Below are 57671 nucleotides of genomic sequence, written 5' to 3' on the forward strand. Positions count from 1 at the left end.
CCGTCGAGGAGGAAGGGGGTCGCGGAGATGGTGGCGAGCGAGGCCAGGGCCGCGCTGCTCCATATCGCCACGCCGCGGGACCTGCTGCTGGGTGATGTCACTGTGCCGCCTCCTCCGGCCACGCCCGAGGGCGAGGCCGCCCTGTTCGTCGCTGGAAGTCGCCCTGCGGCACGAACGGTGTCCGCGCCGCGGAGCGGTCATTGCACTGCTAGTTGTCTGGGATGTCCGACTTGGCCCGGATCAACGTTTCTCGGGTGACGACGACGATGCGTTCGTAGTGGGCTCGCGCGGCGTCGGGCGGCAGTTCCGGATCCAGTGCCTCGGTCAGATCCGTGCCGATGATGGCGAAGTTGCCGTCTGAGAGCTCGAAGATGTCGGGGCAGTTCTGCCCGGAGAGGCTGCCCCGTTGACGGGGGGACGCACCAACACGGCGCTCGATCATCAAAGGGATCCCGGTCCTGTGAATGCAGCGGATGGGTCGGCCGAAGGTTACTGGGGACGTGAGTGGATATTCCGCTGATGCAGTGACAAAAGTCGGATTCACAGGAGAACTACATCCAGTTGTGATGTGTCGGGTCCGCCTCTGGTGTCCCGGGTCCGCCCGCCGAGCCGGGCAGTCGGCCGGGGAGCCGTCTCGCCGAGCCGGGCAGCCGTCCCGCCGAGCCGGTCGGCCGTCCCGCCGTACGGGCGATGACCTCGCACTTCATTGCGGCGGTGTGCCGACGACCCACCATTCCTCGGTGTCGGCCTCGTCGAGGTCATGGACCAACTCGTCGACCATTCGGCCTATTTGGGCTTCCACGGAGTCCTCTACGAGGCTAGCCCTGGCGGCCCGGGTGGCCTCCCAGTACTCGCGGAAGATGGGGTTCTGGAGCGTGCCCCGTAGATGGCCGAAGAGTTCCACCCGGCTGACGTTGCCGATGCGGTAGGCCAACAGGGCGTTGGTGTACACGGCGTTGGCGAAGAGGAACTGCCGGTGCTTCGCGGGCGGTACCGAGCCGTCGTAGGTGTCGAGCACGGCGGCCAGCGTCGGATCCTCCATCGCCTTGCTCAGCAGCTCCCACTGGAGTCGCTGCTGGTTGGCGAGGTCGATGTGTCGCTGCTGTTCGCCCCGGTCGGTCTGCTCGCATCGTTCGAGCCGCACGGTCTGCTCGCATCGTTCGAGCCGCAGCCGCAGTTTCTTGAGCTGGTTCTGCTGGTTGATGAGGGCACCGAAGGTGCCGACGGTCAAGGCGAGGCCCGCCGCGGCGGCAGGCCTCACCCCCCGTGTCCAAGAATTCTGTGTGGCCATGTCAACCCCCGAATCGGCGACCGTCCGCCGGTCGTCGGGTGCGGGTCGACAGGGAGCGGACCGGCGAGCGGTGGGCGGTGCGCTTGCCGTCTCCCAGGGTGCCGAGCGGCTCTGATCGGCGGGGAGGCGGAGAGGAGGCGCATGGAGGGAAGCAGCGGTCGCAGATCCCGGCGCCGTGCCCAATGTGTGCCCCGCGAGCGCCGCTAACAATCGTTCACTTCGCGGCCCGACCACGCGCACATATCCTGGGGCCGTCTTCAATCGTCGTACGGAATCCGCCGGGATCCGCTGAGATCCGTCGAGATCCACCGGAATCCGCCGGGATCCGTACGAACGTCGGCACGAGAGGTCCACGTGAACAAGCAGCAGATCCCGGTCGTCGTCCTCGCCGGCTTTCTGGGTTCTGGCAAGACGACCCTGCTCAACCATCTGCTGCACCGCAGCGGCGGCAGCCGGATCGGAGCGATCGTCAACGACTTCGGGTCGATCGAGATCGACGCCATGTCGGTGGCGGGTCAGCTCGGCGACTCGACCGTCTCTCTCGGCAACGGCTGTCTGTGCTGCGCCGTGGACGCGAGCGAGCTCGACGAGTACCTGGACCGGCTCGCCCGGCCCGCCGCGGGGATCGACGTCATCGTCATCGAGGCGAGCGGGCTCGCCGAGCCGCAGGAACTCGTGAAGATGCTGCTCGCCAGCGAGAACCCGCACATCGTGTACGGGGGGCTCGTCGAGGTCGTCGACGCCGCCGAGTTCGACGCCACCAGGGAGCGGCACCCCGAGGTGGACCGGCATCTGGGCATCGCCGACCTCGTGGTGGTCAACAAGGCCGACCGGGTGTCCAAGGAGGAGCACGCGCGCGTGCTCGGTGTCGTACGGGGACTCGCGGGACGCGCGGCCGTGGTCGCCGCCTCCTACGGCCGGGTCGACGTGGAGCTGTTCTTCGACCGTGCGCCCGTGGGGGAGCGCGTCGGACAGCTCTCGTTCGACGATCTGCGGGACGACGCCGCCGATGCCGATGCCGATGCCGACGCCGATGTCTCGGAAGGTGCCGACACCGTAGACGACGGAGAGCACTGCGCGGACGGCCGCTGCGGGCACCACGAGCACCTGCACTCCGCCTACGAAAGCCTGTCCTTCACCTCCGAAGCGCCCCTGGGCCCGCGCCCCTTGATGGCCCTCCTGGACAGCAGGCCCGAGGGTCTCTACCGCATCAAGGGGTACGTCGATTTCGGCGCCGCCGACCCCAAGAACCGGTACGAGGTGCACGCCGTGGGGCGGTTCCTGCGCTTCTATCCGGAGCCGTGGGGGCCCGGCGAGCCTCGGCTCACCCAGCTCGTCCTCATCGGGTCGGGCATCGACGTACCCGCCTTGGAGAAGGAGCTCCAGGCCTGTCGCGACAACGCCCCACAGGCCGATGAGCACGGCATGTGGGGCGTCCTTCGGTACGTCCAGGAGCCGGAGCCGGAGCAGGCGCAGGCGCAGGAACCGGACGAGAGCGTGGAGGGCACGAGCGCCGACGGCGACCTCTGACGCGCCGCCGTCGGCCCGCTCCTGCTACACCGGGCCGGCCACCGCCGCCACCGGCTTCTTGAGCGAGACCCCCGAGCCGTCACGGCGCGGGTCGATCTCCGGGAGCTCGGCCGGCGTGCCGTTGCGCTGTGCCGCGTGCGGCGGCGTCGGGCCCGCCCAGGCGAAGCTCAGGCAGTCTTCGCCCTTCAGGAACCGCTGGACACGCACACCACCGGTGGCGCGCCCCTTGCGCGGGTACTGGTCGAACGGCGTGAGCTTGGCGGTCGTCTGGACCGAGTCGTCGAGCGTGCCGCGCGAGCCCGCCACCGTGAAGACGACCCCGTCCGCCGCCGGGTCCACCGCGGTGAAGGAGATGACCTTCGCGCCGTCGGTGAGCTTGATGCCCGCCATGCCGCCCGCCGGGCGGCCCTGGGGGCGGACCTGCGAGGCCTGGTAGCGCAGCAGCTGGGCGTCGTCCGTGATGAAGACCAGGTCCTCCTCGCCGGTGCGCAGCTCGGCTGCGCCGACGATCCGGTCGCCGTCCTTGAGGGTGATGACCTCCAACTCGTCCTTGTTGGACGGATAGTCGGGGACCACACGCTTGACGACGCCCTGCGCGGTGCCGAGCGCCAGGCCCGGGGACGACTCGTCGAGTGTCATCAGACAGATCAGCGTCTCGTCGCCCTCCAGGGAGAGCAGCTCCGAAACGGGTGCCCCTCCGGAGAGGTTCGGCGCGCCCGCCGTCTCCGGCAGCTGCGGAAGGTCCACCACGGCGAGGCGCAGCAGCCGTCCCCCGGAGGTGACCGCGCCGACCTCGCCGCGTGCCGTCGCCGGCACCGCGGAGACGATCACGTCGTGCTTGACGCGCTTGGTGTCGCCGTCGGCGAAGGGCTCGCCGTTCGCCGTGCGCGCCAGCAGGCCCGTCGAGGACAGGAGCACCCGGCACGGGTCGTCCGCGACCTGCAGGGAGACCGCGGTGGCCTGGGTGCCGGAGGACTCCAGGAGCACCGTGCGCCGGTCGGTGCCGAACTTCTTCGCCACGGCCGCCAGTTCGGTGGAGACCAGCTTGCGCAGCTCGGTGTCCGAGTCCAGGATGCCGGTCAGCTCGTCGATCTCGCCGTTGAGCTTGTCGCGCTCGGACTCCAGCTCGATGCGGTCGTACTTGGTCAGGCGGCGCAGCGGGGTGTCCAGGATGTACTGCGTCTGGACGTCGCTCAGCGAGAAGCGCTCCATCAGGCGCTCCTTGGCCTGCGCGGAGTTCTCACTGGAGCGGATGAGGCGGATGACCTCGTCGATGTCCAGGAGGGCGACCAGGAGGCCCTCGACCAGGTGCAGCCGGTCGCGCTTCTTGCCGCGGCGGAACTCGCTGCGGCGGCGCACCACGGTGAACCGGTGGTCCAGGTAGACCTCGAGCAGCTCCTTGAGGCCGAGCGTGAGGGGCTGCCCGTCGACCAGCGCCACATTGTTGATGCCGAAGGACTCTTCCATCGGCGTCAGTTTGTAGAGCTGCTCCAGGACGGCCTCGGGCACGAAGCCGTTCTTGATCTCGATGACCAGGCGCAGGCCGTGCGCCCGGTCGGTGAGGTCCTTGACGTCGGCGATGCCCTGCAGCTTCTTCGAGCCGACCAGGTCCTTGATCTTGGAGATGACCTTCTCGGGACCGACCGTGAAGGGCAGTTCGGTGACGACGAGGCCCTTGCGGCGCGCCGTCACGTTCTCCACGGAGACCGTGGCGCGGGTCTTGAAGGTGCCGCGGCCCGATTCGTACGCGTCCCTGATGCCGCTCAGGCCGACGATCCGGCCGCCCGTGGGCAGGTCGGGGCCCGGCACGAACTTCATCAGCGTCTCGAGGTCGGCCCCCGGGTGCTTGATGAGGTGGCGGGCGGCGGCGATGACCTCGCCGAGGTTGTGCGGCGCCATGTTCGTCGCCATGCCGACGGCGATGCCCGACGAGCCGTTCACCAGGAGGTTCGGGTACGCCGCCGGGAGGGCGGACGGCTCCATCTCCTGGCCGTCGTAGTTCGGCGTGAAGTCGACCGTGTCCTCGTCGATCGACTCCGTCATCAGGGAGGTGGCGTCGGCCATCCGGCACTCGGTGTACCGCATGGCGGCCGGCGGGTCGTCGTTGCCCAGGGAGCCGAAGTTGCCGTGGCCGTCGACCATCGGCAGGCGCATGGAGAAGGGCTGGGCCATGCGGACCAGCGCGTCGTAGATCGACGCGTCGCCGTGGGGGTGCAACTTACCCATGACCTCGCCGACGACGCGGGCACACTTCACGTAGCCGCGGTCGGGGCGCAGGCCCATCTCGTTCATCTGGTACACGATCCGGCGCTGCACGGGCTTCATGCCGTCGCGCGCGTCCGGCAGGGCACGGGAGTAGATGACCGAATACGCGTACTCGAGGAAGGAGCCCTGCATCTCGTCGACGACGTCGATGTCGAGGATCTTCTCCTCGTACGAGTCGTCGGGCGGCGGGGTCTTCGTGCTGCGGCGGGCCATCGCTGCTGCGGCTCCTTCACCAGGCAAGTACGGGATCTGACGCCGACCATTGTGGACCGTCCCACTGACAACGCCGACCACGACCCGTGCCACGGCGCTGTCACGCGCGACTACGCCGAGGGCGGACCGGGAACTTCGTCAGGTGTCAGCACGCTTGCATACAGTGGCAGGACTGGCAGGAAAGTTCTGAAAAGCAGCGATCGAAGGGACGTACATGCCCATGGGTCACACGGCCACGGCCGAGGCCGGCTCCGGCGGCCTGACAGCGACCGAGCACCGGCTGGCCAACGGCCTGCGGGTGGTGCTCTCGGAGGACCATCTGACCCCGGTCGCCGCGGTCTGCCTCTGGTACGACGTCGGCTCGCGCCACGAGGTCAAGGGGCGAACCGGCCTCGCTCACCTCTTCGAGCACCTCATGTTCCAGGGCTCGAAGCAGGTGCACGGCAACGGCCACTTCGAGCTGGTCCAGGGAGCGGGAGGCTCGCTCAACGGCACGACGAGCTTCGAGCGCACCAACTACTTCGAGACCATGCCGGCCCACCAGTTGGAGCTGGCCCTGTGGCTCGAGGCCGACCGCATGGGCTCGCTGCTCTCCGCGCTCGACGAGGAGTCGATGGAGAACCAGCGAGACGTGGTCAAGAACGAGCGCCGCCAGCGCTACGACAACGTGCCCTACGGCACGGCGTTCGAGAAGCTGGTCGCCCTCGCGTACCCGGAGGGCCACCCCTACCACCACACGCCGATCGGCTCGATGGCCGACCTGGACGCGGCCACCCTGGAGGACGCGCGCCAGTTCTTCCGCACGTACTACGCGCCCAACAACGCCGTCCTGTCGGTCGTCGGCGACATCGACCCCGAGCAGACGCTCGCCTGGGTCGAGAAGTACTTCGGGTCGATCCCCTCGCACGACGGCAAGCAGCCGCCGCGCGACGGCTCGCTGCCCGAGCGCATCGGCGAGCAGCTGCGCGAGGTCGTCGAGGAGGACGTCCCGGCCCGCGCCCTGATGGCCGCCTACCGCCTCCCGGAGGACGGCACGCGCGCGTGCGACGCCGCCGACCTGGCCCTCACGGTCCTCGGCAGCGGCGAGTCCTCCCGGCTGTACAACCGGCTCGTGCGCCGCGACCGCACCGCCGTCGCCGCCGGGTTCGGTCTCCTGCGCCTGGCCGGTGCGCCGTCGCTCGGCTGGCTGGACGTGAAGACCTCCGGAGACGTCGAGGTGCCCGTCATCGAGGCGGCCGTCGACGAGGAGCTCGCCCGCTTCGCCGCGGAGGGCCCCACCGCGGAGGAGATGGAGCGCGCGCAGGCGCAGCTGGAGCGCGAGTGGCTCGACCGGCTCGGCACGGTCGCGGGCCGCGCCGACGAACTGTGCCGGTTCGCCGTCCTGTTCGGTGACCCGCAGCTCGCCCTCACCGCCGTGCGGCGCGTCCTCGACGTCACCGCGGAAGAGGTCCAGGCGGCCGCGGCGGCCCGCCTGCGCCCCGACAACCGCGCGGTGCTCGTGTACGAGCCCGTGACCGCCGACGCGGCCGAGGCCGCCACCGACGAGAGCGAATCCGCAGCCGACGCGGGCGCAGAGGAAGAGGAGGCGGCGAAGTGACCGAGGCCGCGACGATGCAGTTCCAGCCCCAGCCCCAGGCCGGTCCCGCCAAGCCCTGGGCCTTCCCCGCCCCCGAGCGCGGCGCGCTCCCCAACGGCCTCACCGTGCTGCGCTGCCACCGCCCCGGCCAGCAGGTCGTCGCCGTGGAGATCCACCTGGAGGCGCCCCTGGACGCCGAGCCGCAGGGGCTGGACGGCGTCGCCACCATCATGGCGAGGGCCTTCTCCGAAGGCACCGACAAGCACTCCGCCGAGGAGTTCGCCGCCGAGCTCGACCGCTGCGGCGCGACCTTCGACGCGCACGCCGACCACCCCGGCGTCCGCGTCTCCCTCGAAGTGCCCGTCTCCCGCCTCCCGAAGGCACTCGGCCTGGTGGCCGACGCCCTGCGCGCCCCCGCCTTCGAGGACAGCGAGGTCGAGCGTCTCGTACGCAACCGTCTGGACGAGATCCCGCACGAGGCCGCCAACCCGGCGCGCCGCGCGGCCAAGGAGCTCTTCCGGCAGCTCTTCCCGGCCTCCTCGCGCATGTCGCGCCCGCGCCAGGGCACCGAGGAGACGGTCACGGCCATCGACTCGGCGGCCGTGCGCGCCTTCTACGAGAAGCACGTCAGGCCCGCCACGGCCACGCTCGTCGTGGTCGGCGACCTGGCGGGCACCGACCTGGACGCCGTCCTCGCGGACACCGTCGGCGCCTGGACGGGCTCCGCGGCCGAGCCGCGCCCGGTGCCGCCGGTGACCGCCGACGACCACGGCCGCGTCGTCATCGTGGACCGCCCCGGAGCCGTCCAGACGCAGCTGCTGATCGGCCGCGTCGGCGCGGACCGGCACGACCGCGTCTGGCCCGCCCAGGTCCTCGGCACGTACTGCCTGGGCGGCACCCTCACCTCCCGCCTGGACCGCGTCCTGCGCGAGGAGAAGGGATACACCTACGGCGTACGGTCGTTCGGCCAGGTCCTGCGTTCGGCGCCGGACGGGTCGGGCGCCGCGCTCCTCGGCATCAGCGGCTCCGTGGACACGCCGAACACCGGACCGGCGCTCGACGACCTCTGGAAGGTCCTGCGCACCCTCGCCGCCGAGGGCCTCACGGATGCCGAGCGCGACGTGGCCGTGCAGAACCTCGTCGGGGTGGCCCCGCTGAAGTTCGAGATGGCCGCCTCCGTGGCGGCCACGCTCGCCGACCAGGTCGAGCAGCACCTGCCGGACGACTTCCAGGCGCGGCTGTACCAGCAGTTGGCCGCCACGGGCACCGTGGAGGCCACCGCCGCCGTCGTGAACGCCTTCCCGGGGGACCGCCTGGTGACGGTCCTGGTCGGCGACGCCGCGCAGATCGAGGAGCCCGTCAAGGCCCTCGGCATCGGCGAGGTGACGGTCGTCACCGGCTGAGTGACCGTCAGGCCGCCCCCGGGTGGCCCGGCGACCCTCCTGCCGGTCCTCCCGGCAGTCGGGACATTTCGTGACCCCGGCGACCGATTCGGTCGCCGGGGTCCTCATATGTCCGGATTCATATGGAGGTTGCCTGTCTGGTGTGTGGCGTGCGCTACAAAAGGTGGATTCTGTTTGTCGATCGAAAGATGCCCCGTTTAGCGTTCGGTCCGGCTGTCCGTCACGCAGTACGTCGCATCCGCGACACCGGACAGTCATCGCCGAGTCCCCGTACGGCGCGAGCCAGGGGAGCCGGGGACCCACACGTCCCTTGGGGTGAATCGGACACCTTGCCGTCAGGCGAGGGATCCGTAGGAGACCTTCCTGCTCCGAACCCGTCAGCTAACCCGGTAGGCGAGAGGGAAGGAAAGGATCACCCGCTTCATGGCGTTCACCCGTGCCACCGGGAAGCACCGTCGTCCGAGCCGCCTGACGCGTACCACGGCGAACGCCGCGGGTGTCGCAGCGCTCACCACCACCGGCGTCATCGGAGGCCTCGCGGGCCAGGCGTTCGCCGCCCCCGACGACATGGCCGTCGAGCACACCGGCCTCACCCAGGCCGTCTCCGTCGGTGACTCGCTCGCCGCCGGCGTCGACGCGCAGGCCGTCGCGCAGAAGCAGGCCGCCGCCGACGCCGCTGCCGCCCAGCAGGCCGAAGAGGCCGCCAAGAAGAAGGCCGCCGAGGAGAAGCGCAAGGCCGAGGCCGAGGCCAAGGCGAAGGCCAAGAAGGAGCGCGAGGCCAAGGAGCGCGCCGCCCGCGAGGCCGAGCGCAAGCGCCTGAACACCTACGTCTCGCCGATCTCCGGCAGTTACGTCTCCACGGGCTACCAGACCGGCGGCGCCATGTGGTCCTCCGGCAGCCACACCGGCGTCGACTTCCACGCCGCGTCCGGCACCACGGTCCACGCGGTCGGCTCCGGCACCGTCGTCGAGGCCGGCTGGGGCGGCGCCTACGGCAACAACGTGGTCATCAAGATGAACGACGGCACGTACACCCAATACGGCCACATGTCGTCCCTCAGCGTCACCGTCGGCCAGACGGTCACCCCGGGCCAGCAGATAGGCCTCTCGGGCTCCACCGGCAACTCCAGTGGTCCCCACCTCCACTTCGAGGCCCGTACCGGCGCCGACTACGGCTCGGACATCGACCCCGTCTCGTACCTGCGCTCGCACGGCGTCAACGTCTGACCCACGGGACCTACGGGATCCACGGGATCCACGGGACCCGCGGAACCCGCGGCACCGTCGCGCCGCCACAGCGGCGCACCCCACGCCACAGCGAAAGCCCCGGCTCGCCCCGAGCCGGGGCTTTCGGCGATCTCCGCCCGGGGGTCTTCCAGGCCTTCCCGGTCCCTCGCGCGCGTCCCGCGACTTCCTTGGCCAAAAGATATCCATGGATTCCGGTCCGCCATCGGAAATTGCGGCGTTCTGCAATAGAGTCGCGGAACGAGCGTCGGTCGACCGCGTTTCGCGGTGATTAAAGCGGAGGTCGGGTCATGCGCATTCCCGCGCACTCGGTATGCACGGCCATCCGGGACGACATTGTCTCCGGTGTGTACGAAAGGGGCGGCCGGCTCACCGAGGACCTCCTCGCGCGCCGCTACGGCGTCTCCCGCGTCCCCGTGCGCGAGGCACTGCGCACCCTGGAGGCCGAGGGCTTCGTCGTCACGCGCAGGCACGCGGGCGCGTGCGTGGCCGAGCCGACGGAGGAGGAGGCCGCCGACCTCCTGGAGATCCGGCTGCTGCTGGAGCCGCTCGCCGCGGCCCGTGCCGCGCAGCGCCGCACCGAGGCGCACCTGAGGGTCCTGCGCGGCCTCGTCAGGCTGGGCCAGGAGCGGTGCAGGAGCGGCCGGGGAGAGGATCTGGGGTCACTGGGCGGCTGGTTCCACGAGACGCTCGCCCAGGCGTCCGGCAGCGCCGGGCTCGGCTCGCTGCTCACCCAGCTGCGGCACAAGGTCGCCTGGATGTACGTCGTGCGGCCGTCGGCGGCGCCGGCCGCGTGCTGGTCCGAGCACGCCGCGATCGTCGACGCGGTGGCCCGCGGGGACGCGGAGCGCGCCAGGACGCTCACCGCGGCGCACGCCGAGCGCGTGACGGCCGCGCACCAGTGGCGCCCCGTGCGGCCGGCCGGCGCGGTGAGGGATTCGCAACATGCCGTAAACACGGTGAGCCTCCCGAATTAACGGGAGCGCCGTATACAAAGAGATGCACGGGGAATTCGCGTGCCGAGGCGCGCGAAAATGCGATGCGTAACGCGAAAGTGCGATGTGTAAAGCGTGGTGCGCAAAGAAAGGCGACGTCGCGCGCGTCGTCCTGCCGCGCGCTATTTCCGCCGCGGCCCAGAAAGCGGCTCACGTCGCCTCGAAAAGGGCTCACGCCGCCCCGGCATCGGCTCGCGCCGCCCCGGCATCCGATCACGCCGCCCCGGCATCGGCTCACGTCTCCTCGGCATCCGATCACGCACAAGCGTCGATGGGGTCGCCCGGATTTCCGGGCGACCCCATCGACGTACTGCGGGAGAACGTGTCCTAGACCGTCTCCGGGAGCTCCTCGAGCCCCTCCGCGACCAGCTTGGCCAGACGGTCGAGCGCGGCGTCCGCACCCTCGGCGTCGGAGGCCAGCACGATCTCCTCGCCGCCCTGGGCACCCAGGCCGAGCACCGCGAGCATCGAGGCCGCGTTGACCGGGTTGCCGTCGGCCTTGGCGATCGTCACGGGGACGCCGGCGGCCGTGGCCGCGCGGACGAAGATGGAGGCGGGTCGGGCGTGAAGGCCCTCGGCCCAGCCGACGTTGACGCGGCGCTCAGCCATGTGTTGCTGCCCTTCCAGGTGTCTCACACTTGTCTAGACCAGTGTCTCATGCCGTCGCGGGTGCTCCGTCTGACATACGTCCGGGCCTGCCCGGACGTATGTCCCTGGCCGCCCGGCCGTACGTCCCGCGCCCGGCCGCCGTTCGACGCGTCCTAGCCTGCCCCGGCCCCGGCGGGTGCGCGACCCGTACCCTGGCCCCATGCAGACCCCGTCGGATCAGCAGGATCGGCACGACCATCCCTCCCACTGGGAAGCCGATGTGGTGCTGCGCGACGGAGGCACCGCCCGCATCAGGCCCATCACGGCCGAGGACGCGGACCGCCTGGTCAGCTTCTACGAACAGGTCTCGGACGAGTCGAAGTACTACCGCTTCTTCGCGCCCTACCCGCGTCTGTCCGCCAAGGACGTGCACCGCTTCACCCATCACGACCAGGTCGACCGGGTGGGGCTCGCCGCGACCGTGGGCGGCGAGTTCATCGCCACCGTGCGCTACGACCGCATCGACGAACGCGGCATGGCCGCCAGCGCCCCCGCCGACGAGGCCGAGGTCGCCTTCCTCGTGCAGGACGCCCACCAGGGCCGCGGCGTCGCCTCCACCCTCCTGGAGCACATCGCGGCCGTCGCCAGGGAGCGCGGCATCCGTCGCTTCGCCGCCGAGGTGCTGCCCGCCAACACCAAGATGATCAAGGTGTTCACCGACGCGGGCTACCAGCAGAAGCGCAGCTTCGAGGACGGCGTCGTACGCCTGGAGTTCGGCCTGGAGCCGACCGACCGCTCGCTGGCCGTGCAGCGCGCCCGCGAGCACCGCGCCGAGGCCCGGTCGGTGCAGCGGCTGCTCACCCCGGGATCGGTGGCCGTGATCGGCGTGGGCCGGACGCCCGGCGGAGTGGGCCGCAGCGTGCTGCGCAACCTTCGGGACGCCGGATTCACCGGGCGCCTGTACGCGGTGAACGCCGCCTTCGCCGAGGGGAGCGAGATCGACGGCCTCCCGGCGCACCGCTCCGTCGCGGCCATCGGGGAGCCCGTGGACCTCGCCGTGATCGCGGTGCCCGCCGACCGGGTGCCCCAGGTCGTCACCGAGTGCGGCGAGCGCGGGGTGCGGGGCCTCGTGGTGCTCTCCGCCGGGTACGGGGAGAGCGGCGTCGAGGGCCGCGCGCGCCAGCGCGAACTGGTGCGCCAGGCCCGGTCGTACGGGATGCGCCTCATCGGCCCCAACGCCTTCGGTGTCATCAACACCTCGCCCGGGACGCGGCTCAACGCCTCGCTCGCCCCGCAGCCGCCCGCGCGTGGGCGCATCGGCCTGTTCACCCAGTCCGGCGCGATCGGCATCGCCCTGCTCTCCGGACTGCACCGGCGGGGCGCGGGCCTGTCCACCTTCGTCGGCTCCGGCAACCGCGCGGACGTGTCCGGCAACGACGTCCTCCAGTACTGGTACGAGGACCCCGACACCGACGTCACGCTGATGTACCTGGAGACCATCGGCAACCCGCGCAAGTTCACCCGCCTCGCGCGGCGCTCGGCCACCGCGAAGCCGCTCGTCGTCGTGCAGGGAGCCCGGCACAGCGGCATCGCCCCCACCGGCCACGCGGTGCAGGCCACCCGGCTGCCGCACGCCACGGTCTCGGCGCTGCTGCGCCAGGCGGGGGTCATCCGCGTCGACACGGTCACCGAGATGGTCGACGCCGGCCTGCTGCTCGCGGGGCAGCCGCTGCCGGCCGGACCGCGCGTGGGCATCCTCGGCAACTCGGAGTCCCTCGGGCTCCTCACGTACGACGCGTGCGTCGCCGACGGACTGCGGCCGCTGCCGCCGCGCGACCTGACCACCGGCGCCACTCCGGCCGACTTCCGTGCCGCGCTCGCCGAGGCGCTCTCGGACGACGCCTGTGACGCGGTGATCGTGAACGCGATCCCCTGGGTGGGGGAGGACGGGGACACGGCGGACCCGGAGACGCTGGCCACCGAGCTGCGGGCCGCCGCCGCGGGATGTCCCGCCAAGCCGGTCGCCGTGGTCCACGTCGAGCTCGGCGGCCTCGCCGACGCGCTCGCCGCGGCCGCCAGCACCCGGCCCGACGCCCCCGTCCCCGGAGGCGCCACGGAGCCCCGCCCTCGCGCCGCCGAGTCGGAGCCCGTGGCCCCGCCGGTGGCCGAACGCCCGCCCGCGCCGGAGGCGGACTCCGCCGAACCGCTCGCCGAGCAGTACCGCATCCCCGCCTACCCCGCCGCCGAGCGGGCCGTCCGGGCCCTTGCCGAAGCCGTCAAGTACGCGCAGTGGCGGCGCGAGGCCGCCGAGCCCGGCCGGGTGCACGAGTACGACGACATCGACGAGAACGGCGCCGCCGAGCGCATCACCGAACTGCTCGCCGAGGAGGGCGACCCGCGCGGCGTCACCCTCGCCCCGGCCGACGCCCACGAGCTGCTCGGGCGGTACGGCATCCCCGTACGGCAGGCCCTGCCCGCGCCCGACCCCGACGCGGCGGCGGCGGCCGCCCGCGCGCTCGGCTACCCGGTGGCCCTGAAGACCACGGCCCCGCACCTGCGCCACCGCGCCGACCTCGGCGGGGTGCGCCTCGACCTCGCCGACGAGGAACAACTGCGCCGGGCGTACCAGGAGTTGACGGACCTCTTCGGAGGGCCCGCCGAGCTGCGGCCGGTCGTGCAGGGCATGGTGCCGCGCGGCGTCGACACCGTCGTGCGCGCGGTCATCGACCCGGCGGCCGGAGCGGTGCTCTCGTTCGGGCTCGCGGGCGCCGCGTCCGAACTCCTGGGCGACACCGCGCACCGCCTCATCCCGGTCACAGACCGCGAGGCCACGTCGCTGGTCAGGTCGATCCGGACCGCACCGCTCCTGTTCGGCTGGCGCGGCTCGGCCCCCGTGGACACCCCGGCGCTCGAAGAGCTGCTCCAGCGGGTCTCCCGGCTCGTCGACGACCACCCCGAGGTGGTCGCCGTCTCCCTGGAGCCCGTGGTCGTCGCCCAGCGCGGCCTCTCCGTGCTCGGCGCCACGGTCCGTCTCGCGCCGCCGCCCGCGCGCGACGACCTGGGCCCGCGCACGCTCCCGGGGTACTGAGGCACGCATTCCGGGTGGCCGACCGCGCTTCCCGGGCGCCTGAGCGCACCGCCCGGGACCGAGGCGGCCCACAGGGCACCGTGCGCCCCGCACCGGGCCGTAGGATGGACGGCATGGCAAAGACCGGTACGACGACCCAGGGGCTGCGCGCGGCGATCGAGCGCAGCGGCTACTACCCGGCCCTCGTGGCCGAGGCGGTGGAGGCCGCGATCGGCGGCGAGGCCATCGGGTCGTATCTGGTCCACCAGGAGACGACGTTCGACGCCAATGAGGTCCGCAGGCACGTCACGGTCCTCGTCCTGACCGGCACGCGCTTCATCGTCAGCCACACCGACGAGCAGGCGGCGGACAGCACGTCCCCGACGCCGTACGCGACGACCTCCACCGAGTCGGTCGAGATCGGCCGCATCTCCTCGGTCGTGGTCAGCCGCGTCGTCGCCAACCCCGAGAAGTACGTGCCCGGCACGCTGCCCCGCGAGGTCGTCCTGACCATCGGCTGGGGCGCGGTGTCCCGCATCGACCTGGAGCCCGCGGCCTGCGGCGACCCCAACTGCGAGGCGGACCACGGCTACACCGGCAGCTCCACCGCCGACGACCTGAGCCTGCGCGTCAGCGAGGCGGGCGACGGCCCCGACGCCGTGCGGCAGACCCTCGCCTTCGCCCAGGCGCTGTCCGAGGCGACCGCGGACACCGCGCGCTGATGGCGCTGCCTTCCTGGGACGACGTACAGCCCCTCGCCCTCGACAGCGCCCCCGTGCCCCAGTACGGCGCGGGATCGCTCGCCGACCTGCTGCCCACGCTGGTGGCCCACCAGGGCGTGCCCGGCTACGACACCCCCGTCATCGCCGAACTCGCCCCGGCCGACCGGAACTGCGTCTTCCTGATCGACGGCCTGGGCTGGGAGCAGCTCAAGGCGCACCCGGCCGAGGCGCCCTTCCTGACCTCGCTGCTGGCGAGCTCGCGCGGCGGCACGGGCTGGCCCATCACCGCGGGCTTCCCGGCCACCACCGCGACCTCGCTGGCCTCGGTGGGCACCGGCCTGCCGCCCGGCGCGCACGGCCTGCCCGGCTACACCGTCCGCAACCCGGCCACCGACGAGCTGATGAACCAGCTCCGCTGGAACCCGTGGACCGAGCCGCACGCCTGGCAGCCGCACCCCACCGTCTTCCAGCAGGCCCACGAGGCCGGCGTGCACACCGCCCAGGTGTCCTCGCCGACCTTCGAGCACACCCCGCTCACCAAGGTCGCGCTCAGCGGCGGCACCTTCCGGGGCAGGCTCTCCGGAGAGGACCGCATGGACCTCGCCGCCGAGCAACTGGCCGCGGGGGACCGTTCGTTGGTCTACACGTACTACGCCGAGGTGGACGGCAAGGGCCACCGCTTCGGCGTCGACTCCGACGCCTGGCGCGGCCAGCTCATGTACGTCGACCGGCTCGTCCAGCGCCTCGCCGAGCAGCTGCCCCCGCGCAGCGCCCTCTACGTCACCGCCGACCACGGCATGCTCGACATCCCCTTCGACGACGGCGCCCGCGTCGACTTCGACGAGGACTGGGAGCTGCGCGCGGGCGTCGCCCTCCTCGGCGGCGAGGGCCGCGCCCGGCACGTCTACGCGGTGCCCGGCGCGGCGAACGACGTCCTGACGGTCTGGCGCGAGGTCCTCGGCGAGCAGTTCTGGGTGGCCGGCCGCGACGAGGCCATCGCCGCCGGCTGGTTCGGTCCACACATTGATCAACGTGTGTACGAGCGCATCGGCGACGTCGTCGCGGCGGCCCACGACGACGTGGCGATCATCGCCACCGAGCGCGAGCCCAAGGAGTCCGCCCTGGTCGGCATGCACGGCTCCATGACCCCCGTCGAGCAGCTCGTCCCCCTCCTCGAAGTCCGCACCTGACCACCTCGCGCCCGTGCGCGTGCCCGCCCCCACCCCGCCTGACCCGCCCGACCCGAAAGGTCCTCGACTCCCCATGCCCGAGCTGGTGTTCTTCTCCGGAACGATGGACTGCGGAAAGAGCACACTGGCTCTGCAGATCGAGCACAACCGCTCGGCGCGGGGGCTCCAGGGGGTGATCTTCACCAGGGACGACCGCGCGGGCGAGGGCAAGCTCTCCTCGCGGCTCGGTCTCGTCACCGACGCGATCGAGGCGGCGGACGACTTCGACTTCTACGCCCACCTCGTCGACCACCTCTCCAAGGGCGGCCGCGCGGACTACGTCATCGCCGACGAGGCGCAGTTCCTCGCGCCGGAGCAGATCGACCAGCTCGCCCGGGTCGTCGACGACCTCCGCCTCGATGTCTTCGCCTTCGGCATCACCACGGACTTCCGCTCCAAGCTCTTCCCCGGCTCGCAGCGCCTGGTCGAACTGGCCGACCGCGTCGAGGTCCTCCAGGTCGAGGCGCTGTGCTGGTGCGGCGCCCGCGCCACGCACAACGCCCGCACCATAGGGGGCGAGATGGTCGTCGAGGGCGCCCAGGTCGTCATCGGCGACGTCAACCAGTCGCCGGACGAGGTGGGTTACGAAGTGCTGTGCCGCCGCCATCATCTGCGCAGGACGACGGCGGCGACCGCGCGTGCCGGAGCCCTGTCACCCGACGTCCTGCCGGTCGACACGGCCCCCGCCCGCCCCTGAACCGGGCGCGTCGGCGCCGGGATCACGCCGACGCCCGAGGTCAACCGGTGGCGTGCGAGCACACCATCGTGAACACCGCGCCCTCCGGATCCGCGACCGTCGCCATGCGGCCGTGGGTGTCGTCCCTGGCCGGTCTGACCACATGGCCGCCCAGTTCGATGACGCGGTTGACCGCCTCGTCCACGTCGGTGACCTCGAAGTACGTCATCCAGTGCGCGCCGCGGTCGCGGGGCAGCGACTGGCCCACGCCGTGCACGGCCGCCACCGGGCGGCCCTCGACGTGCAGGGTCAGATAGTCGAAGTCGGCCGAGACGACGGCCTCTTCGGCGTAGCCGAACACCGTCTGGTAGAACTTCGCGACGCCGGCGGTCTCCTGGGTCACCAGCTCGTTCCAGGTCGACGTGCCGGGCCTGCCGACCACCGCGCTGCCCAGATGGCCCGCGGCCTGCCAGATGCCGAACACCGCGCCCGCCGGGTCCGACGCGATCGCCATGCGGCCCGCCTCGCCCGCGTCGATCGGGCCGACGCCGACCGTGCCGCCGCAGTGCCGCACCGCCTCCGCCGTCGCGTCCACGTCGTCCGACGCCAGGTAGGGTGTCCAGGCGATGGGCAGGTGACGGTCGGGCGGCAGCTGGCCGATGCCGGCCACCTCGCGGCCGTCGAGCAGCGCCCGTACGTAGGGGCCGAGCTGCTCGGGGCCCGGCCGGAACTCCCAGCCGAAGAGCGCTCCGTAGAACTCCTGAGTCGCACCCAGGTCATGTGCCATCAGGCTCACCCAGCACGGAGTGCCGGGCGTGCGCCGACCGGTCTCCGTGCCGTCACGCGGCTCCGGCCGCAAGGACTTCGACGAGCTCTGTCCGGAGGAGAGCCCATCCGCCCGCGCCTCGGTCATCGTCACCCTCTCCTCGGCCCTTGGTGGCCGCTCAGCTTCCGCTCTCGCACGTGCGTACCCGCGCCGTGCGCATGCGCGCCCGTGCAGATGCTCGCACCACCTGCCTCGCCTCGCGCCCCGGCCGCGCCGCACTGTCCGGCTTCCCGCGGAAGATGCCCGATTTCCGGTTGCTCATCCGTGAACGCGTCATTGCTGCGCGGTGTCCGTCCGCCGTACGGCGCGTGCATGGTTCCATACGCCCTGTGTTCGGGCGTGGCCCGGCGGAGCAGGCTAGCCGGACCTTGGCGACGCGGCCACCCCGTACGCAAGGATGGGCCCATGAATGCCATCATCTCCGCATCCGAACTCGCGAGCGACCTGGCGGGCGCGAACCCGCCGGTGGTGCTCGACGTCCGCTGGCAGCACCAGGGCTCGATGCGCTCGGCGTACGAGGAGGGGCACATCCCCTCCGCCGTCTTCGTCGACCTGGACGCCGACCTGGCGGGTCCCGCCGGGGCCGGCGGCCGTCACCCGCTCCCCGACCCCGACCGTTTCGGGGCCGTGATGCGGGCGGCGGGAGTGTCGCAGGACCGTGCCGTCGTCGTATACGACGGTGGCCAGAACTGGGCGGCGGCCCGCCTGTGGTGGATGCTGCGCTGGACGGGTCACACGGCTGTCCGGGTGCTGGACGGCGGTATCGCCCTGTGGACCGGCCCGCTGGAGCAGGGCACGGGCTCCGCCCCGGCCGAGGGCTCCTTCGTGCCCGCCCCGAACGACACCGACCTCCTGGACGCCGATTCCGCCGCGGCCCTGGCCCGCTCGGGTCTGCTGCTCGACGCCCGCGCGGCCGAGCGCTACCGCGGTGAGGTCGAGCCGCTCGACCGCGTGGCCGGCCACATCCCGGGCGCCGTGTCCGCGCCCACCACGGAGAACGTCGCGGCGGACGGCCGCTTCAGGCCCGCCGCCGAGCTGGCGGACCGCTTCAAGGCGCTGGGCGCGTCGGGCACTTCGGAGATCGGCGTCTACTGCGGCTCGGGTGTCTCGGGCGCCCATGAGGTGCTCGCCCTCGCGGTGGCGGGGATCCCGGCCGCGCTGTACGTCGGCTCGTGGTCGGAGTGGTCATCCGATGCGACGCGGCCGGTGGCCACGGGCCCCGACCCGCAGTAGGCCCACGCGGCGCTACGCGGACGGGCCCCGCACCCAGGGGGTGCGGGGCCCGTTCACGTACGACCGACTACTCCTGCTTCTTGCGGCGCGTGCCGAAGACGATCTCGTCCCAGCTGGGCACCGCGGCGCGGCGGCCGGGGCGCACGCCGTCGGCCTCGGCCTGGCGGTCCGTGGAGCCGACGAGGCGGTCGCGGTGGCTGGCCACCGAGCGCGGCATGAGCACGTCCGCGTACGCCGCGCCGGCGCCGGCCGATGCCGCGGGCGGCTCCTCGGCCTCCGGCTCCTGCTCGGGCTCGTCCGGGACGGCCTGCGGCAGCTCCGTGGTGGGCGCGGCCGTGGGGCGCTCGGGCACGACCATGTCGCCGCGGAAGCTCGGCACCGCCTCCAGGAGGCTGGTCAGCGAGTCGCGCTCCTGTTCGGCCACCGCGGACGCCGCACCGGTCGCCTCCTCCGGCGCGTCGGCCGGAGGCGCGGGAATGCTCGGGCGGTCCAGCTGACGGTCCAGGGCGCGGTCGAGCGGCCGGTCCAGCGGGCGGTCCCGGGGCAGCCGGGCGATCCGCGGCACGAACGGGAAGCTGGGCTCGGGCGCGGCGATGTCGTCCGTCTCGCCGATCAGCGAACGGGCCTCGTCGTCCACGGCCTGGACGAGCCGCCGGGGCGGGTCGTACGTCCAGCTCGCGGCGTGCGGCTCGGTCGCGACGCGGTAGACGAGCAGAACTTCCCAGGTGCCGTCGTCACGGCGCCAGGAGTCCCACTGCACGCTGTCCTTGTCGGCGCCGCGCAGCAGCAGCCGCTCCTGGACGGCCTCGCCGAGCTGGGGTCCGGTGTTCTCGCCGGGACGGCGCACGGGGGTCTTCCTGGCCCGCTCCGCCATGAAGGCGCGCTCGGCGAGCACGGGGCCCTCGAAGCGGCGGACGCGATCGACGGGGATGCCGGCGAGCTGGGCCACTTCTTCCGCACTGGCACCGGCACGTATCCGTGCCTGGATGTCGCGCGGCCGGAGGTGGCTCTCCACCTCGATCTCGATCTGGCCGAGTCGGGGCCGGTCGCCGCGGACGGCCGCACGCAGCCGCTCGTCGATCGGAAGCGTGTACTCCGTGCTGTCCGCAGCCTTCAGCACCAGCCGTGTGCCGTCGTTGCTGACGGCCACGACACGCAGTTCGGGCATGGGGACCTCCCGGGTGGTGCCTGCCGACGTCACGTGCGTCGCTGCTTCCGCTAGTCGAGTGTGGCCTGCCCGGGTGCAGCCTGCCACAACCTTGCCGAGTTGCCCGGCGTGTCGGGCAGGGGCCCTGGAGCGCCGTTATGGCACGGTTACCTGTTCGCAACTCTAAGTGACGACCTTCGTCACCCTGTGCAACGAGCCCCCCACCCGGCGGTCCTGGCGGGCCCCGGGCACCCTGGCGGGAGACCGGACCCAGGGCTCGCAACAGTACTCCATTCGGGCCACGCGGGTGGACCGCCGCGCCGCCGAAGTTCGTGCCGGGAATGGGAGTTGGCACCCGCCCCTGCCCGGCTCGCCCCGCGCGCGGGTGGCGCACTTCACGGAAACACCAGAAACGGAACTAATCACTTCGCCCGTACGTCCCCTCTCGTGTAGTCGGTCGCGAAAGGCAGGCAAGGGTAGGAGATGCGTGAAAAGCCGGATTCCGGCCAGGAGTCGAAGGACCAGGAGTCGAAGGACTCGGGGGAGCCGGGGGAGAAGCGGCGCCTCGATCTGAGCGTGCCGCAGGTGGCGGGGAGCGCCATCGCCGCCGTCGTGGCGGCGAAGCTCGCCTCGAACCTCGGTGTCTACGGGACGATCCTCGGCGCCGGCGTCGTCAGCGCGATCGCGACCTGCGGCGGCACGATCTTCCAGCACTTCTTCAAGCGCACGGGCGAGCAGATACGTGACGTCACGGTGCAGGCGAAGCCGAAGGCGCGCCAGGTTCCGGTGACGGCCGCGACGCCGGTGCCCGAGACGTTCAGGACCGCTGCCTACACGGGAGCGGTGCCCACCACCGGGCCCGTGACCACGACGTGGGGCAGGCCACAGGACGCCGACGCCGACGGGACCACGGCGCTCCCCGTCACGGGCGCGGCGGACCCGACGGCCGTGCTGCCCGTCGCGGGCGCCGCGGACGCCACCGCGATGCTGCCCGCCGCGGACCCCGACGCCGAGAGGACCCAGCTCCTCGGATCGGTGGACGCCACACGGCCGGTGCCGCGCGACGACGCCACGCGCGTGCTGCGCGCCACGGGTCCGGCCGCGGCACCCCCGGTCGAACCGCCGCTCCCGTCGGACGAGTTCACCGAGGGCACCACGCACCGCGCGCAGATCCGCAGCTGGAAGCGGCCGTTGATCGCCGCGGCCGTCGTCTTCGGGGTCTCCATGGCGGGCATCACCACGTACGAGCTGGTCTCCGACGAGAGCTTCAGCGGCGGCAAGGGCACGACGATCGGGAACGGGCTGTCGGGGAAGAACACTTCTCCGGAGAAGCAGTCCACGCCCTCCGAAGAGCCGTCGGACCAGCCCTCGGACCACGGCACTTCGGGCACCGGTGACGGATCCCACAAGGGCGACGGAGCAACCCAGGACCCGAACGGCACCGGCGGTCAGACCCCCGACAAGGGCACCGGCACCGACTCCGGCTCCAAGGGCGACCCCGACAAGGGCACCGGCACGGACCCCGACAAGGACAAGGGCACCGGCTCCGGAGACGACGGTTCCAAGACGGACCCGACGCCCACGCCGACCCCGCCGACGCCCACTCCTTCGAACGGCACCGGGACCGGCACGGGCGGCGACGACCAGCAGGGCGAGACGCCCGCTCCGTAGAGCGGGGTCAGTCGCCCAGGACGCGCCGCAGGTAGTCGTTGGCGAACACGCGGTCCGGGTCGAGGCGGTCGCGCAGGGCGGTGAACTCGCCGAAGCGGGGGTACGCCTTGGAGAAGTACTCCGCGTCGCGGGTGTGCATCTTGCCCCAGTGCGGCCGCCCCTCGTGCGCGGTGAAGATCCGCTCGGCGGCCGTGAAGTACGCCTGGTAGGGCGTGCCCTTGTACATGTGGACGGCGATGTACGCGCTCTCGCGGCCCGAGGCCGTGGAGAGCGCGATGTCGTCCGCGGGCGCCGTGCGGACCTCCACGGGGAAGCTGATCCGCAGTCGCGAGCGGTCCACCATCGCCTTCAGCTCGCGCAGGGTCGCCACGAGCGCCTCGCGCGGAACGGCGTACTCCATCTCCATGAACCGCACCCGGCGCGGGCTGGTGAAGACCTTGTACGGGATGTCCGTGTACGTACGCGCGGAGAGCGCCTTGCTGGAGATCTTGGCGATGCCGGGGATGGTCGCGGGCACGGCGCGGCCGAGGGAATTGACCACCTGGAAGAGCCCGTTGGAGAGCAGCTCGTCCTCCACGAAGGCGGAGATCCGGCCGGGCGGGGCCGCCGGTCCCGCGCTGCGGTTGTTGCGCTTGGTGTTGCAGCTGCCGGTGTGCGGGAACCAGTAGAACTCGAAGTGCTCGTTCTCGGTGAAGAGCGCGTCGAACTCGTCGGTGACCTTGTCGAAGGTCATCGGCTCCTCGCGGGCCGTGAGGTAGAAGATCGGCTCGACGGCGAAGGTGATCGCGGTGATGACGCCGAGCGCGCCGAGCCCGATGCGGGCGGCGGCGAAGACCTCGGGGTTCTCCGCGGCGGAGCAGGTCAGGACCGTGCCGTCGGCGGTGATCAGTTCGAGGCCCTTGATCTGGGCGGCGATCGAGGCCGAGTCGCGGCCCGTGCCGTGCGTGCCGGTGCTCACCGCCCCGGAGACGGTCTGCTCCATGATGTCGCCCATGTTCGTGAGGGACAGGCCCTCGCGGGCGAGCGCCGCGTTCAGGCGCTTGAGCGGGGTGCCGGCCTCCACGGTGACGGTGCCCGCCGCGCGGTCGATCCGGCGGATGCCGGTGAGCAGGTCGGGGCGTATCAGGAGCCCGTCGGTCGCGGCGGTCGCCGTGAAGGAGTGGCCCGTGCCGACGGGCTTGGCCCTGAGACCGTCCTCCTTGGCCCGGCGCAGCGCGGCGGCCAGCTCGTCGACCGATGCGGGGGTGACCTCCCTGACCGGGCGCGCGGTGACGTTGCCCGCCCAGTTACGCCACGCCGCTGTGCTCTTCCCGCTGCCCGTGCCCGTTCCCGTGCTCATGGGTCCCTCCCCCTTGCGGAACCGGCCGCTTCAGCCGGCGATACCCCAGGAATCCGACCGCGACCGCGACGGCCCCGGAGATCCCCGGAACCCCGTACCCGGCGTCCGGGCCCGCGGCGTCGATGACCCAGCCGGCCGCGGAGGAGCCGAGCGCGACGCCGACCGCGAGGCCGGTGCTCACCCAGGTCATGCCCTCGGTCAGTTTCGCGCGTGGTACGTGCTGCTCGACGAGGGCCATCGTCGTGATCATTGTCGGTGCGATGGAGAGGCCCGCGACGAACAACGCCACGGCCAGAAACGGAAGGTTCCCGACCAGTTGAAGCGGGATCATACTCACGGCCATCGCGCAGACGCCCAGCAGCCACCTGGGGGCCGGTGCTCCCTTGAAGTGCAGCAGGCCGAAGACCGCGCCGGCCAGGCAGGAGCCGAGCGCGTAGACCGCGAGCACCAGGCTGGCCGCGGACTTGTGCCCCTGGTCCTCCGCGTACGCCACGGTCACCACGTCGATCGACCCGAAGATCGCGCCGGTCGCGACGAAGGTGGCGACCAGCACCTGGAGGCCGCCCGAGCGCAACGCCGAGCCCCTGGTGTGGTGTTCGCGCGGGTGCGGCACCGGCTCGGTGGTCTTCTGGGCCGTCAGCCAGAAGACGCCCACGGCGAGGAAGGCCCCGGCGAGCAGCGGCCCCGCCTCGGGGAACCACACCGTGGACAGGCCGATCGAGATGATCGGCCCGAAGATGAAGCAGACCTCGTCCACCACCGACTCGAACGAGTACGCGGTGTGCAGCTGCGGGGTGTCGCGGTAGAGGACCGCCCAGCGCGCCCTGATCATCGAGCCCACGCTCGGCACGCAGCCGACCAGGGCGGCGAAGAGGAACAGCGTCCAGTCGGGCGCCTCGAACTTCGCGCAGAGCAGCAGCCCGGTGACCGCGGTCAGGGACACCAGCGTCGCGGGCCGCAGCACCCGGCGCTGGCCGTGCCGGTCCACGAGCCGGGAGATCTGCGGGCCGATCGCGGCGGCGGACAGCGCGACGGTCGCCGACAGGGCGCCCGCGAGGCCGTACCGGCCGGTCAGCTGGGACACCATCGTCACGATGCCGATGCCCATCATCGACAGCGGCATGCGGCCGAGGAACCCGGCGGTGGAGAAGGCCTTCGTGCCGGGGGCGGCGAAGAGGGCGCGGTAGGGGCTGGGCACGTGGACTCCGCGGAAGCTCCGGCACGGCTCCCTGGGCGGGAGCGGTCCGGGTAAGGCGTAAAGGTGGCCGATACAGCTTACGGCTCGGCGGGGGTGGGCGCACCGGGGTTTTTCCGGACGGCGGAGCCTGTTTTCCGGCTGTCGGTGCCGGGTGGCAGGATCGGAGACATGTCCGATGCGCTGGAGTCCACTCCCTACGACGCCCTGCTGTTGCTCTCCTTCGGCGGCCCCGAAGGTCCCGACGACGTCGTCCCGTTCCTGGAGAACGTGACGCGGGGGCGCGGCATCCCCAAGGAGCGGCTCAAGGAGGTGGGGCAGCACTACTTCCTGTTCGGCGGGGTCAGCCCGATCAACGACCAGAACCGCGCCCTGCTCGACGCCCTGCGCAAGGACTTCGCGGACCACGGCCTGGACCTGCCGGTCTACTGGGGCAACCGCAACTGGGCGCCGTACCTGACCGACACCCTGCGCGAGATGGTCACCGACGGCCACCGCCGCGTCCTCGTCCTCGCCACCAGCGCGTACGCCTCGTACTCGGGCTGCCGCCAGTACCGCGAGAACCTCGCGGACTCCCTCGCGGTCCTGGAGTCCGAGGGCCTGGAGCCGCCGAAGATCGACAAGCTCCGGCACTACTTCAACCACCCCGGCTTCGTCCGCCCCATGATCGACGGTGTCCTGAAGTCCCTCGCCGACCTCCCCGAGGACGTGCGCGCGGGCGCCCACCTGGCCTTCACCACGCACTCCATCCCGGACGCCGCGGCGGACACCTCGGGTCCCGTCGAGGACCACGGCGACGGCGGCGCGTACGTGAAGCAGCACCTGGACGTGGCCCGCCTCATCGCCGACACGGTGCGCGAGGAGACCGGCGTCGAGCACCCCTGGCAGCTCGTCTACCAGTCGCGCAGCGGCGCCCCGCACATCCCGTGGCTGGAGCCCGACATCTGCGACCACCTGGAGGAGCGGCACGGCGCGGGCGCGCCCGCGGTGGTCATGAGCCCCATCGGGTTCGTCTCGGACCACATGGAGGTCCTGTACGACCTCGACACCGAGGCCGAGGCCAAGGCGGCGGAGCTCGGGCTTCCGGTGCGCCGCTCGGCGACCGTCGGCGCGGACCCCCGGTTCGCCGCGGCGATCAGGGAGCTGGTCCTGGAGCGTGCCGCAGCCGAGCGCGGCACGCCCGTCACGCCCTGCGCCCTGGGCTCCCTCGGCCCGAGCCACGACCTGTGCCCGGTGGGCTGCTGCCCCGCCCGTGCCCCCAAGCCCGCGGCCGCCGGCGCCGACAGCCCGTACGCGTAAGGACGTTGACGTGACCGACGTGACCGACCTCAAGGCAGAGCTCCTCGACGTGGCCCTGGAGGCCGCACACCGCGCGGGAACCTTCCTGCGCGACGGCCGCCCCGACGACCTCGGCGTGGCCGCCACCAAGTCCAGCGCCGTCGACGTCGTCACCGAGATGGACATCGCCTCCGAGAAGCTGATCACCGGCTTCCTCGCCGAGCGCAGGCCGCAGGACGGCGTGCTCGGCGAGGAGGGCGCCAGCTCCGAGGGCACCAGCGGCGTGCAGTGGGTGATCGACCCGATCGACGGCACGGTCAACTACCTGTACGGGCGCCCCGACTGGTCCGTCTCCATCGCCGCCCGCAAGGACGGTGAGACGCTCGTCGGCGTCGTCCACGCCCCGATGCGCGGGGAGACGTACCGCGCGGTCCTCGGGGAGGGCGCCTTCGTCGAGGACAGGCCCGCGCGCGTGCGTCCCGCCCCGCCCTTCGGCCAGGCCCTGATCGGCACCGGCTTCGGGTACGTCGCCGAGCGGCGCGCCCAGCAGGCCGAGGTCGCCCGCAAGCTGATCCCCGAGGTGCGGGACATCCGGCGCGCCGGGTCGGCGGCGATCGACCTGTGCGACGTCGCGATGGGCCGCCTCGACGCGTACTACGAGCGCGGGCTCAACCCCTGGGACTTCGCGGCGGGCGAGCTCGTCGCGCGGGAAGCGGGCGCGCTGACCGGTGGCCGCCCCGGAGAGGCCCTCTCGGGCGAGCTGGCGATCGCCGCCCCACCCGGCCTCTTCGAGGCGCTCCAGGGCCTCCTGGAGGACCTCGGCGCCTGGCACGACTGACCGCGCCCGTCGCCCCTCGGGACGGCCCCCACGCACACGAAAGGGCCCCGGCACCTCGTCCACAGGTGCCGGGGCCCTTCCGCGTCGGCGTTCGGGCGTCGCTCAGGCGTGCAGCGCGCCCACTTCTACTCCGTGCTCGGCGGCCAGGCGGTGCAGATCCTCCAGCTCCGCCTGCTCGACCTCGGCAAGGAAGTCGTCTCCCGTCTCACGGGCCTTCGTGAGGTCGGACTCCGTGGCCTTTATGCGCTGCAGGAGACCTGCGGTGAATGCGTCCATGGTTGCGCCCCCTCGGCTGGGTCGTGGGTCGATGGCACGGGGGTGTGCCCTCAAGAAGGGGCGATCACGTCCAAGCCGCTCCATCCGACTCCGTGGAGCGGAGCGCCCCCACCGGGACGGTGGCCGGGCGACGGGTGGGCAGTTCGTGGCGTGCCACATACATAGCGTGATCGCGGGTGTAAGGCCGTCCTCCCCTCGCTCCCTTACGGAGAAACCTCAACCGCCGGAGAAAATCCCGCATTCCCGGGGCCGCGAGCCGCTAGGAGGCCGCCTTACAGCCGGTTTATGGCCGAAAGGGGCAGGATGGAGGCCTACCCCCAAGACGAACCTGCCCGCAGGGGCACAGAGGAAGGACAGCGACGTGCGCGTACTCGTCGTCGAGGACGAGCAGCTGCTCGCCGATGCGGTGGCCACCGGACTGCGCCGGGAGGCCATGGCCGTCGACGTCGTGTACGACGGAGCGGCCGCCCTGGAGCGCATCGGCGTGAACGACTACGACGTCGTGGTGCTCGACCGTGACCTCCCGCTCGTCCACGGCGACGACGTCTGCCGCAAGATCGTCGAGCTCGGCATGCCGACCCGCGTCCTGATGCTCACCGCGTCGGGCGACGTCAGCGACCGCGTCGAGGGCCTGGAGATCGGTGCCGACGACTATCTCCCCAAGCCCTTCGCGTTCAGCGAGCTCACGGCACGCGTGCGTGCCCTCGGACGGCGCACCAGCGTGCCGCTGCCGCCCGTCCTGGAGCGCGCCGGCATCAAGCTCGACCCCAACCGCCGCGAGGTCTTCCGCGACGGCAAGGAGATCCAGCTGGCCCCCAAGGAGTTCGCCGTCCTCGAAGTGCTGCTGCGCAGCGAGGGCGCGGTCGTCTCCGCGGAGCAGCTCCTGGAGAAGGCCTGGGACGAGAACACGGACCCGTTCACGAACGTCGTCCGGGTGACCGTCATGACGCTGCGCCGCAAGCTCGGCGAGCCCGCCGTCATCGTGACGGTGCCGGGCTCCGGCTACCGGATCTGATCCCCGGTGGCCGCGACCCCGGCGCCCCCCGCGGCGCCTCCGAAGCCGACGTGGGACCCGAGGAAGGCGGAGCCGCCACCCTGGCTGCGTCCGACCATCCGCATACGGCTGACGCTGCTCTACGGCGGCATGTTCCTGATCGCGGGCATCCTGCTGCTCTCGATCATCTACCTGCTCGCCGCGCAGGCGCTGAACGTGGGCAGTGACCTGCCGTTCAGGGTCACGGGCAATTCCTCGGTCAGCAGCAGCACCTGCACCAACTTCCGGGCACTCCCCGACCGCCCCACGGAGTCGCAACTCAACGCCGCGTTGAACGAGTGCGTCAACCAGGTGCGCCAGAACGCCCTGGACAACCTCCTCAGCCGCTCACTGCTCGCCCTCCTCGGTCTCGCCGTGATCGCGTTCGCCTTCGGGTACGCGATGGCGGGCCGCGTCCTCTCGCCGCTGGGCCGCATCACGCGCACCGCCCGCAGGGTGGCCGGCACGGACCTGACCCGGCGCATCGAGCTGGACGGCCCGGACGACGAGCTGAAGGAGCTCTCGGACACCTTCGACGAGATGCTGGACCGCCTGGAGCGGGCCTTCACCGCCCAGCAGCGGTTCGTCGGCAACGCCTCGCACGAGCTGCGGACACCGCTGGCGATCAACCGCACGCTCCTGGAGGTGTCGCTCTCCGACCCCGGGGCGCCGCCCGAGCTCCATCAGCTCGGCAAGACGCTCCTGGCCACCAACGAGCGCAGCGAGCAGCTCGTGGAGGGCCTGCTGCTGCTCGCCCGCAGTGACAATCAGATCGTGGAGCGGAAACCGGTCGATCTCGCCGAGGTCGCCAACCGGGCCGTCGACCAGGTGCGCGCCGAGGCGGAGGCCAAGGGCGTGGAGATCCGCGGGGAGCGCGGTCTGGCCGTCGTCCAGGGCAACGGCGTCCTCCTGGAGCGGATCGCGCTGAACCTCGTCCAGAACGCCGTCAGGTACAACGTGCCTGACGAGGGCTGGGTCGAGGTCACCACGGAGGCCCAGCACGGCCAGGCGGTCCTGGTGGTGTCGAACACGGGCCCGGTGGTTCCCGCGTACGAGATCGACAACCTCTTCGAGCCGTTCAGGCGGCTGCGGACCGAGCGAACGGGCAGCGACAAGGGGGTCGGTCTCGGCCTGTCGATCGCCCGGTCGGTGGCGCGGGCCCACGGGGGCCGTATCATCGCGGAGCCGCGCGAGGGGGGTGGGCTCGTGATGCGTGTCACTCTGCCCCTCTGAGATGCTGCCGCGGATCCGCCGGTGTGTTCGCTTTGCGCGGAATTTTCGGGGCCCTGCCCCGGGGAATCCGTGTGCGATCGATCACATGGGCGATTTTTCGGCCATCTACTCTCTGTGATCGTGAAAGTCGCCGGAAAGCCGGGAAAATCCGGGTTTTCGGGGGTCTTGATCACGGGAAGTACACGGGGTGACGCCCGTGAAGTGCGACATTCGGACCGTGTACGGTCCCGATCGCCATCCAAGCCGATCACCTCTTCAGGGGTGCGGTTGGGTGTCGATTGAGTAACAGACCTTGATGTGAGGCAAAATCTCCGCCTCGGGTCGGGCACAAGTCCGGCCTCTCACGCGTTACGTGCGCTGGAGACACCGCAGACACCCAGAGGGGGAGAGCGACATGGCAACGGACTACGACACCCCACGCAAGACCGACGATGACGTCAACGAGGACAGCATCGAGGAACTCAAGGCCCGGCGGAACGACAAGTCGACCTCGTCGGTCGACGTCGACGAGTTCGAGGCCGCCGAGGGCCTCGAGCTGCCCGGTGCCGACCTGTCGAACGAGGAGCTCGCCGTGCGCGTGCTCCCCAAGCAGCAGGACGAGTTCACCTGCATGAGCTGCTTCCTGGTGCATCACCGCAGCCAGCTGGCCCGTGAGAAGAACGGCCAGCCGATCTGCCGCGACTGCGACTGAGGCGGGGTCGGCCTTGACTGGCTCGACCCCGTCCAGGAAGCGCCGCTTCCGCCTGCGCGGAGCGGACGAGGCCGGCGCCCCGGGCGCCGGCGTGCATGACGACGGGCGAGGCTTTTCCCTCGGTGGAGCAGCCTCGCTCGAACCGGCACCCGCCCTTGAGGTGGTGCCGGACGCGACGGCGGCCGACAAGGCGCCCAGGACCGCCCGGAAGGCCGGGAAGACCGGATCCGTGGGCAGCCGCGTCGCCGCCGTCACGGACGGAGTCAAGGAAGGCGTGCGCAAGAGCGGGCGCGGCGCCAGGGCCGGCATCGGCTATCTCGCCGACCGGCTCATCGAGAACGCTCCGCGGATCCCCGTCCGCGATCTCGCGACCCTCCGCAAGCAGTTCCCGGGCCTCGGCCCCGAGCAGCTCGCGGACAAACTCGTCGCGGGCGCCGCCAACGCCTCGTCCACCGTGGGCGCGGGAGTGGGTGCCGCCGCGATGCTGCCGGTGCCGCCCGCGATGCCCGCCGAGCTCGCCGCGGAGATCACCGGCGTCGCCGCCATCGAGCTGAAGCTGATCGCCGAACTCCACGAGGTCTACGGACAGCGGCCCGAGGGCAATCTCAAGCAGCGCAGCACGGCCTATCTGACCTCCTGGTCGGAGGAGCGCGGCGTCGAGGCCACGAGGCCGTCGACGCTGAACGCGGCCCTCGGCGGCCAGGTGAAGCGGGAGCTGCGCCAGCAGATCATGAAGCGCATGGTCCGGAACCTGCCGAACCTCCTGCCGTTCATGGTGGGAGCCGCGGTCGGGGCCGTCATGAACCGCCGGGACACCAAGAAGCTCGCCGCCCGGATCCGGGCGGACCTGCGGGCGCGTCAGGTGCCCTGGGACGCGCTGAGCGGCCTTCCGGCCCTGGAGAGGCCGGTCGATCCGCTGCCGTTGGGGCAGTCGCCCGACGAGCTCGACCGCTGGGCCCAGTAGGCGCCCCGCGGGGCGCTGCCTACACGGCGCTCTCGCGTACCGCCTTCAGGGCCTCGATCAGCGCCTCCGGGTTCCGCGTCGAGATGTACGCGTACGGCGTCGGGTCGGCCGGGTCCGTGATCGGGATGCGCACGGCCGTGGGAACGTAGGCGCGCAGCAGCATGAAGGCGCGCGGGTCGGCCTTGTACGTGCGCCAGGCGCGGGTCTCCTCGCCCGTCAGGATCTCCGCCTCGCCCAGGGCGGACACCGGGATCTTCGCGTCGCCCGCGACCAGCGAGCCCGCCACCACGCGGATCCGCACGGAGCCGTACGCGCTGGTGACGACGGCCGCCACGGCCGTGCCGCCGACCAGTCCGCCGAGGAGCGGGAGCGTGCCGAACGGCAGCATGGTCAGGGCCATCGCGACACCCACCAGGACCGAGGTGAGCCACCACGTACGGGGCGCGGTCAGGCGTTCTTCGTAAGGCTGCATGGAACCAAGCTTGGCACGGTGCGGTTGCCGCGCTGACGCGGAGGTAAGGTCTGCGCCTGTGAGTGGTACATCTGCAGCTCTGACGCCCCCGGCCGACGCCATACCGCCCGTCCGGCACCCCGACGCGCCCGCCCCCGGCGAGCTCATCGGTGCCCACTACGAACACTGTTTCGGCTGTGGCGAAGGACAGGCGCACGGACTGCACCTCGCGGCGCGCGCCGGAGACGGCGTCTGCATCACCGCCGAGTTCACCGTGCGGGAGGCGCACCAGGGCGCCCCGGGCCTGGCCCACGGCGGGGTCCTCGCGACCGCGCTCGACGAGACGCTCGGTTCGCTGAACTGGCTGCTGCGCGTGATCGCCGTGACCGGGCGCCTGGAGACCGACTTCGTGCGGCCCGTGCCGCTGGGGACCGTGCTGTTCCTGGAGGCCGAGGTCACCGCCGTCGCCGGGCGGAAGATCTACTCGCGGGCCACCGGGCGCATCGGCGGCCCCGACGGGCCCGTCGCGGTCCGCGCCGACGCCCTCTTCATCGAGGTGAAGGTCGACCACTTCATCGACAACGGCCGCCAGGAGGAGATCCGGGCGGCCATGAACGACCCGGACCAGATCCGGCGCGCCCGCGCCTTCGAGGTGAACCCGTGACATCCCGTAACCCCCTGAACGTACTGATCAGGCGCGTCGACCCCGACGTGCCGCTGCCGGAGTACGCGCAGCCCGGTGACGCGGGCGCCGATCTGCGGACCACCGAGTCCTGCGAACTCGCGCCCGGCGAGCGGGCGGTGCTGCCCACCGGGGTGTCCATCGCGCTCCCGGAGGGGTACGCGGCCTTCGTGCACCCGAGATCGGGGCTCGCCGCACGCTGCGGTGTCGCTCTGGTGAATGCCCCGGGGACGGTGGATGCCGGGTACCGTGGGGAGATCAAGGTGATCGTGGTGAATCTCGACCCGCGCGACAGCGTGCGGTTCGAGCGCTTCGACCGGATTGCCCAACTGGTCGTCCAGCAGGTCGAGAAGGTTCGCTTCCAGGAGGTGGCGGAGCTTCCCGTATCGGCGCGGGCCGAGGGGGGCTTCGGGTCCACCGGCGGCCATGCCGCCGTGGGCGTCGGCTCGGGCATGGGCTCGGGCGAACAAACGGGTGGGAATCGATACGCATCGGTCGTATCCGACCGGGAAGGACAGTGACGTGTTCGGACGTCGCAAGAAGGACAGTGCCGCCGAGGACGCGGCGGGCGCGGACGAGCAGGTCGTCGACGGCGTGGACAGCGATGACTCCGCTGACGCCGGCGTCGCGCGCTCGCGCGTGAGGCTCGAGCCCGAGCCCCGTCCCGACGGTCCCTGGGACATCTCCGAGGTCCGTGAGCCCGGCGAGGGCCGCGTGGACCTCGGCGGACTCTTCGTGCCCGGGGTCGAGGGCATGGAGCTGCGCGTGGAGGTCGCGGGCGACGCGATCGTCGCCGCCACCGTCGTGCTGCAGGACAGCGCCATCCAGCTGCAGGGCTTCGCCGCCCCCAAGAAGGAGGGCATCTGGGGCGAGGTCCGCGAGGAGATCGCCACGGGCATCACCCAGCAGGGCGGTGTCATCGACGAGGTCGAGGGCCCCCTCGGCTGGGAGCTGCGCGCCCAGGTTCCGGTCCAGCTGCCGGACGGCACGGGCGGTGTGCAGGTCGTGCGCTTCATCGGCGTCGACGGCCCCCGCTGGTTCCTGCGCGGTGTGATCTCCGGGCAGGGCGCCGTGCAGCCGCAGGCCGCGGGCCTGCTGGAGCAGATCTTCCGGGACACCGTCGTCGTGCGCGGCGAGGGCCCGATGGCGCCGCGCGACCCGATCGTCCTCAAGCTGCCGGACGACGCGCAGATGGTCGCCGAGGGCGTCAAGGAGGAGCAGCAGGAGGGCTCCCGCTTCTCGGGCGGCATGGGCCAGCTCCAGCGCGGCCCCGAGATCACCGAGGTGCGCTGACGCTTCGCCGCCCCGCCCGGGGCACGAGCTGACGGTTTCTCAACTGCCGTGTGGCCCGCAGTGGTTCCGCTTCGTCCGGACCATTGCGGGCCACATTCGCGTACGCCCATACTGTGCCGGTCGTACGGGGGGAGACCGGAGCGGTGAGGGGACGGCGCGTGCCCGCGGCGGTGCGGGCGAGCCGGCACCACGGGCTTGTCCTGGGGGCCGCCGGACTCGCCGTGCTGCTCGCCGCCACCGTGCTCGCCGCGCTCGCGGCGCTCGCCGAGAAGGCCGTCGAGGGCGGGGTGCAGCGGCGGCTCGCCGCGGACCGCGAGGCCGTCGTCGAGGTCGCAGGACCCCACCGCGCCGACGGCGCGGGGACGTTGGACCATGCCGTCCGCGCCGCCGTCGGCCGCGCCTACGGCGACGTACCCCACCACACCTGGTCGGCGCTGCGCGCGCCCGCGGCCCGCAACACCGAACTCCCCGTCACCGAGGCCGCCGGCCACCCCCGTGAGGACGCCACCGTCTCCGTCGTCGCCCTGGAGGGCGCGGCGCGGCACGCGGCGCTGGAGGCCGGACGGTGGCCGCGCCCCGGCGGCCGGACGGTCGAGGTCGCGCTGACCGGGGACGCCGCCGCGCGGCTCGGCGTGCGGCCCGGGGACGGGATCACGGTGCGGGGCGCCGGCGAGCGGCTCGTACCGATGAAGGTCGTCGGTCTCTACGCGGCCGGGGAGCGCGCGCCCGCCCTGTGGGCCTCGCTCAGCAGCACGTTCGGGACGCCCGACTCGATCGCGGTCGTCTCCCGCCCGGCCCTCGCCGCCCACCGCGCGCTCGCCGGGGACGCGACGGACCTGTGGCTCGGGGTGCCCGACGCGGGCGGGCTGCGGCTCGGTGACATCGGCCCGCTCCAGGAGCGGGCCCAGCGGTTCGCGGGCAGTGACGCCGCGCTCTCCGTGAGCCGGGCCGCCGGGGCCGACGGCGACCGGCTGACCCTCTCGGCCGGCCTGCGCAGGGCGCTCGACCGGCTCACCACCCCCATCGCCGTGGCCCGCGCCGGGCTCTACGTCCCCGCGACGCTGCTCGCCGCCCTCGCCGTGGCCGCGCTGGTGCTCACCGCGCGCCAGCTCGCCGAACACCGGCGCCCCGAACTGGCGCTGCTGGCCGCGCGCGGCGCGGGCACCCGGCGGATCGCCCTGTCGGCGGCCGCGCAGTGGGCCTGTGTCGCCGTGCCCGCCGGTCTCGCCGCGCCCTGCCTCGCGGGCCCGCTGCTCGGCCTGCTCGAAGGGGCCGGGCTCATCGAGGGCGACGTGCCCGCGTCGGCGGCGACCGCCGTGGGGTGGACGGCCGCCCTCGCCGCGCTGGCCGTGCACGGCGTCGCGGTGCTCCTGCCCACGGTGCGGACCGTGCGGGACCGGCGGGCGGTGGCCCGGCTGCGGCTGCGGATCGCACGGTTCGCGGGCGCGCAGCGGTTCGGGGCGGACCTCGCGCTCGCCGCCGTCGCCGTGCTCGGCTGGCTCCAGCTGTGGCAGTACCGCTCGCCGGTGACCGGCGGCAGCGGCGTCGACCCCGTCCTGGTGCTCGCGCCCGTCGCGATGACCGTGGCGGCCGCGCTGCTCGTCCTGCGGCTGCTGCCGCTCCTGGCCCGCGCCGTCGACCCGCTCGCCCGGCGCGGCGCCGGACTCGTCCTGCCGCTCGGCGGCTGGCAGTTCGCCCGCCGGGCGGCCCGGCACGCGGGCCCCGCCCTGGTCGTCACCCTCGCCCTCGCCGTCGCCGCGCTCAGCAGCACGGCGCTGGCCGTCCTGGACCGCGGCGACCGGGACCAGGCCGCCTTCCGGGTCGGCGCCGACCTGCGCGTCGAGCCGGGCGACGGGGTGCCGCCCGAGCGGCGCCGCTCCGCCTACGAGCGACTGCCGGGGGCCGGGGCCGTCACCCCCGTGGTCACCTCGGACGCGTACGTCGGACAGGACGCCGTGGCCGTCACCGCGGTCAACACCGGGCGTGGGCCCGTGCCGTGGCTGCGCGGCGACCTCGCGGACCGGCCCATGGCCGAGCTCGTGGCGCCGCTCGGCCGACGCGTTCCGGACCACGGACTTCCGGTGGTGCGGGAAGGGCGCGGCCCGGTGGACGAACTGCCGCTGCGGGTACGGATGTCGGCGAGCGGGAGCGGCGCGGTCGTGCCGGTGCGGCTCACCGTCTTCTTCGAGGACGGCGACGGACTGACCCACGCGAGCTCCGTGGTGATCAAGGAGGGCGGCGCCAGGACCCTGCCGCTCAAGGTGGGGGCGCGCGGCCGTGACGTACGCATCCTGCAGATCGACCTGAGCATGGTGGGCGAGCGGACGCGCCGGACGTACCACCTGACCGTCGACCGAGTGCCGGGGCTCACGCGCGCCGCGCGGTGGCACGACCTGCGGACGGAACCGCCCTCCCGGCTGCGCGCCGGCTGTCCCGGAGCGCGGCGCGAGCAGGAGCGCGCGGGCGGCTGGAGCCGGCCGGACGGCAAGGACGCCCCCGGGCCCGTCCTGTGCGCGGACCGCCCCGGGCGCGGAAAACTCGTGGACGCGGTGCTGCGCGGGCCCGACGGAGACCTGAAGTACCCCACCTGGAGCGTGCGGCTCGGCACGGACCGGGTCAAGGGGCGCCCGGCCGCGCCCGCGCTCGCCGACGACGCGCTGCTCGCGTCGGGCGCGGTGCGGGTCGGCGACACGGTGACGGTGCGGCGCAGTACCGGCGGCAGCGCGCGCGTCGAGATCGTCGGGCGGATCGCGGCGGTGCCGGGGCAGCCCCGCGACCGGCCGCGGCTGCTCGCCGACTCCCGCGCGATGGCCGCCCAGTGGGCACTGAGCGGGGCCCTGCCGGGCGCGGAGAGCGCCTGGTGGGTCGACGTGCGCGGGACGGACACCGCACCGGCGATGGCGGCCGTGCGCGGCGATCCGCGGCTGGGCCACGCGACGGACGTGCCGCTCGTCAGGGACGAGCTGGCCGAGGACCCCTTGCGGCGCGGGGCGCGCGGCGCCCTGGTGCTGTGCCTGGTGCTCGCGCCCGCCTTCGCCGTCATCGCGTTCGCGCTGCACACGGTGCTCTCCGTGCGCTCCAGGGAACGGGAGTTCGCGCTGCTGCGGGCGCTCGGGGTGCGCCGCGGCCAGCTCGCCGCGTACCTGTGGACCGAGCAACTGGCGCTGGCCGGTGCGGCTGCCGTGCTCGGCACGGTCCTCGGGACCGCGCTCGCCGCGCTGATCATGCCCGTCGTGACCGTCGACGCGGACGGGCGGCCGGTCTTTCCCGGTCTGGTCACCGAGGTGCCCTGGGTGCGCGTGACACTGACCGCCGGGGCGACGGCCGCGGTGATCTGCGCGGTCGTGACGGTGGCCGCGCGGGTCCTCGGACGGGTGGATCTCGCGCGGGTGCTGCGGGCGGGGGAGGACGGGTGAGCGGGCGCGTCCCCGGTGGGGGACGGGTGAGCGGGCGCGTCCCCGGTGGGGGACGGGCGGTGGCCGCGTGGGTGGCCCGGTGGCGCGACCTGCCCCTGGCCTGCGGGCTCGCGCTGCTGATCGGCGTACTCGTGCTGATCGCCGCCGCCGGGCCCGGCCTCGCCGAACGGCTCGCGGCCGATGCCCTGGGCCTGCGGCTCGCGCAGGCGCAGCGGGCGGCGCCCGGCGTGGTCCACAGCGCGCGCTTCGACCCGGAGGAGCCGGGGCCCGGCGAGCACGGCGACCTCGGGGCCGACCTCGCCCGGTACACGGAGACGATCGAGAACGCGGCCCCTGGCGCGCTGCGGGGCGCCCTCGTGCACGACTCCACACGGATCCAACTGCCCACGGTGAAGGGCGATGTCGGGGGCCGGGCGAGGAACGGCGTCTCGCTGTCCCTGGTGTACGCGTCCGACGCGCCGGGCACGAGCGCGTACGTCGCGGGACGGGCGCCCCGCGCACGGGAGAGGACCGTCGAGCTCGCCGTGTCCACGCGGACGCGGGACACCTTCGGGCTGCGGGTCGGGCAGCGCGTACCGCTCGGGGACGCGGCGCTGAAGAACGTCCACGTGGTGGGCCGCGTCGTCGGCGTCTTCCGGGTCGGGGACGAGCTCCGCCTGTGGGCCGAGAAGCCGCTGCTTGCCCGGCCGTTGCCCGGCGTCGCGGGGGCCGCGCCGGACGCCGCCGCGCTGATCGCGCCGCGCGGCGCCGAAGTGCTCCAGAACCAGTCGGGCGCCGAGCTGACCGTCGACTGGAACATGCGGATCGTGGCCGGTGCCGGTGTGGCCGGACGCTTCGTGGGCGAGGGCGGCGAGCGGACCTTCCACCGGGCCCTGGCCCGCTATCCGGTCGCGGTGGCCGAGGACTTCTGCGGGCGGGGCGGGTTCGGCGGGAAGTGGTGCCTGATCGGCACCCACCCCTCGACCGAGCTGGAGACCTCCACGAAACTGCCGGACACCTTCGACGCGTTCGGGAAGCAGTGGCGGCAGGCGAGCGTCGTGATCTCCTTCGCGTTGGCCTCGCTGCTCGGCGTGGGACTCGCCGCCGTCGTCGTCACCGCTCTCCTGATCGTCCGCCGACGGCTCGCCGCGGACCGGCTGATACGGGCGCGGGGCGCGTCGGCCGCCGGGGTCGCCCTGGAGCGCGCCGGATGGGGCGCGCCGGCCGCGGCGCTCGGCCTCGGCGCGGGCTGCGCGTCGGCCGCGGCGCTGCCCGGCGGCCCACCCGCCTACGGCACCGGAGCCGCCGTCGCGGTGCTCGCCTGGCTGCTGCTGCCCGCGCTGACCTGGTGCGCCCTGCGGGACCGCGCCGTGCTGCGCGACCGGGAGCCGCGCGGCGCCGGTCGCCGCCTGGTCGTCGAGGCGCTGGTCGTGCTGCTCGCCGTGGGCGGTGTCCTCGCGCTGCGGGCGCGCGGCACCGAGGGGACGGCGGGGCCGGACCCGCTGCTCGCCGCCGTGCCCGTGCTGCTGGGCCTCGCGACCGTCGCCGTGCTCGTGCGCTGCTACCCCTGGCCGGTGCGCGCGGTGGCGCGGCGGGCGGCGCGGGGGCGGGGCGCCGTCGCGCTCGTGGCGCTGTCCCGGGCCGCCAAGGAGGCGCCCGCGCGCGGGCTCGCGCTGCTCGTCCTCGTGGTGACGCTGGCCGGTGCCGTCTTCGGCGGGCTCGTCTCCGGGACGCTGGAGCAGGGGCGGCGGGCCGCGGCGGCCTGGCAGGTGGGCGCCGACGCGTCCTTCCTGGGGGCGGGGCGCGACCCCGGCATGGCGGACCGCCTCGCCCACGCGCGCGGTGTGCGGGACACGGTGGCGGTGCGGCAGCTGCGGGTCGACCCGGTGAGCGGGACGGACGGGGGACGGTACGGGATCGCCAGCCTGATCGGGGTGGACGGGGCCGGGCTGCGCGGGGCGGCGGAGGACTCGGGCGCTGCCCGCGCGCTGACGGACGCCGGGCTCACCAGGGGAGGCGGTGGCCGGGAGATCCGGGTGCTCGCCTCCGAGGGGAACACCGGTGACCTGCTCACGTACACCCGGTACGGCAAGACGATACGGCTGAGGGTGACGGGGCGGCTGCCCGAGGCGGCGGCGCGCGATGCCGCACTGGGGCCGGTGCGCGGCGCCACCGTGGCCCGCCAGCGCCTCCTGCTCGCCGACAACCGAGACCTGAGGGCCTTCAAGGCGACGGACTTCGAGGAGACGGCGCTGCTGCTCTACGGGCGGAACCTGGACGCCGAGGCGCTGCGCTCCCTGGTGCCGCGCGCCGCCCCGGGCGCGAGCACCGGCGATCTCCGCATCCGCGCCGAGGAGGAGGCCGACGCGGCCTCCGACGGCCTGATCGGCGCCGTGACGACCGCGCACACCGCCTGCACCGCGCTCGCGGTGCTCCTCGCGCTGCTCGCCCTCGTCCTCGAACTGCTCCTGTCCGCGCCCGTGCGCGGGCGCACCACCGCAGGGCTGCGCACCCTCGGACTCGGCGGACGCGCCGCCTTCGCCCTACAGGTGCTGCAACTCCTGCCGATGGTGCTCGCGGCCGTAGCGGGCGGCGTCGCGCTAGGCCTCGCGCTGCCCTCGCTGCTCGGACCCGCGCTGGACCTGCGGGAGTTCACCGGCGGGCCCACCGCGCCCGACCGGCACATCGACGCGCTGTTCACCGCGGCCTTGGGCGCGGGACTCGGGGTCCTGGTCGCCGCGGCGGTGGGCGTCGAGACCTGGCTCGGGCGGCGCCGTGGGCTCGGCGCCGTCCTGCGACTCGGGAGGGCCGATGACTGAACTGGCCGAGCTGGAGGCGCGGGCCCGCGCCGCGGGGCGCCCCGCGGCCGACGAGGGCCTGGTCGTCTGCGACAACCTCGTGCGCGTCTACCGCACGGAGGAGGTCGAGGTGCAGGCGCTGCAAGGGCTCGACCTGGTCGTCGCGGAGGGCGAGTGCGTGGCCCTGGTGGGCGCGTCCGGGTCGGGCAAGTCCACGCTCCTGTCGATCCTGTCCGGGCTCGACCTGCCCACCGCGGGCCGCGCGAAGGTCGCGGGCCACGACCTGCTCACCATGGGCCGCCGCGAACGGCTCGGCTACCGCAGGCGCACCGTCGGCTTCGTCTGGCAGCAGACCGGACGCAATCTGCTGCCCTATCTGACCGCCCTGGAGAACGTGGCGCTGCCGATGAAGTACGCGCGCGTGCCGCGCCGTTCGCGCGAGAAGAGGGCCGCCGAGCTGCTCGGTGTGCTCGGCGTGGCGCACTGCCGCGACCGGCGGCCCGCCGAGCTGTCCGGCGGTGAGCAGCAGCGCGTCGCCGTCGCTGTGGCCGGCGCCAACGCCCCGCGCGTGCTGCTCGCCGACGAGCCCACCGGGGAGCTGGACACGGCCAGTGGCGAGGACGTCTTCGCGGCCCTGCGCCGGGCGAACGAGGAACTCGGCGCGACCGTTCTCGTCGTCACCCACGACAGCCTCGTCTCCGAGCAGGTCCGGCGCACGGTCCGCATCCGTGACGGCCGCACGTCGACGGAGACGCTCCGCGAACAGGGCGGAGCGGGCGAGGAGTTCACGGTTCTGGACCGGGCGGGGCGGCTGCAGCTGCCGGGGGAGTACGTCGAGCGGTACGGGCTGCGGGGCCGGGTGCGGCTGACGGCGGAGGCGGACCATGTGGGGGTCTGGCCGGATACCGCAGGGCCGACGGCCGGGTCGCCCGAGCAGGGGCCCTGACTTCACGCCTTGACGGAAGCCTGGTCCGTACCTATGGTCACGGGCCAACACGCGTGTTCAGAAAGGCACTTGACGTTCACATACGAGAACGGATGGTCCCCCCATGCCGTACGCCTCCACCCCCGCACGCTCCCCGCGCCGCCGCAGACCACGCCACTCCGTAGGCGTGGCCGTCGTCTCCGTAGTCGCCGCCCTGGTCGCCGGACTCGTGGCCTGGCCCGGTGCCGAGAAGGCCGACGCGGCCCCCGCCGCCCCCTCGGCCCCCGCCGCCCCCGCCGCCCCCTCGGCCTTCGTCCACCCCGGCGTCACCGTCTCCCGCGGCCAGCTCGACTTCGCCCGTGAGAAGGTCACCGCCGGCGCCCAGCCCTGGAAGTCCGCCTACGACCAGATGATGGGCAGCAAGTACGCCTCCCTCTCCCGCACCCCCAAGCCCCGCGCGGTCGTGGAGTGCGGCTCCTACTCCGACCCCAACTACGGCTGCACGGACGAGCGCGAGGACGCCATCGCCGCGTACACCACGGCCCTGGCCTGGTACATCACGCGCGACGAGCGGTACGCGAAGAAGTCCATCGAGCTCATGGACGCCTGGTCCGCCACGCTCAAGGACCACACCAACAGCAACGCCCCGCTCCAGACGGGCTGGGCGGGCTCCAGCTGGCCGCGCGCCGCCGAGATCATCAAGTACACGTACACGGGGAACTGGGCGAACTCCGGCCGCTTCGCCACGATGCTCCGCACCGTCTATCTCCCCGAGATCATCAACGGCTCGAACTCCAACGGGAACTGGGAGCTGTCGATGATGGAGGCCGCCGTCGGCATCTCCGTCTTCCTGGAGGACAAGGCGTCGTACGACAAGGCCATGGCCACGTTCCGCACCCGCACCGCCGCGTACGTCTACCTCGCCTCCGACGGCGCGCTGCCGAAGACCGTGCCCAGCCAGCACCTCGACACCCGCGAGAAGATCGTCAAGTACTGGCAGGGGCAGGGCACCTTCACCACCGGCCTCACCCAGGAGACCTGCCGCGACTTCACCCACACCGGCTACGGCCTCTCCGCGATCTCCCACGTCGCCGAGACCAGCCGCATCCAGGGCGAGGACCTCTACGGGACGGACGTCGGCGAGCGACTGCGTCAGGGCCTCGGCTTCCAGGCCAGGTACGAACTGGGCGAGGCACCGCCCGCCTCGCTCTGCAAGGGCACCGTCCACCGCGGCCTCGGCCCCGTCACCGAGGTCGGCTACAACGCCCTCGCGGGACGCCTCGGCCACACCATGACCAACACCCAGAAGCTCACCGAACGCAACCGCCCGGCGGGTTCCAACAACCTCTTCGTCGCCTGGGAGACCCTCACGCACGCGGGCAATCCCCGCTGATCGACGCCTTGTCGGGCCGGGCGCCCGCGCACGATACTGGCGCCCGGCCCCTGCGGACCCAGGGGCCCACGGGGGGAGTGTCCGGTGGCAGAAGGCATGGTCGTCGTCGAGGACCTGCACCGCACGTACGGCACCGGGGCCGCCGCCGTCCACGCCCTGCGCGGGGTCTCCTTCACCGTGCCGCGCGGCGAGCTCGTCGCCCTGAAGGGCCGCTCCGGATCCGGCAAGACGACCCTGCTGAACCTCGTCGGCGGGCTCGACGCCCCCGACCACGGAAAGATCGCCGTGGACGGCGTGGCACTCGCGGGCCTCGGCGAGAGCGGCCTGCTGGAGCTGCGCCGCGACCGCCTCGGCTTCATCTTCCAGTCCTTCGGCCTCATCCCCGTCCTCACCGCCGCGGAGAACGTCGGCGTGCCGCTCCGGCTCAAGAAGGCCGACCCCCGCGAGCGGGAGGAGCGCGTCGCCCTCCTGCTGGCCCTCGTCGGCCTCGCGGACCACGCCCGGCAGCGGCCCGGCGAGCTCTCCGGAGGCCAGCAGCAGCGCGTCGCCATCGCCCGCGCGCTGGCGAACCGGCCCTCTCTGCTGATCGCGGACGAGCCCACCGGCCAGCTCGACGCGGAGACCGGGCTCGCCGTCATGGAGCTGCTGCGCGCCGTCGTCCGCGGCGAGGGCGTCACCGCCCTCGTCGCCACGCACGACACCACGCTCCTGGACCTCGCCGACCGGGTCCTGGAACTGCGCGACGGCGAGATCGTCGAGCACTGAGGCCGCCGCCTCCGGCGCACCCCAGGGATGTGTCCCGGCGCGCATCAGGGTTGTGTCAAGGACGGCACCCCCGCACCCCCTCGTCCCTAATGCCGGAATTGTTGGCCGTAAGGTCGACGCTGCGTACACAGCAGTTTCGGGAAGACAATGGGGCCATGGCACGCGGCAAGCTTCGGATCTACCTCGGTGCGGCACCGGGCGTCGGCAAGACGTACGCGATGCTCTCCGAGGCACACCGTCGCGTCGAGCGCGGCACCGACTGCGTGGTCGCGTTCGTGGAGCACCACGACCGGCCGCGCACCGAGGTGATGCTGCACGGCCTCGAACAGGTGACCCGCAGGGAGCTGGAGTACCGCGGCACCGCGTTCACCGAGATGGACGTCGACGCGGTCCTGGAGCGCGCCCCCGCCGTCGCCCTGGTCGACGAGCTGGCCCACACGAACGTCCCCGGCTCGCGCAACGCCAAGCGCTGGCAGGACGTCGAGGAACTCCTCGCCGCCGGCATCGACGTCGTCTCGACGGTCAACATCCAGCACCTGGAGTCCCTCGGCGACGTCGTCGAGTCGATCACCGGAGTGCGCCAGCGCGAGACGGTCCCGGACGAGGTGGTGCGCCGCGCCGACCAGATCGAGCTGGTCGACATGTCGCCCCAGGCGCTGCGCCGCCGCATGGCCCACGGCAACATCTACAAGCCCGACCGCATCGACGCCTCCCTCTCCAACTACTTCAGACCCGGCAACCTCACCGCCCTGCGCGAGCTCGCGCTGCTGTGGGTCGCTGACCGGGTCGACGAGTACCTCCAGCAGTACCGGGGCGAGCACAACATCCGCTCCACCTGGCAGGCCCGCGAGCGCATCGTCGTCGGCCTGACCGGCGGCCCCGAGGGCCGCATCCTGATCCGCCGCGCCGCCCGCCTCGCGGAGAAGGGCGCGGGCGGCGAGGTCCTCGCCGTCTACGTCGCCCGCAGCGACGGCCTGACCGCCGCGTCCCCCAAGGAACTCGCCGTCCAGCGCACCCTGGTCGAGGACCTCGGCGGCACCTTCCACCACGTCATCGGCGACGACATACCCGCGGCCCTGCTCGACTTCGCCCGCGGCGTGAACGCCACCCAGATCATCCTCGGCTCCTCCCGCCGCAAGAGCTGGCAGTACGTCTTCGGGCCCGGCGTCGGCGCGACCGTGGCCCGCGAGTCCGGGCCCGACCTGGACGTCCACATCGTCACCCACGGCGAGGTCGCCAAGGGGCGCGGCCTGCCCGTCGCCCGGGGCGCGCGCCTGGGCCGCTCCCGGATCCTCGCGGGCTGGCTGGTCGGCGTCGCGGGACCGGCGCTCCTGACGCTCCTGCTCACCCATGTCGACGCCGACCTCGGCCTCGCCAACGACATGCTGCTCTTCCTGACGCTGACCATCGCGGCCGCGCTGCTCGGCGGGCTGCTCCCGTCCCTGGCGTCGGCGGCGTTCGGCTCGCTGCTCCTCAACTACTACTTCACACCGCCGCTGCACCTGTGGACGATCTCCAACAACAAGAACATCGTCGCGATCGCCGTCTTCGTGGGCGTCGCGGTGTCGGTGGCCTCCGTCGTCGACCTGGCGGCCCGCCGCACCCACCAGGCCGCCAGACTGCGCGCCGAGTCGGAAATACTCTCCTTCCTGGCGGGCAGTGTGCTGCGGGGGGAGACGAGTCTGGACGCGCTGCTTGAGCGGGTGCGGGAGACGTTCGCGATGGATTCGGTGGCGTTGCTGGAGCGGGCGGGGGACACGGATCCGTGGACCTGTGCGGGGCGTGTGGGGGACGGGCAGGCGCTGAAGCGGCCCGAGGACGCGGATGTGGACATGCCGGTGGGCGATCACATGGCGCTGGCGCTGTCGGGGCGGGTGCTGCCGGCCGAGGACCGGCGGGTGCTGGCCGCGTTCGCCGCGCAGGCGGCGGTGGTCCTGGACCGTCAGCGGCTGCAGTCCGCGGCCGATCAGGCCCGCACGCTGGCCGAGGGCAACCGCATCCGCACCGCCCTGCTCGCCGCGGTCAGCCATGACCTGCGTACCCCGCTGGCGGGGATCAAGGCGGCGGTGTCCTCGCTGCGCTCGGACGACGTGGAGTGGTCCCCGCAGGACGAGGCGGAGCTGCTGGAGGGCATCGAGGACGGCGCGGACCGGCTGGAACACCTGGTGGGCAATCTCTTGGACATGTCCCGGCTGCAGACCGGGACCGTCAACCCGCTGATCCGCGAGATCGACCTCGACGAGGTGGTCCCCATGGCCCTGGGCGGCGTACCCGACGGCAGCGCGGAGCTGGACATCCCCGAGACGCTGCCGATGGTCACCGTCGACAAGGGGCTCCTGGAGCGGGCCGTGGCCAACATCGTCGAGAACGCCGTGAAGTACGCCCCCGAGGGCGAGCCCGTCAAGGTCTCGGCCAGCGCCCTGGGCGCGCGCGTCGAACTGCGTGTCGTGGACCGCGGCCCCGGCGTGCCCGATACGGCCAAGGACCGCATCTTCGCGCCCTTCCAGCGCTACGGTGACGCTCCGCGGGGCGCCGGGGTGGGTCTCGGCCTCGCCGTCGCCCGGGGCTTCGTCGAGGCCATGGGCGGCACCCTCGCCGCCGAGGACACTCCGGGGGGCGGCCTCACCATGGTCCTCACCCTGCGGGCGGCGTCCGGGCGGCCGCCGGTCCCCGCCGACCTCTCCGCCCAGGTCACCTCGTGACCACCAACCGACCAGGTCACCCCGTGACCGTGAACCAGAAGCCGGAAAGGCAGGTAAGCATGACCCGGGTGCTCGTGGTCGACGACGAGCCGCAGATCGTACGCGCCCTCGTGATCAACCTGAAGGCGCGCAAGTACGAGGTGGACGCGGCCCCCGACGGCGCCACCGCGCTGCAGCTCGCCGCCGCCCGCCACCCCGACGTGATCGTGCTCGACCTCGGTCTGCCCGACATGGACGGCGTGGAGGTCATCAAGGGCCTGCGCGGCTGGACCCGCGTGCCGATCCTGGTCCTCTCCGCCCGGCACAGCTCGGACGAGAAGGTCGAGGCCCTCGACGCGGGCGCCGACGACTACGTGACCAAGCCCTTCGGCATGGACGAACTGCTCGCCCGGCTGCGCGCCGCCGTCCGCAGGGCCGAGCCCACCGGGGCCGGCGAGGACGACGTGCAGGTCGACACCGGCGACTTCTCCGTCGACCTGGCCGCCAAGAAGGTCAACCGCGACGGCCGCGACGTCCGGCTGACCCCCACCGAGTGGCACCTCCTGGAGGTCCTCGTACGCAACACCGGCCGCCTGGTCAGCCAGAAGCAGCTGCTCCAGGAGGTGTGGGGCCCCTCCTACGGCACGGAGACGAACTACCTCCGCGTCTACATGGCACAGCTGCGCCGCAAGCTGGAGGCGGACCCCGCGCACCCGCGGCACTTCATCACGGAACCCGGCATGGGATACCGGTTCGAGAAGTGACCGGATTCCGCGCGTCCACGGCGGTGGGAAACGGCCCTGAGCGGGCATAGGCACAGATGAGCGCACCCCTTTCCGCTGTGTCGGCGCCCCCCGGTACGCTTCTTGTATGAGTGCTGTATCTGGTTCCGGAAAGCCGGCGGGCCGTTTCCGGCGCATGCTCGACCGGCTGTCCTCCTCCCAGGAGGATCTGGAGTCGGAGGAGCTGCGTGAGGACGCCGAGACGGCGGGCTGTGTCCGTATCGGCGACTGCCGCGACCGCCAGATAGTCACCGTTACTGGTACCTTGCGCACGGTCACCCTGCGACCACGCGCCGGGGTACCGGCGCTGGAGGCCGAGCTGTTCGACGGCTCCGCGGCGCTGGACGTGGTGTGGCTCGGCAGGCGCTCCATCGTGGGAATCGAGCCGGGGCGCAAGCTGATCGCATCGGGCCGGATCTCGATGAGCCGGGGCCGCCGGGTGCTCTTCAACCCGAAGTACGAACTCAGACCGCTCGGACGGGAGTAGCCGGTGACGTCCCTCGACAAGCCGACGGACCAGAGGAACGCGGATCAGGACGCCGATTCCAGGGCCGTGACCGAGGCAGCGCTCTTCGAAGCCTTCGGCGGCGTGCGGGGCATGGTGGAGACGGTCCTTCCCGGCCTGCTCTTCGTGACCATCTTCACGGTCAACAAGGACCTGCACATGTCGGCCATCGCGGCCCTCGCGGTGTCCCTGGTGCTCGTGGTGGTCCGCCTGGTCATGAAGGACACCGTCAAGCACGCCTTCAGCGGCGTCTTCGGTGTCGCCTTCGGTGTGGTCTTCGCGATGATGACCGGCAACGCCAAGGACTTCTACCTGCCGGGCATGCTCTACACCCTCGGCCTTGCCCTCGCGTACATCATCACGACCCTGGCGGGCGTCCCGCTGATCGGCCTGATCCTCGGCCCGGTCTTCAAGGAGAACCTCTCCTGGCGCACCCGCAACCCGGGCCGCAAGAAGGCGTACGCCAAGGCCAGCTGGGCCTGGGGCCTGATCCTGCTCGCCAAGTGCGCGATCCTCTTCCCGCTGTACTGGTGGGCGGACACCACGCAGTTCGGCTGGGTCCTGGTCGCCCTGAAGATCCCCCCGTTCCTGCTCGCCGTCTATCTGACCTGGGTCTTCCTGGCGAAGGCCCCGCCGCCGATCGACGTCTTCGCGGAGATGGAAGCGGAAGAGAAGGCCGAAGAGGAACGCAAGCGAGCCCTCGCACAGGAACGCGGCGACGCCTAGCGGTACTCCGGAGTGCCCCGTAAGGGGCGCGGGGAACTGCGCGCCCGGCCACGACGCTCCTGCGGACGCAAGAAGACGCAGGGCCACGGCGAGTACGAGGAGAGGGGCGCCCGGATTCTTCCGGGCGCCCCTCTCCTCGTACGGTTCGCCGGGGCGGCCTCAGCCCACCGCATCCGAACGCCGAACCGACAACAGATCCTCCAGCTGCTCCTCCCGCGCCTGCGCCGCCACGAAGAGGAGCTCGTCACCCGCCTCCAGGGAGTCGTCCGCGGTCGGCGCGAGCACGCGCGTCCCGCGGATGATCGTGACCAGCGAGGTGTCCTCGGGCCACTCGACGTCGCCGACCTGCGTGCCCGCGAGGGCCGACTCGGGCGGCAGCGTCAGCTCGACGAGGTTGGCGTCGCCGTGGCTGAAGCGCAGCAGGCGGACCAGGTCGCCGACGCTCACGGCCTCCTCGACGAGCGCGGACATCAGGCGCGGCGTGGAGACCGCGACGTCGACGCCCCAGGACTCGTTGAAGAGCCACTCGTTCTTGGGGTTGTTCACGCGGGCGACGACGCGCGGAACGCCGTACTCGGTCTTCGCGAGCAGGGAGACGACGAGGTTGACCTTGTCGTCGCCGGTGGCCGCGATGACCACGTTGCAGCGCTGGAGCGCCGCCTCGTCCAGGGACGTGATCTCGCAGGCGTCGGCGAGCAGCCACTCCGCCTGCGGCACGCGCTCGACGGAGATGGCCGTCGGCGCCTTGTCGATGAGAAGGACCTCGTGGCCGTTCTCCAGGAGCTCACCGGCGATGGAACGGCCCACCGCGCCGGCTCCGGCAATGGCGACCCTCATCAGTGACCGCCCTCCTCAGGGCCCTCGGCGAACGCCGCTTCGACCTTCTCGACCTCGTTGGTGCGCATCATCACGTGCACCAGGTCGCCCTCCTGGAGCACCGTCTGGGAGGTCGGCAGGACCGCCTCGCCCAGCCGGGTGAGGAAGGCGACGCGGACGCCGGTCTCCTCCTGGAGGCGGCTGATCTTGTGGCCGATCCACGAGGACGAGGCGTGCACCTCGGCGAGCTGGACGCCGCCGGTGGGGTCGCGCCACAGCGGCTCGGCCCCCGACGGGAGCAGCCGGCGCAGCATCTGGTCGGCCGTCCAGCGGACCGTGGCGACCGTCGGGATGCCCAGGCGCTGGTAGACCTCGGCGCGGCGCGGGTCGTAGATGCGGGCCGCGACGTTCTCGATGCCGAACATCTCGCGGGCGACGCGCGCGGCGATGATGTTCGAGTTGTCGCCGCTGCTGACGGCGGCGAAGGCGCCCGCCTCCTCGATGCCGGCCTCGCGCAGGGTGTCCTGGTCGAAGCCGATGCCGGTGACGCGGCGGCCGCCGAACCCGGAGCCGAGGCGGCGGAAGGCCGTGGGGTCCTGGTCGACCACCGCGACCGTGTGCCCCTGTTGTTCCAGGGTCTGCGCGAGAGCCGAACCGACTCTCCCGCAGCCCATGATGACGATGTGCACGACCGTCCTTCCGGCTGTGTCAATACTCTGTGCTCAGACTGAACGGTAAAAGCGTCTCAGACCGGAGCCCAAGCTACACACGCGCGGTCCACGGAGGGCACCCCCGTGCACGCGCCGGACGGGCGGACGTGCGACCGTCCGACGGATCAGTCGACGCTGCGCAGCAGACCCTCGACGTTCTGCAGCCGGTGGCCGAGCTCGACGAGCTGCAGGCGGGTCGCCTCCTGCTCCGCCCGGGCGCGCTCGACGGCCTCGCGGTAGCTGTGCATGGCCTCGGCGTACTGCCGGTCGCGCTCGCGGTTGCGCTGCGACTGGAAGTACGCCACAGCGACGATCGCGGCGGCGAGCACCACGAAAAAAGCGACTGGGATGATCACGTCGTCCACTAGGGCGTCCCCTTTGATGAGTGCTGTCCGTCGTCGCCCGCCTGGTCCTGGCGGGCGGCCGCGATGATCGTATCCACGTTCAACCGCACGTCGAACGGCGCCAGTTGAAAGTACTTGAGCGCCTTGCCGTCGTCGGAGAGCTCCAGGCGGCCTGCGACGATGCCGGCCTTCTCCATGCGTTCGAGGTGCATGTAGAGCAGGGGGCGGGACACCCCGAGTCGCCGGGCCAGTTCGCTGACGTACAGCTCGCCGGACGAGAGCTCGGTGATGATCCGGATGCGCTGTGCGTGGCCGACCGCCGCGAGAAAAGCCAGCAGCTCCTCGCTGTTCATGATCTGCCTTTGCGCTGGTCCCGAAACTTGTCGGTCAAGGCTTCAGCATGACCGCCTCCACTGTCAATCCGCGTTCCCACCACATCGAGTGACAGTTGACGGTTTCGCCAGTCACCTGTAACTCTCCACTTACACATACCGCGCCGCGGGCGGCGGGCGGAGAAGTCGTATGGGGGAGGACAGGTATGAGACGGCGACCGGTCACGGTGCGCGTGGCCCGATGGAGCGCGCTGCATCCCTGGCGGGCGATCATCGGCTGGCTGCTCTTCGTGGTGCTGTGCCTCGGGGGCGGGATCGCCGCGGGCATGAACAGCGCCGCGTCCGAGGACTACCGCGTCGGCGAGGCGGGCCGGGCCGAGGCCCTGGCGACCGAGGGCGGCGTCCAGCTGCGGCCCACGGAACAGGTGCTGATCCGCGCGGCCTCCGGTCCGCTGGACGAGACGGCCGCGGCCGCCGCCGTCAAGGACGTCACCGCCCGGATGAAGGCCCTGCCCGAGGTCGTGTCCGTGGCGCCCCCGGTGCGCTCCGCCGACGGCCGCGTCCTGCGCGTACCCATCGAGCTCGACGGGCCCGACCAGGACGCCAAGAAGAACGTCGTGCCGCTCCGGGCCGAGACCGAGAAGGTCGCCGAGGCCCACCCGGACCTCGTGATCGAGGAGACCGGCTCCGCCTCCGTCAGCAAGGGCGTCAACGACCAGCGCGGCAAGGACCTCGCCTTCTCCGAGGCGATCACCCTGCCGATCACGCTGATCACGCTCGCCGTGGTCTTCGGCTCGGTCGTCATGGTCGGCGTACCGCTGCTGCTCGCCGTCACCTCGATCATGGCGACGATGGGCCTCGCGATGCTGGTCTCGCACCTGCTGCCCGACACCGGCGTCGGGATGAACATGATCCTGCTCATCGGCATGGCCGTCGGTGTCGACTACACGCTCTTCTATCTCAAGCGCGAGCGCGAGGAGCGGGCCCGCTCGGGCGGCCGCCTCACCTCCGAGGCGCTCGTCGAGGCCGCCGCGGCGACGGCGGGCCGGGCGATCGTGGTGTCCGGGCTCGCGGTGATCGTCTCCACCGCCGCGCTCTTCCTCGCCGGTGACGTCATCTTCGACTCGCTGGCCACCGGCACGGTCCTGGTCGTCGCCGTCGCCGTGGTCAGCTCGGTGACGGTGCTGCCCGCGCTGCTGGTCAAGCTCGGCCGGCGGACCGAGCGCCGCACCGCCCGGCGCCTGGCGCGGGGCGAGCGGGTCCGGGCGGCCGCCGGGGAGGACAAGCCGGGACGGATCTGGAACGCCCTGCTCACACCCGCCCGCAAGCGCCCCGTCCTCACCCTCTGTCTCTCGGTCCTCGCCCTGCTCGGCCTCGCCGCGCCCGCCCTGGACATCGAGCTCAAGGACCCCGCCCGCGACAGCTTCTCCCGCGAGATACCGGCGATGCGGGGGTACGACCGGATGCTCGCCGCCTTCCCCGAGCAGCGCGTCCGGCATCTGGTCGTGGTGCGCGCGAAGGCCTCGCAGGCCGGTGAGGTGCGGGCGGCGCTGCGGGAGACGCACCGCAGGGCGGCGGCCGACCCGCTCTTCGCGCAGGCCGGACAACCGCTCCTCCGCTCCTCCGCGGACCGCAGGACCACCACACTGGAGCTCAACGCCCGGCACGCGACGTACGACGAGAAGGCCGTCGCCACGCTCGACCACCTCCGCGACGACTACCTGCCCGCGACCGTCGGCAAGCTGCCCGGCGTCGAGACGGCCGTCACCGGCGAGGTGCCCCGCGGCGTCGACTACGTCGCGCACCAGAACGAGAAGCTGCCGCTCGTCCTCGGCTTCCTGCTCCTGATGACGTTCGCCATGACGGTCTACGCGTTCCGCTCCCTCGTCCTCGGGCTGCTCGGCGTCGTCCTCAACCTGCTCTCCGCCGCGTCCGCGCTCGGGCTGCTCGTCCTCGTCTTCCAGGGTGACTGGGCCGAGGAGCTGCTCTCCTTCGTCTCGCTCGGCGGGATCTCCTCGCGCGTACCGCTCTTCCTCTGCGTGATCCTCTTCGGGCTCTCGATGGACTACCAGGTCTTCGTGGTCAGCCGGATCCGCGAGGCCGCCCTGAACGGCGTGCCCACGCGCCAGGCCGTCCTCGACGGCATCGCGTCCTCGGCCAAGGTCGTCACCAGCGCGGCGGTCGTCATGGTCACCGTCTTCGCGAGCTTCGTGATGCTGCACATCCTGGAGATGAAGCAGATGGGCTTCGTCCTTGCGGCGGCCGTCCTGCTCGACGCGTTCGTGATCCGCGTCATGATCCTGCCCGCGGCGCTGCTCCTCCTGGGCCGCGCCACCTGGTGGCCGTCCGGCGCGATCCGCCGCGCCGAGGACGCACGGGCCGCCGCAGACACGCGGAGCACCGAGGACACACGGGGCACCGAGGGCGAAAAGGGTGCGGGAAGCGACGAGGAACGTCCGCATTCCGGGCACTCGGAGGGGCGCAGGGTCGCACAGGGCGGATAACCGGAGCACTTGGGGGTGGTGGGTGGGCGGGCACCCATTCGAACGCTTACGATCCTCTGCGTGTCCAAACTGACCGACGTGCCCAAACGGATCCTCATCGGGCGCGCACTGCGCAGTGACCGGCTCGGAGAAACGCTCCTGCCGAAGCGCATCGCACTCCCCGTCTTCGCATCCGACCCGCTCTCCTCCGTGGCGTACGCGCCGGGAGAGGTCCTTCTCGTCCTCTCCATCGCGGGTGTGTCGGCGTACCACTTCAGCCCGTGGATCGCCGTCGCGGTCGTCGTCCTGATGTTCACCGTCGTGGCGTCGTACCGACAGAACGTGCACGCGTACCCGAGCGGTGGTGGCGACTACGAGGTTGCCACCACCAACCTCGGCCCCAAGGCCGGACTCACCGTCGCGAGCGCCCTGCTCGTCGACTACGTCCTGACCGTGGCCGTGTCGATCTCCTCGGGCATCGAGAACCTCGGTTCGGCCATCCCGTTCGTGGTCGAGCACAAGGTGCTCTGCGCGGTCGCCGTGATCGTGCTCCTGACCCTGATGAACCTGCGCGGGGTCAAGGAGTCAGGGAAGCTCTTCGCCATCCCGACGTACGTCTTCGTGGCCGGCGTCTTCATCATGATCGCGTGGGGTGCCTTCCGGGGCATCGTCCTGGACGACACGATGAAGGCGCCCACCGCCGACTACCAGATCAAGCCCGAGCACCAGGGCCTCGCGGGCTTCGCGCTCGTCTTCCTGCTGCTGCGCGCGTTCTCCTCCGGCTGTGCCGCCCTCACCGGCGTCGAGGCGATCAGCAACGGCGTCCCGGCCTTCCGCAAGCCGAAGTCCAAGAACGCCGCGACGACGCTCGCGCTCATGGGCGGCCTGGCCGTCACGATGTTCTGCGGCATCATCGGCCTCGCCATGGCCACCAACGTCCGCATGGCCGAGAACCCGGCGAAGGACCTCGTCCACAACGGCGTGCCCGTCGGCGGCGACTACGTCCAGAACCCGGTGATCTCCCAGGTCGCCGAGGCGGTCTTCGGCAGCGGCAGCTTCCTGTTCATCGTGCTCGCCGCGGCCACCGCCCTCGTGCTCTTCCTCGCCGCCAACACCGCGTACAACGGCTTCCCGCTGCTCGGCTCGATCCTCGCCCAGGACCGCTACCTGCCGCGCCAGCTGCACACCCGCGGCGACCGCCTCGCGTTCTCCAACGGCATCGTGCTGCTCGCGGGCGCGGCGGCCCTGCTGGTCGTCATCTACGGCGCGGACTCCACCCGGCTGATCCAGCTCTACATCGTCGGCGTCTTCGTCTCCTTCACGCTCAGCCAGATCGGCATGGTCCGGCACTGGAACCGCCACCTGGCCACGGAGAAGGACCAGAACAAGCGCCGTCACATGGTCCGCTCCCGCGCGATCAACACCTTCGGCGCCTTCTTCACGGGCCTGGTCCTGGTCGTCGTCCTGGTCACCAAGTTCACGCACGGCGCCTGGGTCGCGCTGCTCGGCATGTGCATCTTCTACGCGACGATGACGGCGATCCGCCGCCACTACGACCGCGTGGCCGAGGAGATCGCCGCCCCCGAGACCCCCTCCGACGACAGCGTGCGCCCCTCGCGCGTCCACTCGATCGTCCTGGTCTCCAAGATCCACCGCCCGACGCTGCGCGCCCTCGCGTACGCCAAGCTGATGCGCTCCCACACCCTGGAGGCGCTCAGCATCAACGTCGACCCGGCGGAGACCAAGGCCCTCAAGGAGGAGTGGGAGCGCCGCGGCATCACGGTCCCCCTCAAGGTCCTCGACTCGCCGTACCGCGAGATCACGCGCCCGATCATCGAGTACGTGAAGAACCTGCGCCGCGAGAGCCCCCGCGACGTGGTCAGCGTGATCATCCCCGAGTACGTGGTGGGCCACTGGTACGAGCACCTGCTCCACAACCAGAGCGCCCTGCGCCTCAAGGGCCGCCTGCTCTTCACGCCGGGTGTCATGGTGACGTCCGTCCCCTACCAGCTGGACTCCTCCGAGGCCGCGAAGAAGCGGGCCCGCAGGCGGTCGGAGTGGAACGCGCCGGGTGCGGTGCGGCGGGGCCCGGTGGAGAAGCCGAGGCGCGCGAAGGAGCCGAGCAAGAAGGGCTGATCCTTTTTGGTCAGGCGGCCGGACGACACCCACGTAGACTGGTGGGCTGTTGTCCGGCCGTTCCTCTTTTACGTTGTGGAGTCACCCCGCCATGCAGGCAGAACCGAAGAAGACGCAGGCGGGGAACGCGGGAGACGCCGCCGCGGCCAAGGGCGTCTCCCTGGTCGGCGAGGAGTACGAGGTCGAGGTCGGCCCCGTCGCGCACGGCGGCCACTGCATCGCCCGTACGGACGAGGGCCAGGTGCTCTTCGTACGGCACGCGCTGCCCGGCGAGAAGGTCGTCGCGCGCGTGACGGAGGGCGAGGAGGGCGCACGCTTCCTCCGGGCCGACGCCGTGACGGTCCTTGAGGCCTCCAAGGACCGCGTCGAGGCCCCCTGCCCCTACGCAGGGCCCGGCCGCTGCGGCGGCTGCGACTGGCAGCACGCCAAGCCGGGCGCCCAGCGCCGCCTCAAGGGCGAGGTCATCGCCGAGCAGCTCAAGCGCCTTGCCGGACTCACCCCGGAAGAGGCGGGCTGGGACGGCACGGTCATGCCGGCGGAGGGCGACAAGCTGCCCGCCGGTGAGGTCCCCGCCTGGCGCACGCGCGTGCAGTACGCGGTGGACGCCGACGGCAACGCGGGCCTGCGCCGCCACCGCTCGCACGAGGTCGAGCCGGTCGAGCACTGCATGATCGCGGCCGAGGGCGTCTCCGAGCTGGGCATCGAGGAGCGCGACTGGTCCGGCATGGCCTCGGTCGAGGCGATCGCGGCGAGCGGCTCCCAGGACCGCCAGGTGATCCTGACCCCTCGCCCCGGCGCACGCCTGCCCATCGTCGAACTGGACAAGCCGGTCTCGGTCATGCGCGTGGGCGAGAAGGACGGCGGCGTCCACCGCGTCCACGGCCGCCCCTTCGTCCGCGAGCGCGCGGACGGCCGCACGTACCGGGTGGGCAGCGGCGGCTTCTGGCAGGTCCACCCGAAGGCGGCCGAGACGCTGATGCTCGCGGTCATGCAGGGCCTCACCCCGCGCAAGGGCGAGACGGCCCTCGACCTGTACTGCGGCGTCGGCCTGTTCGCGGGCGCGCTGGCCGACCGGGTCGGCGAGAAGGGCGCGGTGCTCGGCATCGAGTCCGGCAAGCGCGCGGTCGAGGACGCGCGCCACAACCTCGCGTCCTTCGACCGCGTCCGCATCGAGCAGGGCAAGGTCGAATCGGTCCTCCCGCGCACGGGCATCACGGAGGTCGACCTGATCGTCCTTGACCCGCCCCGCGCGGGCGCGGGCAAGGCGACGGTGCGCCACCTGGCGGGCCTGGGCGCGCGGCGCATCGCGTACGTGGCATGCGATCCGGCGGCGCTGGCGCGGGACTTGGGGTACTTCGGGGAGGGCGGGTACCGGGTGCGGACGTTGCGGGCGTTCGATCTGTTTCCGATGACGCATCATGTGGAGTGTGTGGCGATTCTGGAGCCTGTTGAGAAGGGGCGCTGACCTGCGGTTTTGCCCGTGCGCATTATGTGCGGTGTGGGCGTTACGGGCGATATCTTGACGCTGATATGACGCTCGTGACGCTCATTTGACGCTCGTTCTGATGGGGTGTCAGGTTGTTCGTTGGGCAGGCCAGCCCCTGTCGAGACGGCGAGCGTCGGTGTGGCGCCGAGGGTGGGTGACGCTGAGCGCAGACCTATTGAGTGCGGTCTGCTTATGCCCTGCGCCACCGTGGGCTGCTTCTGATCGTCAGGCCGTGGCGGGGAGTCGCGTGTGGAGGTCACCGAGGCCGGCCGCTTCTATCTTCGAGACCGTCGTCATCCCGACGAACCGGTCCTCGCCGACCGTGCCGACCAGGCAGTGTCTGCAGGGACCAAGCCGTCTGCGGCAGGCGCCGGGCGGCGAGGAGCCACAGGCCAAAGGCGCAGCCCAATGCCTTACAGCGAACGGCCAGTCGATCACGCGTGACGAGCGAAGGCGATGGAACTGGTCGAACGCCTGGCTGCTGAGGGGTGTGTCCGTCTCGCCGAGCCCGATGACGGCGAGGTCGCGAATCGGCGACGCGTCGTCGACTACGCGAAGCGGCACGGCCTGGAACCGCAGGCAAGCGCATCGAGAAGGTCCGACTCGGCGGCCGGGGCCCGGAGATGTTCCTCGTGGAGGGCCGCATCCCAACTCACGGAGCCAGAAGCCGCAAGTCGACGTCTCGGTCGTCCCGGTGCCCACGCGGCTGAGTTCCCTCCATCCGGCCGTGGCTTCGCTCCGGGAGGACAAGGGGCGGTCTTCACGCTCGGGCCGGCTGATGGGGCCGGAGTCCCGGAAGAGTCCCAGAGTCTCGGCGTCACTCGAATCCTGACCCACTTGGTGATCTTCATCTTGCTCTGGCCTTGGTGATCAAAGTCAGGATGTGCTTGATGCGCTTTGACGGACATCTGAGATCAGGGGCTCTGCCCCGGAAGGATGTCCATCAAAGCGCATCAAGCCCAGGACGCCTGAGCTGCGATTCCCTCGGTCCAGCAGTCCCCGCTGTAGCTTCGCGCCAGCCTGCCCGGTTGCCAGGTCGTCGAGGGCAGGCGGCAGTTCGTCCTGCACAGCTCTTCACAATGTGCTGTCACGTTCTTACATTCAGTAAGAGTCTGACGTTGGGGAGCGTCCTCGGCGCATTCGAAGGCGTAGCGCGGCCGTGAGGCCCTGCGGTAGTGCCGTCGGCCGTTCTTGCTGACTGGGGGACGGCATGACGGCGAAGCCAGGTAAACGTGAGTCCTACGAACAAGCCGTGCGGTCAGCCGTCTCGGCCTTCGGAGCTGAAGCCACTCCGAAACTGCGAGGCGATGGTTGGCCGGAGGATCAGCTTCGGGGCCCGCTGGAGACTCTGATCCGAGCGGTCGGGGCACGTCTGGGACTTGACCTCACGCTGACTGGTGAGGTCCCGCTCGTCGAGCTGCGCGCCAGGCCCGACTACGCCGTTTCGGTCGACGGTGCGTCGGTTGGATACATCGAGCTGAAGCGTCCGGGGCGTGGAGCCGACCCCTCGCTTTTCACAGGGGACAGCGCGGTGCAATGGGAGAAACTCCAGCTCCTGCCCAACGTTCTGTACTGCGACGGCGACGAGTTCGGGCTCTATCGCAGCGGCCGACGCATTGGGGAACTCGCTCAGACGAAGGGGTCTGTTCTCTCGTCAGGGTCCCGTCTCGCACCCGCCGACGGGGCCCTGGCGCGAGTGCTGAACGACTTTCTCACCTGGCAGCCCGAGTCGCCGCGTACTACCAAACAGCTGGTTCGATCCGTCGCACGCCTGTGCCGCCTGCTGTGCGACGAGGTGGCCGAGGCAATGGTTCTGGAGAAAACAGGCAGGCGTCGGCGCCTATTCACGGAGATCGCGGAGGAATGGCGACGGCTTCTCTTTCCCGAGACCAGTGACGAAGAATTTGTGGAACAATTTGGGCAGACGGTGGTGTTCGCCCTGCTCCTTGCACGGGTCGAAGGCATCGCTTTCGAAGGCGAATCGGTGCATGCGATCGCCGCCAAGCTCGGCAAGCGGCACTCATTGATGGGCAAAGCTCTCGACGTTCTCACCGAGGAAGCTGCCTCAACAGGCCTGTCCACCACTCTCGACACGTTGTTGCGGGTGGTCGGGGCTGTCGATTGGAGCAGGCTCGATGACGGCACTGGCGACTCGTACCTCCTTCTGTACGAGGACTTCCTACAGATCTATGACCGTGACCTACGGATGCGCACCGGTTCCTACTACACCCCGCACGGTGTCGTCGAAGCCATGGTCCGTCTGACCGAAGCGATCCTGAACAGGTCTTTCGGGATCGAGGCAGGGTTCGCGTCGCCCGAAGTGGTCGTGGTGGATCCTGCCATGGGCACCGGCACGTTCCTGTTGTCCGTCCTGAAACGGGCGGCTGCCACGATCACGGAAGACGAGGGGCCCGGCGCGCTCGGTCCCAGGCTAAGGCAGATGG

General features: G+C 72.0%; 48 protein-coding genes and 1 riboswitch (2 of these 49 cut by a window edge). Of the genes, 33 read left to right on the top strand and 15 right to left on the bottom strand.

The genetic code is table 11. The features are described 5' to 3' along the window. From AB0L89_RS32560 to AB0L89_RS32570, 3 genes are all read right to left on the bottom strand, one after another. Positions 1–101: the 5' portion of a DUF6082 family protein gene (locus AB0L89_RS32560; RefSeq protein ID WP_365149075.1), read on the bottom strand. 571 nt of this gene lie to the left of the window's left edge; 101 of the gene's 672 nt are visible here — the first part of the coding sequence; the start codon lies at positions 99–101; its stop codon lies beyond the left edge, outside the window. Positions 102–208: 107 nt separating this feature from the next. Then, positions 209–442 carry a hypothetical protein gene (locus tag AB0L89_RS32565; RefSeq protein ID WP_365149078.1) on the bottom strand — a complete coding sequence of 78 codons (234 nt, stop codon included), beginning with the start codon at positions 440–442 and terminating at the stop codon, positions 209–211. Between the two features lie 261 nt (positions 443–703). Next, a complete protein-coding gene (locus AB0L89_RS32570) occupies positions 704–1261 on the bottom strand; it encodes a DUF6082 family protein (RefSeq protein WP_365149081.1) in 558 nt (185 codons plus the stop codon). Between the two features lie 384 nt (positions 1262–1645). Here AB0L89_RS32570 and AB0L89_RS32575 point away from each other — a divergent pair, with 384 nt between their 5' ends. Then, the gene (locus AB0L89_RS32575) at positions 1646–2821 is read left to right on the top strand and encodes a GTP-binding protein (protein WP_365149084.1); all 1176 of its coding nucleotides are present in this window, start codon (positions 1646–1648) and stop codon (positions 2819–2821) included. A gap of 24 nt (positions 2822–2845) precedes the next feature. Here the strand turns inward: AB0L89_RS32575 and AB0L89_RS32580 are convergent, their stop codons facing one another. Continuing rightward, the gene (locus AB0L89_RS32580; protein WP_365149087.1) at positions 2846–5299 is read right to left on the bottom strand and encodes a DNA topoisomerase IV subunit A; all 2454 of its coding nucleotides are present in this window, start codon (positions 5297–5299) and stop codon (positions 2846–2848) included. A gap of 220 nt (positions 5300–5519) precedes the next feature. Here AB0L89_RS32580 and AB0L89_RS32585 point away from each other — a divergent pair, with 220 nt between their 5' ends. The 4 genes from AB0L89_RS32585 (at position 5520) to AB0L89_RS32600 (ending at position 10500) form a co-directional block, all read left to right on the top strand. After that, entirely contained in the window at positions 5520–6896 is a 1377-nt protein-coding gene (locus AB0L89_RS32585; protein ID WP_365149228.1) for a pitrilysin family protein, read from the top strand. Further along, complete coding sequence (locus AB0L89_RS32590) at positions 6893–8278, top strand: pitrilysin family protein (RefSeq protein ID WP_365149090.1); 1386 nt, start codon at positions 6893–6895, stop codon at positions 8276–8278. The genes AB0L89_RS32585 and AB0L89_RS32590 overlap by 4 nt, the downstream gene beginning before the upstream one ends. A gap of 248 nt (positions 8279–8526) precedes the next feature. After that, a riboswitch (cyclic di-AMP (ydaO/yuaA leader) is annotated at positions 8527–8689 on the top strand. Positions 8690–8701: 12 nt separating this feature from the next. Further along, entirely contained in the window at positions 8702–9505 is an 804-nt protein-coding gene (locus AB0L89_RS32595) for a M23 family metallopeptidase (RefSeq protein WP_365149093.1), read from the top strand. Between the two features lie 308 nt (positions 9506–9813). Continuing rightward, on the top strand, positions 9814–10500 hold the full coding sequence (locus AB0L89_RS32600; protein ID WP_365149096.1) for a GntR family transcriptional regulator: 687 nt from the start codon (positions 9814–9816) through the stop codon (positions 10498–10500). 345 nt (positions 10501–10845) lie between these two features. Here AB0L89_RS32600 and AB0L89_RS32605 read toward each other — a convergent pair whose 3' ends face one another. After that, positions 10846–11127, bottom strand: a complete 282-nt coding sequence (locus AB0L89_RS32605) for an HPr family phosphocarrier protein (RefSeq protein WP_030021209.1) — start codon at positions 11125–11127, stop codon at positions 10846–10848. 199 nt (positions 11128–11326) lie between these two features. Here AB0L89_RS32605 and AB0L89_RS32610 point away from each other — a divergent pair, with 199 nt between their 5' ends. From AB0L89_RS32610 to AB0L89_RS32625, 4 genes are all read left to right on the top strand, one after another. After that, a complete protein-coding gene (locus AB0L89_RS32610) occupies positions 11327–14194 on the top strand; it encodes a GNAT family N-acetyltransferase (protein ID WP_365149100.1) in 2868 nt (955 codons plus the stop codon). 113 nt (positions 14195–14307) lie between these two features. After that, positions 14308–14895: a DUF5998 family protein gene (locus AB0L89_RS32615; protein ID WP_055697117.1), complete on the top strand. Its 588-nt coding sequence runs from the start codon at positions 14308–14310 to the stop codon at positions 14893–14895. Continuing rightward, positions 14895–16085 carry a nucleotide pyrophosphatase/phosphodiesterase family protein gene (locus AB0L89_RS32620; protein ID WP_365149103.1) on the top strand — a complete coding sequence of 397 codons (1191 nt, stop codon included), beginning with the start codon at positions 14895–14897 and terminating at the stop codon, positions 16083–16085. The genes AB0L89_RS32615 and AB0L89_RS32620 overlap by 1 nt, the downstream gene beginning before the upstream one ends. A gap of 73 nt (positions 16086–16158) precedes the next feature. Beyond that, positions 16159–16821, top strand: coding sequence for a thymidine kinase (locus AB0L89_RS32625; protein WP_365149106.1), 663 nt, complete (start codon positions 16159–16161; stop codon positions 16819–16821). A 40-nt stretch (positions 16822–16861) separates the two neighbouring features. Here the strand turns inward: AB0L89_RS32625 and AB0L89_RS32630 are convergent, their stop codons facing one another. Further along, a complete protein-coding gene (locus AB0L89_RS32630) occupies positions 16862–17587 on the bottom strand; it encodes a VOC family protein (RefSeq protein WP_365149109.1) in 726 nt (241 codons plus the stop codon). Positions 17588–18031: 444 nt separating this feature from the next. Between AB0L89_RS32630 and AB0L89_RS32635 the strand changes: the two genes are divergently transcribed. After that, positions 18032–18859 carry a sulfurtransferase gene (locus tag AB0L89_RS32635; RefSeq protein WP_365149112.1) on the top strand — a complete coding sequence of 276 codons (828 nt, stop codon included), beginning with the start codon at positions 18032–18034 and terminating at the stop codon, positions 18857–18859. Between the two features lie 67 nt (positions 18860–18926). On the opposite strand, the gene sepH is transcribed toward AB0L89_RS32635, so the two are convergent. Next, positions 18927–20027: a septation protein SepH gene (gene sepH / locus AB0L89_RS32640; RefSeq protein WP_365149115.1), complete on the bottom strand. Its 1101-nt coding sequence runs from the start codon at positions 20025–20027 to the stop codon at positions 18927–18929. Positions 20028–20489: 462 nt separating this feature from the next. On the opposite strand from sepH, the gene AB0L89_RS32645 reads away from it, so the two are divergent. Further along, positions 20490–21677, top strand: coding sequence for a hypothetical protein (locus tag AB0L89_RS32645; RefSeq protein ID WP_365149118.1), 1188 nt, complete (start codon positions 20490–20492; stop codon positions 21675–21677). Between the two features lie 7 nt (positions 21678–21684). On the opposite strand, the gene AB0L89_RS32650 is transcribed toward AB0L89_RS32645, so the two are convergent. Next, positions 21685–23016: a D-arabinono-1,4-lactone oxidase gene (locus tag AB0L89_RS32650; protein WP_365149121.1), complete on the bottom strand. Its 1332-nt coding sequence runs from the start codon at positions 23014–23016 to the stop codon at positions 21685–21687. Continuing rightward, positions 22964–24214, bottom strand: a complete 1251-nt coding sequence (locus AB0L89_RS32655; RefSeq protein ID WP_365149124.1) for an MFS transporter — start codon at positions 24212–24214, stop codon at positions 22964–22966. Before AB0L89_RS32655 ends, AB0L89_RS32650 begins: the two co-directional genes overlap by 53 nt. 168 nt (positions 24215–24382) lie before the next feature. On the opposite strand from AB0L89_RS32655, the gene AB0L89_RS32660 reads away from it, so the two are divergent. Further along, on the top strand, positions 24383–25510 hold the full coding sequence (locus AB0L89_RS32660; protein WP_365149126.1) for a ferrochelatase: 1128 nt from the start codon (positions 24383–24385) through the stop codon (positions 25508–25510). A gap of 19 nt (positions 25511–25529) precedes the next feature. Further along, positions 25530–26327 (top strand): inositol monophosphatase family protein, encoded by a 798-nt coding sequence (locus AB0L89_RS32665; RefSeq protein ID WP_365149231.1) that lies wholly within the window; start codon positions 25530–25532, stop codon positions 26325–26327. A gap of 102 nt (positions 26328–26429) precedes the next feature. On the opposite strand, the gene AB0L89_RS32670 is transcribed toward AB0L89_RS32665, so the two are convergent. After that, positions 26430–26603 (bottom strand): hypothetical protein, encoded by a 174-nt coding sequence (locus tag AB0L89_RS32670; protein ID WP_167357823.1) that lies wholly within the window; start codon positions 26601–26603, stop codon positions 26430–26432. A gap of 361 nt (positions 26604–26964) precedes the next feature. Between AB0L89_RS32670 and AB0L89_RS32675 the strand changes: the two genes are divergently transcribed. The 4 genes from AB0L89_RS32675 to AB0L89_RS32690 all read left to right on the top strand — a co-directional run bounded on the left by AB0L89_RS32675 (position 26965) and on the right by AB0L89_RS32690 (position 30524). Next, positions 26965–27618 carry a response regulator transcription factor gene (locus AB0L89_RS32675; RefSeq protein ID WP_055544891.1) on the top strand — a complete coding sequence of 218 codons (654 nt, stop codon included), beginning with the start codon at positions 26965–26967 and terminating at the stop codon, positions 27616–27618. Positions 27619–27624: 6 nt separating this feature from the next. Then, a complete protein-coding gene (locus AB0L89_RS32680) occupies positions 27625–28869 on the top strand; it encodes a HAMP domain-containing sensor histidine kinase (protein WP_365149130.1) in 1245 nt (414 codons plus the stop codon). A 394-nt stretch (positions 28870–29263) separates the two neighbouring features. Beyond that, on the top strand, positions 29264–29560 hold the full coding sequence (locus tag AB0L89_RS32685) for a DUF4193 domain-containing protein (RefSeq protein WP_030357326.1): 297 nt from the start codon (positions 29264–29266) through the stop codon (positions 29558–29560). Positions 29561–29573: 13 nt separating this feature from the next. After that, entirely contained in the window at positions 29574–30524 is a 951-nt protein-coding gene (locus AB0L89_RS32690) for a hypothetical protein (protein ID WP_365149134.1), read from the top strand. Between the two features lie 19 nt (positions 30525–30543). Here the strand turns inward: AB0L89_RS32690 and AB0L89_RS32695 are convergent, their stop codons facing one another. After that, the gene (locus tag AB0L89_RS32695) at positions 30544–30996 is read right to left on the bottom strand and encodes a DUF3093 domain-containing protein (protein ID WP_365149137.1); all 453 of its coding nucleotides are present in this window, start codon (positions 30994–30996) and stop codon (positions 30544–30546) included. A 58-nt stretch (positions 30997–31054) separates the two neighbouring features. Here AB0L89_RS32695 and AB0L89_RS32700 point away from each other — a divergent pair, with 58 nt between their 5' ends. The 12 genes from AB0L89_RS32700 to AB0L89_RS32755 all read left to right on the top strand — a co-directional run bounded on the left by AB0L89_RS32700 (position 31055) and on the right by AB0L89_RS32755 (position 46920). Then, positions 31055–31639 (top strand): PaaI family thioesterase, encoded by a 585-nt coding sequence (locus AB0L89_RS32700; protein WP_365149140.1) that lies wholly within the window; start codon positions 31055–31057, stop codon positions 31637–31639. Further along, positions 31636–32178 carry a dUTP diphosphatase gene (dut, locus tag AB0L89_RS32705; RefSeq protein ID WP_365149143.1) on the top strand — a complete coding sequence of 181 codons (543 nt, stop codon included), beginning with the start codon at positions 31636–31638 and terminating at the stop codon, positions 32176–32178. The genes AB0L89_RS32700 and dut overlap by 4 nt, the downstream gene beginning before the upstream one ends. Position 32179: 1 nt before the next feature. Further along, a complete protein-coding gene (locus tag AB0L89_RS32710) occupies positions 32180–32950 on the top strand; it encodes a DUF3710 domain-containing protein (RefSeq protein ID WP_365149146.1) in 771 nt (256 codons plus the stop codon). Between the two features lie 143 nt (positions 32951–33093). Then, positions 33094–36366 carry an ABC transporter permease gene (locus AB0L89_RS32715; protein WP_365149149.1) on the top strand — a complete coding sequence of 1091 codons (3273 nt, stop codon included), beginning with the start codon at positions 33094–33096 and terminating at the stop codon, positions 36364–36366. Between the two features lie 59 nt (positions 36367–36425). Continuing rightward, entirely contained in the window at positions 36426–39164 is a 2739-nt protein-coding gene (locus tag AB0L89_RS32720; protein WP_365149152.1) for a hypothetical protein, read from the top strand. Continuing rightward, complete coding sequence (locus AB0L89_RS32725) at positions 39157–40089, top strand: ABC transporter ATP-binding protein (RefSeq protein ID WP_365149155.1); 933 nt, start codon at positions 39157–39159, stop codon at positions 40087–40089. The genes AB0L89_RS32720 and AB0L89_RS32725 overlap by 8 nt, the downstream gene beginning before the upstream one ends. A gap of 103 nt (positions 40090–40192) precedes the next feature. After that, positions 40193–41461 carry an alginate lyase family protein gene (locus AB0L89_RS32730; protein ID WP_365149158.1) on the top strand — a complete coding sequence of 423 codons (1269 nt, stop codon included), beginning with the start codon at positions 40193–40195 and terminating at the stop codon, positions 41459–41461. A gap of 96 nt (positions 41462–41557) precedes the next feature. Continuing rightward, positions 41558–42226: an ABC transporter ATP-binding protein gene (locus AB0L89_RS32735; protein ID WP_365149234.1), complete on the top strand. Its 669-nt coding sequence runs from the start codon at positions 41558–41560 to the stop codon at positions 42224–42226. A gap of 155 nt (positions 42227–42381) precedes the next feature. After that, positions 42382–44928 carry a sensor histidine kinase KdpD gene (locus AB0L89_RS32740; RefSeq protein WP_365149161.1) on the top strand — a complete coding sequence of 849 codons (2547 nt, stop codon included), beginning with the start codon at positions 42382–42384 and terminating at the stop codon, positions 44926–44928. Between the two features lie 59 nt (positions 44929–44987). After that, complete coding sequence (locus AB0L89_RS32745; protein ID WP_365149164.1) at positions 44988–45671, top strand: response regulator; 684 nt, start codon at positions 44988–44990, stop codon at positions 45669–45671. Between the two features lie 106 nt (positions 45672–45777). Beyond that, complete coding sequence (locus tag AB0L89_RS32750) at positions 45778–46176, top strand: OB-fold nucleic acid binding domain-containing protein (RefSeq protein WP_079036824.1); 399 nt, start codon at positions 45778–45780, stop codon at positions 46174–46176. A gap of 3 nt (positions 46177–46179) precedes the next feature. Next, positions 46180–46920 carry a DUF3159 domain-containing protein gene (locus AB0L89_RS32755; protein WP_365149167.1) on the top strand — a complete coding sequence of 247 codons (741 nt, stop codon included), beginning with the start codon at positions 46180–46182 and terminating at the stop codon, positions 46918–46920. Between the two features lie 159 nt (positions 46921–47079). Here AB0L89_RS32755 and AB0L89_RS32760 read toward each other — a convergent pair whose 3' ends face one another. From AB0L89_RS32760 to AB0L89_RS32775, 4 genes are all read right to left on the bottom strand, one after another. Then, positions 47080–47757 (bottom strand): TrkA family potassium uptake protein, encoded by a 678-nt coding sequence (locus AB0L89_RS32760; RefSeq protein WP_365149170.1) that lies wholly within the window; start codon positions 47755–47757, stop codon positions 47080–47082. After that, positions 47757–48425, bottom strand: coding sequence for a TrkA family potassium uptake protein (locus tag AB0L89_RS32765; protein ID WP_055701217.1), 669 nt, complete (start codon positions 48423–48425; stop codon positions 47757–47759). Before AB0L89_RS32765 ends, AB0L89_RS32760 begins: the two co-directional genes overlap by 1 nt. 146 nt (positions 48426–48571) lie before the next feature. Then, on the bottom strand, positions 48572–48802 hold the full coding sequence (locus AB0L89_RS32770; RefSeq protein WP_362340215.1) for a hypothetical protein: 231 nt from the start codon (positions 48800–48802) through the stop codon (positions 48572–48574). An 8-nt stretch (positions 48803–48810) separates the two neighbouring features. Next, a complete protein-coding gene (locus tag AB0L89_RS32775) occupies positions 48811–49143 on the bottom strand; it encodes a winged helix-turn-helix domain-containing protein (protein ID WP_365149175.1) in 333 nt (110 codons plus the stop codon). Between the two features lie 185 nt (positions 49144–49328). Between AB0L89_RS32775 and AB0L89_RS32780 the strand changes: the two genes are divergently transcribed. The 4 genes from AB0L89_RS32780 to AB0L89_RS32795 form a co-directional block, all read left to right on the top strand. Next, positions 49329–51626: an MMPL family transporter gene (locus AB0L89_RS32780; protein ID WP_365149178.1), complete on the top strand. Its 2298-nt coding sequence runs from the start codon at positions 49329–49331 to the stop codon at positions 51624–51626. A 60-nt stretch (positions 51627–51686) separates the two neighbouring features. Then, positions 51687–53741 carry an APC family permease gene (locus AB0L89_RS32785; protein ID WP_365149181.1) on the top strand — a complete coding sequence of 685 codons (2055 nt, stop codon included), beginning with the start codon at positions 51687–51689 and terminating at the stop codon, positions 53739–53741. Positions 53742–53832: 91 nt separating this feature from the next. After that, positions 53833–55206: a class I SAM-dependent RNA methyltransferase gene (locus AB0L89_RS32790; RefSeq protein WP_365149184.1), complete on the top strand. Its 1374-nt coding sequence runs from the start codon at positions 53833–53835 to the stop codon at positions 55204–55206. 1231 nt (positions 55207–56437) lie between these two features. Continuing rightward, positions 56438–57671 carry the 5' end (the start) of a type ISP restriction/modification enzyme gene (locus AB0L89_RS32795; protein ID WP_365149187.1) on the top strand. It continues 2093 nt past the right edge of the window, so 1234 of the gene's 3327 nt are visible here — the first part of the coding sequence; it begins with the start codon at positions 56438–56440; the stop codon falls past the right edge of the window.

The sequence above is a fragment of the Streptomyces sp. NPDC052114 genome (assembly GCF_040680155.1).
In the GTDB taxonomy this organism is placed as follows: Bacteria; Actinomycetota; Actinomycetes; order Streptomycetales; family Streptomycetaceae; genus Streptomyces.

What these genes read in the sequence shown, in the direction of transcription:
- AB0L89_RS32660 (WP_365149126.1), top strand. Translation starts at nt 24,383, where the DNA reads ATGTCCGATGCGCTGGAGTCCACTCCCTACGACGCCCTGCTGTTGCTC.
- AB0L89_RS32685 (WP_030357326.1), top strand. Translation starts at nt 29,264, where the DNA reads ATGGCAACGGACTACGACACCCCACGCAAGACCGACGATGACGTCAAC.
- AB0L89_RS32730 (WP_365149158.1), top strand. Translation starts at nt 40,193, where the DNA reads ATGCCGTACGCCTCCACCCCCGCACGCTCCCCGCGCCGCCGCAGACCA.
- AB0L89_RS32620 (WP_365149103.1), top strand. Translation starts at nt 14,895, where the DNA reads ATGGCGCTGCCTTCCTGGGACGACGTACAGCCCCTCGCCCTCGACAGC.
- AB0L89_RS32645 (WP_365149118.1), top strand. Translation starts at nt 20,490, where the DNA reads ATGCGTGAAAAGCCGGATTCCGGCCAGGAGTCGAAGGACCAGGAGTCG.
- AB0L89_RS32650 (WP_365149121.1), bottom strand. Translation starts at nt 23,016, where the DNA reads ATGAGCACGGGAACGGGCACGGGCAGCGGGAAGAGCACAGCGGCGTGG.
- AB0L89_RS32735 (WP_365149234.1), top strand. Translation starts at nt 41,558, where the DNA reads ATGGTCGTCGTCGAGGACCTGCACCGCACGTACGGCACCGGGGCCGCC.
- AB0L89_RS32635 (WP_365149112.1), top strand. Translation starts at nt 18,032, where the DNA reads ATGAATGCCATCATCTCCGCATCCGAACTCGCGAGCGACCTGGCGGGC.
- AB0L89_RS32605 (WP_030021209.1), bottom strand. Translation starts at nt 11,127, where the DNA reads ATGGCTGAGCGCCGCGTCAACGTCGGCTGGGCCGAGGGCCTTCACGCC.
- AB0L89_RS32615 (WP_055697117.1), top strand. Translation starts at nt 14,308, where the DNA reads ATGGCAAAGACCGGTACGACGACCCAGGGGCTGCGCGCGGCGATCGAG.
- AB0L89_RS32790 (WP_365149184.1), top strand. Translation starts at nt 53,833, where the DNA reads ATGCAGGCAGAACCGAAGAAGACGCAGGCGGGGAACGCGGGAGACGCC.
- AB0L89_RS32625 (WP_365149106.1), top strand. Translation starts at nt 16,159, where the DNA reads ATGCCCGAGCTGGTGTTCTTCTCCGGAACGATGGACTGCGGAAAGAGC.
- AB0L89_RS32630 (WP_365149109.1), bottom strand. Translation starts at nt 17,587, where the DNA reads ATGGCACATGACCTGGGTGCGACTCAGGAGTTCTACGGAGCGCTCTTC.
- AB0L89_RS32775 (WP_365149175.1), bottom strand. Translation starts at nt 49,143, where the DNA reads ATGAACAGCGAGGAGCTGCTGGCTTTTCTCGCGGCGGTCGGCCACGCA.
- AB0L89_RS32600 (WP_365149096.1), top strand. Translation starts at nt 9,814, where the DNA reads ATGCGCATTCCCGCGCACTCGGTATGCACGGCCATCCGGGACGACATT.
- AB0L89_RS32670 (WP_167357823.1), bottom strand. Translation starts at nt 26,603, where the DNA reads ATGGACGCATTCACCGCAGGTCTCCTGCAGCGCATAAAGGCCACGGAG.
- AB0L89_RS32580 (WP_365149087.1), bottom strand. Translation starts at nt 5,299, where the DNA reads ATGGCCCGCCGCAGCACGAAGACCCCGCCGCCCGACGACTCGTACGAG.
- AB0L89_RS32760 (WP_365149170.1), bottom strand. Translation starts at nt 47,757, where the DNA reads ATGAGGGTCGCCATTGCCGGAGCCGGCGCGGTGGGCCGTTCCATCGCC.
- AB0L89_RS32595 (WP_365149093.1), top strand. Translation starts at nt 8,702, where the DNA reads ATGGCGTTCACCCGTGCCACCGGGAAGCACCGTCGTCCGAGCCGCCTG.
- AB0L89_RS32740 (WP_365149161.1), top strand. Translation starts at nt 42,382, where the DNA reads ATGGCACGCGGCAAGCTTCGGATCTACCTCGGTGCGGCACCGGGCGTC.
- AB0L89_RS32780 (WP_365149178.1), top strand. Translation starts at nt 49,329, where the DNA reads ATGAGACGGCGACCGGTCACGGTGCGCGTGGCCCGATGGAGCGCGCTG.
- AB0L89_RS32745 (WP_365149164.1), top strand. Translation starts at nt 44,988, where the DNA reads ATGACCCGGGTGCTCGTGGTCGACGACGAGCCGCAGATCGTACGCGCC.
- AB0L89_RS32565 (WP_365149078.1), bottom strand. Translation starts at nt 442, where the DNA reads ATGATCGAGCGCCGTGTTGGTGCGTCCCCCCGTCAACGGGGCAGCCTC.
- sepH (WP_365149115.1), bottom strand. Translation starts at nt 20,027, where the DNA reads ATGCCCGAACTGCGTGTCGTGGCCGTCAGCAACGACGGCACACGGCTG.
- AB0L89_RS32695 (WP_365149137.1), bottom strand. Translation starts at nt 30,996, where the DNA reads ATGCAGCCTTACGAAGAACGCCTGACCGCGCCCCGTACGTGGTGGCTC.
- AB0L89_RS32610 (WP_365149100.1), top strand. Translation starts at nt 11,327, where the DNA reads ATGCAGACCCCGTCGGATCAGCAGGATCGGCACGACCATCCCTCCCAC.
- AB0L89_RS32585 (WP_365149228.1), top strand. Translation starts at nt 5,520, where the DNA reads ATGGGTCACACGGCCACGGCCGAGGCCGGCTCCGGCGGCCTGACAGCG.
- AB0L89_RS32750 (WP_079036824.1), top strand. Translation starts at nt 45,778, where the DNA reads ATGAGTGCTGTATCTGGTTCCGGAAAGCCGGCGGGCCGTTTCCGGCGC.
- AB0L89_RS32725 (WP_365149155.1), top strand. Translation starts at nt 39,157, where the DNA reads ATGACTGAACTGGCCGAGCTGGAGGCGCGGGCCCGCGCCGCGGGGCGC.